The sequence below is a fragment of the Bacillus sp. SRB3LM genome (assembly GCF_015712745.1).
In the GTDB taxonomy this organism is placed as follows: domain Bacteria; phylum Bacillota; class Bacilli; order Bacillales; family Bacillaceae_G; genus Bacillus_A; species Bacillus_A thuringiensis_K.
In genome coordinates this window covers 1-57,671 of record NZ_VWVQ01000008.1, presented here as the reverse complement: position 1 = coordinate 57,671, position 57,671 = coordinate 1, and the positions used below count along the sequence as shown (strand labels likewise).

The following is a 57,671-nucleotide window of genomic DNA, read 5'->3' as shown; positions in this document are numbered from 1 at the left end:
TGGAAGTTTAAATGAGGTGGAATTAAATAATCTTGTGTAGAAGAATCGTTTAAATATTTTGAGGAGGGTTCTAATGGTGAGTATAGAACTCTTCTTTTTTATTCTTACAATATATTTTTATAGGAAAGCTAGAAGGGATGAAAAAATTGGACAATCAACATAACCAAAATCATATTATGGGAACTTTGCAATGGTTTATATTTCTATTAGCAAATTCAATCGCACTACCAATTGTCGTTGGAGGATTATTTCATCTTACGACGGAAGAAATATTTTATTTAATGCAGCGTACGTTTTTTGTAGTTGGTATATCTTCTTTCTTACAAGGATGGATTGGGCATAGACTGCCAATTGCGGATGGACCAGCTGGATCTTGGGTTGGTGTATTTACAGTACTTGCTTATGCAACGGCCGGACAAGATCAATTGCATAGTACACTGCAAATTTTAGAGTTAGGAATGATAATCTCCGGTGTTATTTTAATAGGATTAGGAGTAACTGGTTTTATAGGACGTATTTTATTTTTATTTACGCCAGTTGTGACAGGGACGTTTTTACTTTTATTATGTTTACAATTAAGTGGTGTATTTTTAAAAGGAATGCTAGGAATTACAGCTACTATTTCTCAAATCGATGGATTTACAGCGATAATTGCGTTTAGTATATTTTTGTTCGTTATTATACTGTCTAATTTTGGAAAAGGTTTTGTCAAAAGTTATGCAGTTTTAATAGGATTAATTAGTGGGTGGATTATTTTTCTTATTGCAGGAAAATTGACAATCCCATCTCAAGTAACTCATTTTGTGCAACTTCCACATATATTTGCTTGGGGACTTCCAAAGTGGAATATAGGTATGGCTGTATCAAGTTTCGTTATGGTATGTATTTTAGTTTCGAATACGGTGGCAGCTATTATAGCAATTAATCAAGCAACTATTCATAAAGCGACTATTGAACAAAAACAGTTGAAAGATGGAACATGGGTTGGGGGGATTTCACATATCATCTCTTCTGTATTTTCAACTGTAGGTGTCGTACCATTACCAGCAACGGCAGGATTTATACGTTTAACAAAACAAAAGTATATACGATCGTTCTTAATGGCATGTGCGTTACTAGTCGTAATGTCTCTTTTTCCAAGTATTATTCGTTACTTGGCATCTTTACCATCTGCTGTCGCATCGGCTGTTTTAATGGCTTCGTTCGTACAGTTAATTGGAATTGGATTTAATAATATAAAACAAGTGCCGATGAGTGAAAGGAATGTAACGATTTTAGGCGTTGCAGTATTATTTGGCAGCGGCGTTATGTTTTTACCGTCTGGAGCACTCCAATCCTTGCCGTCTGTTATGCAATATATATTTGGTAATGGTTTATTTGTAGGTACGGTTGTAAGTATATTGCTAGAACAAATATGGCGTGTTGGAAAGTGAGTGGATAAAAAGAGTGTACGCACTGTATAAAAGTCTAAAATAACATGTGAAATAAAGCCCATTTTCATTCACCACCTGCACATTTCGTTCATACAATATCTTGACTAAATAAACACCCAACTTACACATACACAGCTCTGGCTTAAGCAAGGAGGGTTATACCAGTTGAAGGAAAAAGCGTATCAATCTAAACCTTTACTCACAAAGAGAGAGAGAGAAGTATTTGAATTGCTGGTTCAAGATAAAACAACGAAGGAAATTGCAGGTGAACTTTTTATAAGTGAAAAGACAGTTCGCAACCACATCTCAAACGCAATGCAAAAGCTAGGGGTTAAAGGACGTTCACAAGCAGTTGTTGAGCTTCTTCGCATGGGAGAGCTCGAACTATAAGAAAGCAGCCGACTTTTATATAAAAGTCGGCTATTTTTTTTGTTTATATTTTGAACTTAAAAAAGGTATCTCAGACTGTGAGGGGGAAGATATGTTTAAGAAAGAAATGTTAAAAATAACTATTTTAAAATATGATGAGGTATCCTTGTCATTCATGGATAAGAAGGTGCAAATATGAAGTTGTATTTTAAGGATATGGAGATAGGTGAAATTAAAGATGTTTTTGGAGATATGCCATGGATGTATGGAACAATTCGTCTATACGAGAATAGTAAAACGTTCCAAAAATATTTTCGTGAGATGGTAGACGAAGATAGTGCATTTGATTTTGAAAGCATAGACCCTGAATTTTTACATGAAGAAAATTGGTCTATTTTTGATGAGGATGATCAGCGGTATTTAAGGATTGATATACCTGCTATTCATATGGAGGATACAACAATTGCGTGGCGTTGGAGATAAAAGCTATACAGTTGTGAACATCTTCGTACGAAAGAATTCAAACGATAACAATAAGCTGAATTTTATACAAAAGGTCAGCTTATTGTTATCGTTTTTTTCGCTTGCTATATGAATGATAAGAACACTCCATACATAAATAGGTAGTAAGGAGGGGATATGTTGAAAAGGATATTGTTAGTTTCAACAAGCGCTCATGATATGAATGGACACCCGACTGGTTTGTGGTTGGAAGAGCTCGCAGCTCCTTATAATTTGTTTAAAAAAGCTAAGTTCGATGTTGATATTGTGTCGATACAGGGTGGTAGAGTACCGATTGATAGAGTGTCTATTCCGAACGGGATACCTCGTGAGTTTAAGCATGTTGCATCTTTGTTGCAAAATACGAATCCGATCTCAACGGTTCATTTTTCGGATTATGATGCGGTTTTATTTGGTGGTGGGCACGGGGCGATTGTAGATTTTGCGGGTAATCCGTATGTTGCAAATTTGATTGAAAATATGTACAACAATAACCGGATTGTGGCGGCTGTTTGTCACGGAGTAAGTTCTTTAGTCGGTGTGAAAAATAAAGATGGTTCGTTTTTTGTTGCCGGTAAGCGTATAACAGGTTATACAAATGATGAGGAAAAAGCTGTGCATTTAGAAAAGCGAGTGCCGTTTTTATTAGAAAGTAAATTGAAAGAAGAAGGGGCTTTGTTTTATGTGGCTCCAAATTTCACGCCGCATGTTGTAGTAGATGGGCGTTTAATTACAGGGCAAAACCCGCATTCTAGTATGGAAATAGGGAAAGCTATAAGGAGAGCTGTAAATAAAGTATAGAAAAAATGCTCGTTACTTATAAAGGTAGCGGGCATTTTTCTATAGTATAAATGACCCCTTAAACTAAAAAGATATATTGAGTATAGTGACTTCATTTATAATTAATTGTGAATTTGCTATACTATCTTGTATGGACAAAAGGGGAGGCTCTTTTAATGAGAAAAGTTGCATGTGCAAACACTTATATTAATAAAATAAAGCCCGTTATTAGAAAAACGAGTTTTAGTCAATTGAAAATAGATGAAATTGCGAAGTATATGGATATTAGTAAAGCTACTTTATATAAACGTTTTTCTTCAAAAGATGAGATTATTGAAGCTGTGGTAGAAGATTTTATGAACTACCTTCTTGAAGGAGATGCGGATAATCAAGATGAAAGTATGTCTTTTACAGAACGTTTCCAAAAGACGTTTATTCACTCTTTAAAATGTGTGACGTATATTTCAGATGTCTTTTTACAAGATTTGAAAGAGGCATATCCGCACTTATCTGATCAGTTAGTCGCTGCGCAACAAAATCGTAATCATAATTTGCAAATGTTTTTTGAAGCTGGTATGGAACAAGGTTACTTTAATAAAATGAACGCACAATTATTTATGGTGCAAGATGACGTGATGTTAAGACGTATTATAGATCATTCTTTTTGTATTCAGTACGATATTACGTTAAAGAAAGCGATACTTGATTTTTATCAACTAAAGAAGTATCAACTTTTTAAACCAGAGTATATAGAAGCAATTGATGATTCGGAAATTGAAAAAGAAGTTATTGCTATTTTGCAAATGATTTCGTAAAAAAGCAGGTTTTCCTATAGTAATGGAAAACCTGCTTTTTTATTACATGTTATTTTTTACGTATTGCAATACTAATTCAGCTACTGCACCACCTGAAGCTGGGTTTTGACCAGTGATAACACGATTATCTTCTACAGCGAAAGCTTCCCAAGGCTCTGCAGCTTTTTCGTAAAGTCCTCCATTTTTAATGAGTTCATCTTCTGTTAAAAATGGAACAAATTGATCTAATTCAGCTAGTTTTTCTTCTTCATTTGAAAATCCTGTTACTTTTTTACCGCTAATTAAACGTTCCCCATTACTTAATGTAATGTGAAATAAACCAGCAGCTCCGTGACAAACAGAGGAAACGATTCCTCCATTTTCATAAATGTTACGGCTAATCATTTGAAGTTCTTTATTTTCTGGGAAGTCCCAAATCACACCGTGACCACCTGCGTAATAAATAACAGCATAGTCTTCTGGATTCACCTCACTCGGTTTCATTGTAGAACCGAGACGATTCATAAATTCTTTCTTTTGATACCATTCCCAATCGATGCTCTCCGCCATTGCTAAACTATGCGGGTCAATCGGTGTATAACCACCTTGTGGGCTAACATAATCTACTTCGTAACCAGCTTCTTCAACTTTTTTAACGAAATGGACAGCTTCACCAAGCCAAAGACCAGTAGCTCGATTTAAATTTGGATATTTTTCTACGCTCGTTAATACAACTAACATTTTTTTCTTCATCATAATCCTCCTGTAATGTTTCTTCTATATAAAAATTTATTATTTTATTAAGTTAGAAATTGCAAATTTGAATAACCATGTCAGCCCTCTTTATATCGGATTCGAAATTAGTGTATAACAATTTTTGAACAAAGTAAACTAAAAACACTAAATTAGTTTACTTTGTATATTTTTCGTTGACAAACTGTAATGCTGAAACTATGATAGTTCCATGAATATCGAACAACATACATGTTTCGTTTCGGATCCAGTTTGTCGCGCGATAAATATATACATTTGATGAAGTTGTTTAGTAGCGATAGAGGCGCTGAATAACTTTATTTTTCATTTTTATTTACAGTTACTATAATCAGGAGAGGTGTTACACATGGGAAAAGATATAAGTAACCATTCAAAATGGTTTGTTTTCACATTATGTTTTATCGTTTTATTAGGACCGATGAATGCGGTTTTATTTAATGTTGCGTTAGAGGATATGGCTTATGATTTATCCATTAGTCAATCGAAAGTAAGTTGGGTTGTAGTAGGTTATTCCTTATTTGTCGGTGTTGGTTCGATAATATATGGGAAGCTTGCTGATCGTTATAGTGTAAAAAAACTATTGATTATTTCAATTATCATATTTGTAGCTGGGTCCATTATTGGATTTGTAAATCAATCTTATGCGATTGTCATTTTTGCAAGATTAGTGCAGGCGAGTGGGGGCGCGGCGTTTATTGCGCTTAGTATGATTGCGGTAGCAAAATTAGTCGCTCCTGCTAAGAAGCCTGGTGCTTTAGCGATGATTAGTTCTTCTATTGCATTAGCGGTTGGTATTGGTCCTTTAGTTGGTGGGGCTATTACAAATACACTAGGGTGGCCATATTTATTTTTATTTATGGTTATTTCAGTATTGGGGATTTTCTTGCTTATAAAATTTATGCCAGAAGAAGCGCGTCATACGGAAGAAGCGTTTCATTTTGATTACATTGGAGCGGCGTTACTATTTGTATTTATTACGACTGTTTTGTTAGGTGTTAATATGAATAGTTGGCTATTTGTGTTATCGATAATTTCCTTATTTTTATTCACGGTTCGTATGAAGAAAGCGGAGCATCCATTTATCGATATTGAGTTATTTTCGAACAAAGCATTTCTTCGTTTAATAACAGTCGGATTTATAATTAATGTGGCGTTATGTGCTAGTTTATTATTATTGCCATTGCTGTTAGGAAGAGAGCATGGATTGTCTCCATTCGTTATCGGAATTGCATTGTTTGTTGCATCACTCTTTGGTATTGTATCTAGTTTTATTACCGGGAAGATTGTCCCTTCGTTTGGAAATGTGAACATGATTTATGTAGCGTCTGTCCTTATGATTGTTGGCTTTTTAATTTTAGGGCTTATTCCGAATGGGAACTTAATAGTTATTTTAGTAGCGATTATTTTAACGTTTATGAGTTATTCTGCCATTCAAGTATCATTGAACACATTTATACCGAAAACATTACATGTAGCTAAAGTTGGAGTCGGTCTTGGTTTATACAATTTAATTAACTTCTTCGGTATGGCATTTGGACCAGCTGTAGCGAGCAAAATTATGGAATCCACAAATAGTTATCGTTTTAATTTTATGTTAATCGTCATTTTAATTGCTGCTCATTTCTTCTTATTAATGGGAATGTCTTCTTTTCAAAAAAAGATGGAGCAATGAATATGCACTTTATATAGAAGAAACCGACTTTCTTATAGAAGGTCGGTTATTTTTCTATCTTGCAAATTACGAAAAAAAGGAGCAAAATAAAAAAGGTCCTAGTCTATACATGGGCAAATGAAAATTTTCATACAGAAGCATTTGAAGTGAGCGAACTTAAAGTGTGTAAAATATAATGATAAACATAAAAGATGATGAATGAGAAAACGGGTGATGAAGTTGAATAGAGCAATCGGTGTTATCGATTCAGGAGTTGGCGGTTTAACAGTAGCGAAGGAATTAATTCGTCAGTTGCCGAAAGAGCGTATCATATATTTAGGAGATACAGCACGTTGTCCTTATGGTCCACGTTCTCGAGAAGAAGTACGTCAATTTACGTGGGAAATGACGGAGCATTTACTAGATTTAAATATTAAAATGTTAGTTATTGCGTGTAATACAGCAACTGCAGTTGTATTAGAAGAGATGCAAAAACAATTACCAATTCCAGTAGTAGGAGTTATTCACCCAGGATCACGTACAGCTTTAAAAGTGACAAACACGTATCACGTTGGGATTATTGGAACGATTGGAACGGTGAAAAGTGGTGCATACGAAGAGGCGTTAAAGTCTATTAATAACCGTGTTATGGTAGAAAGTTTAGCTTGTCCACCTTTCGTTGAACTTGTAGAGAGTGGGAATTTCGAAAGTGAAATGGCGTATGAAGTTGTAAGAGAAACGCTGCAACCACTGAAAAGTACCGATATTGATACACTTATATTAGGGTGTACACATTATCCGATTTTAGGACCTGTTATTAAAAAAGTAATGGGAGATAAAGTGCAACTAATTAGTTCTGGTGATGAAACAGCACGTGAAGTAAGTACAATCTTATATCATAGTAAAATGTTGAATGAAGGAGAAGAACAAAGCGATCATCTCTTCTTAACAACAGGAAAAATAGACTTGTTTAAAGAAATTGCATCAAAATGGTTCGGTCAACCGATTGAAAATGTGAAGCATATTCATTTAGAAAAAGAATAATAGTAGAATTCATATAAGTGAGCTCCTGAGAAATCAGGAGTTTTTTGTTTATCCCGCTATTTTCCGCGCAGTAAGACCTCCACCTCAAAATTCAGCGGAAGAAAAGAAGTTATGTGGGGATGAACAAAACCCCCATTGATTAAAGTTTCACTATATAAGAGGCACGGTTTGTTCTAAAATGTGAAACAGCTCGTATACATAATAGTACAAACTTAGATTTTAGGGGGGAATGGCATGCCTAAATCCACTTTTAAATGGGTTGTTGGTGCTACTGTGAGCGCTGTTTTACTAACAGGGTGTGGCTTTATAAATCAGGAGAAAGCAACTGAACAAATTGATCCGCCAAAACAAGTTACGTATACAGAGGGTGGGAAGAAAGAAGTAGCTAAAAAAGATAAGCAAGGGCAAATGGTAAATAGAGAACTATACCTTGTTGATAAAAATGGTTATGTTGTACCACAAACGTTAGCTATACCTACTCCGAAAGCAAATGAGACTGTGAAGCAAACGTTAGAATACCTTGTGAAAGATGGACCGGTAACAAATTTATTACCGAATGGATTTCGTGCAGTCATTCCGGCGAATACAACGATGACCTTAGATTTGAAAAAGGACGGGACGGCAGTTATTGATTTCTCTAAAGAAATGAAAAATTATGCGAAAGAAGAAGAGCGTCAAATCGTTGAATCTATAGCGTGGACGTTGACGCAATTTACAGAGATAAAACAAGTGCAGTTCCAAATAAATGGTGAGAAATTGGCGAAGATGCCTGTTGGGGGTACACCGCTTGGTGAAGGAGTGAGCCGTGCAAATGGTATTAACTTCGATGATGAACAAGTAGCAGATGTAACGAATACAAAACCAGTCACATTGTATTTCATGGCGCAAAATAATAATAAACAGCAATACTACGTACCAGTCACACGTCGCGTTGCGGAAGGTAAAGAAAATGACTATGCAGCAATTATAGATGAGCTTGTAAAAGGTCCGATTCATCAATCGCTCCTGAATGATTTTAATCCAGGCGTTAAGCTTATTACGAATCCGAAATTACAAGACGGAAATCTTACATTAAACTTTAATGAAAATATATTTGTAAACCCAGATAAAAATATGATTTCAAATTACGTACTGAAGTCGTTAGTTTTATCTTTAACAGAAAAGAAAGGTGTGAAAAATATTTCTATTGAAGTGAATGGAAAAGCAAATCTTATAGATGAAAAGGGTGGAAAGTTAATAAAACCTGTAAATCGTCCAGAAAACGTGAATACAGGTAGTTTTTAATCTTGAATAATTTGATATACTTGTAAGAAAGGAGAATTGCTTTTTGGGTTCTCCTTCTTTTATTGTATACATATCATACGTTTAAATTTGGCTATACTAACGAGTAGTAATTAAGAGGAGGTTATTTTTATGCGAGTAGATGGTAGAGAGAAAACAGAATTACGCCATATACATATTCATACGAATTATTTAAAACATCCAGAGGGATCTGTATTAATTGAAGTTGGGGATACAAAGGTGATTTGCTCAGCAACAATTGAAGAGCGTGTCCCGCCGTTTATGCGTGGAGAAGGAAAAGGATGGGTAACAGCTGAATACGCGATGATTCCGCGTGCAACAGAACAACGTACGATTAGGGAGTCAAGTAAAGGGAAAGTAACAGGACGTACAATGGAAATCCAGCGTTTAATTGGACGAGCATTACGTGCGGTAGTTGACTTAGAAGCACTTGGTGAAAGAACGGTTTGGATTGATTGTGATGTTATTCAAGCGGATGGTGGAACGAGAACTGCTTCTATTACAGGTGCATATGTAGCAATGGTATTAGCGTTTGAAAAGCTATTACAAGCAGAAAAAGTATCTAAAATTCCAGTAAAAGATTATTTAGCAGCAACGTCAGTAGGAATTGTTGAAGAACAAGGTGTTGTTTTAGATTTAAACTATGCAGAAGATTCTAAAGCAGACGTTGATATGAACGTGATTATGACTGGAAAAGGTCAGTTTGTTGAAGTGCAAGGAACTGGAGAAGAAGCGACGTTTAGCAGAGCACAGTTAAATGAATTACTTGATGCTGCAGAACAGGGCATTTTCCAACTGATTGATATGCAAAAAGAAGCGTTAGGCGACATCGTATCTCATATAGAGTAGAGGTGGAAAGTATGAAACAAGTTGTTGTAGCGACAAAAAATATGGGGAAAGTACGTGAATTTGCTGAGTTATTTGAGCGATTTGATTTAGAAGTAAAATCATTACACGATTTTCCTCATATTGATGAAGTTGAAGAAACTGGTGAAACATTTGAAGAAAATGCAATTTTAAAAGCGGATAGTTTGAGCAAACAGCTGAATGCAATCGTAATTGCGGATGATTCAGGTCTTATTGTAGATGCTTTAAACGGAAAACCAGGCGTGTATTCAGCTCGTTTTGCTGGTGAACCAAAAAATGATCAAGCAAATATCGATAAAGTGTTACAAGAATTAAATGGCATTGACTTTGAAAAGCGTAAAGCTCGTTTCTATTGTGCATTAGCAGTTGCTTTCCCTGAAGGTGATAAAAAGCCTGTCATTGTAAATGGGACATGTGAAGGATTTATTTTAGAACAACGCCGCGGAGAAAATGGTTTTGGATACGATCCGATCTTTTATGTGGAAGAATACAAAAAGGCAATGGCGGAATTAAGTTCAGATGAGAAAAATGCTATTAGCCACCGTGGTCGTGCTCTTCGTAAGTTAGAAGAAAAAATCCCAGAATGGTTTTTAGAAGAATAAGGGAGAGAGAGCGATGAAAGCTTTAATCGTAAGCGATAGTCATAGCTCTGTGAAGGAATTACAGCAGTTGAAAGAGAAATATGAAGGGAAAGTAGATATCATGATTCATTGCGGTGATTCAGAGCTAACACCTGCTCATGAAGAACTGCAAGGTTTCCATGTTGTAAAAGGAAACTGTGATTATGCTAACTTTCAAGATGAAATTGTAACTGATGTAAATGGAATTCGCTTCTTAGTTGTGCATGGACATCGCCATAATGTGAAAATGACATTACAAACGCTAGCGTACCATGCTGAAGAAGTAGGAGCGCAAGTTGCATGCTTCGGACATTCTCACGTATTAGGTGCGGAATTAATCGACGGCGTTTTATTTATTAATCCAGGCAGTATTTTATTACCACGTCAGCGTGTAGAAAAGACATTTGCTTTATTAGAAATGGATGAAAATCAAATGGAAGTTCGTTTTGAAACATTAGACGGACAACTAGTTGAACAAGCAGTTTTTAAAAGAGGATAAGAAAATTTATCCTCTTTTAAAAAAGGTGTTGACTTTATGTATGGTTATACATATAATAAATATTGTCGATAGGGCAACGGCGCTAACGAAGAAAAGAAAATAACATATGCGGGTGTAGTTTAGTGGTAAAACAAGAGCCTTCCAAGCTCTGGTCGAGAGTTCGATTCTCTTCACCCGCTCCATGTCCCAGTAGCTCAGCCGGATAGAGCATACGCCTTCTAAGCGTACGGTCGGGAGTTCGAATCTCTCCTGGGACGCTAAAAAAACCTTGTTATCTTTTGATAACAAGGTTTTTTGTTTGTCTAAAATTTGATGTTTGGGTTATAGGTGTAGTTCATTCTTAATATTTGCGACCTTTCCTTTGATATTAAGCAGTTGCATATGTACTTCTTTTTCTTAAATAAAAAGAGCGCCATTTATGCGCCCTATTCCTCTTATTTAATTTAAAGAATCAATAGGTTTATGATGGAACTCAAATCCATATCCAGATTCTCTTAATTGTTTACTTACAATATTATAAAACTCTTTACCATTCTAGTACGATTGAGCAGCAGTTATCGGAACTTATTCCCGGTAGTGTGTTACAATTAATAGAAGCGGAAAACGAGAATCTCCAATTGACTGGACCTGTGATTGGTTAGATGGTTTAAGAAGGTCGTATAAAAAAGGGAGATGGCGCAAAGATGGCGAGATCAAATGAGAATGATTTAACGGAGAAATTGGCGGAAGGTCACCGGAAATATGGTGATGGCAATTTTACAGTACAGAACATCGGTGATGAAACTAACCCGAATTGGACTGTCGTAAAAAATGTGAGGAAGGGATCGGCAGGCATTCGCGAAGGAGAAGATATATTAAGACTGCGATCAAAATATATAAAATAGTACGGAAATGGGCGGAGCGGGAGTTCGAATCTCTCCTGGGACGCTAAGAAAACCTTGTTATCTTTTTGATAACAAGGTTTTTTGTTTGTTTTAAATTAGTTGTTAATAAACTTGTCAAAGATAATCTTTCACATTATATTGTTTCTTCGTATCAACAAGCCAGTTAAAGGCGATCTCGTTCATCTCTTTAAATTGCTCTGCTAAGTTTACTTGTGCGTTTGAAATACGGCTGAAAGCGTTAGATGCCATATCTAAACTTTTATGTGCATATTTTAATGTAATGTCGTTGTCGTATGAAATTTCTTCAATTTTAAGTAAAGCCTTATATAAATCTTTTAATTCTTCAATATGTTTTTTATGAACATCAATTGAGTAATGCTCATCTCCCATTTGAAACTTAATTTCTATATCTAAATCAATCGTTCCTGCAGTTTCAAGTGCTACGTTTTTAATTTGATATTTACTATAGCTATAGCGGCGCAGTGTGCGTTTTTTACTTGTTGCGCTTGTACCATCTAGGTGAAGTAATCCTTTGTTTGTGAAGCAATATTCATCTGATTTGGATTTAATTAGAAAATAAATTTTCTCTCCATCTTCGTGCATCACGTAATCATCAGCATCAACTTTATCGTAATCTTTCGGTGTAATAACAGAACCTACATCGCTTAACCCTAAAACATCAGCAGCTACTTTTTTGAACATATATAATCCCCCTTGTAAATTAAATTCTTAATTGTACAAAAATATATTAACATGATTTTAACAAAGAGTTTTCTTTTAATGAGAAAATATTGGGAGGTAAGTTAAGAAAAGGAACGAATATTATTATAAAATATGTAAAAAGGTGCTGAGAAAAAGTGTACCATCATACAAGAACAAAAGGAGATTTAGCTGTTTTAAAGGCACAAGTTGATTTGTATGAAAAAGGATACATGATTTTAATGCTGCAAACAGAGCATTCGCCGTTTGATCTTGTAGTATATAAAGACGTGAGATTTAAAAGGGTACAAGTGAAATATAGAGAATTGAATGCAAGAGGGATACTAGAAGTTAGATTCCGATCTAGTTATTCTACGACAAGCGGAGTCACTACAAAAGAAGTGAATAAAGAAGAGATAGATGTGTATTGTGTATACTGTCCTCAAACAGATCTTTGTTATTATTTCAATCCAAAATTATTTAGTAAATCTATTAGTTTAAGAGTGGATTCTCCGAAAAATAACCAAGAGAAAAAAGTTAATTTTGCAAGTGATTATAGAGAAACTCCGTGAAAGCACCTCAAGCGATATGAGGTGTTTTTCAATCCTCTTTTGAAATCTTACAATTCTGTAAGGTAACTGTAAGGTAGTTCGATGGTAACAAATTGCTAATCCTCTATAATGAAGATAACAACGATAAAACGAGGAGGAAGAAATGATGAAAGGATTAGTTGTAACGGGCTTGACGGTTGCTTTTGGATTTGTAGCGTATGAGAAATTAACGTATGTAGTTGATGTTGTGAAACATTTGATTGCTTAGAGAAAACAGCCATGAGAGGGAAAGGGAATGAGTGAATGAATGGAATGGTTATTTTGACCTGGTCAAGAAAAACTGGAACATGAAATAGATTATGCAATTGATTTTGAATACTGATACGGAGTCATTCCATTTAATGATGAGTGCGGACGAATGGAATGGTAATACATATAAATAAATTCAGCTACTAACTGAGTTACTTGAGCGAGAGAAATCAGTTTTTCTCCATGCAAACATTCACGTTTAAAGATGCTAAAAAATGATTCGATCACAGCGTTATCCCAACAGTTCCCCTTGCGGGACATACTTTGTTGAATCTTTTGTTGCTTACAAAAATCAGTAACTGTATAACTGGCAAACTGGGATCCTTGATCACTATGAAATAAAATCTTTTTGTGACTTCCATAAACATTTTTAACTTGCTGAATTGTGTCCTTTACTAATTGCGCATCTTGGTGAGTATCCAAAGAGTAACCAAGCACCCGCCGGGTGCTAATGTCTAATGCAGCACAAAAATACACTTTCAATCCATTTACTAAACGAAATTCTGTAATATCACATACAACTGTTGGAACGTCTTTCTTACCAGGTTTAAAGGAGCGCTCTAGTACATTTGGGAATGTATAATGGTCTTGCTTTCTTTTTTTATAATACGTGACAACTTTTGACTTTAATCCAGCTCGACATAAAGCTTGTCTTACTTGAGATAAGCTCACCATAACATCTCTATTTATAAGATAACGGTACAGTTTTCGATACCCCATTCTACCTTTTAAACGTTTAAATTGCATGACAATATAAGCCGCTGTCTTTTTACGTTGTTTCTGACCTTCAGTGGCTTTACGATGAAAATAGTCGTAAAAACCACTCGCAGACACTTGTAATCGATAGCAAAGCCAGCGCACTCCAAATATGTGGTGATATTGTTTGATAAACTGAAAACGTGTTAGTTTTGGTTTTTGGCAAAGAAGGTTGCCGCCTTTTTTAAAAATTCATTTTCCTTTTTTAATGCCTGGATTTCTCTTCGTAAAGAACGTAGTTCTGCCATATCAGTTCCCTTACTATCTAAAAGTGGAGAAGAATATTTTTTTATCCATGAATTAAGAGTCCCATGTCCTAGATCAAATTCTCTTTGAATACTGGAAATTGTACGCCCTTCTTTGATTACCAATTCAACACATTGTTTTTTAAATGTTTCATCATACTGTTTTTTCATCTGAAACACCTCTTATATAGAATAATTTATCTCTATACTGTGTTCCAGTTTTACTGTACCACCTCAAAATGAATAAAAGTAACGAACAGAAAAAGGGCGCTCATAAGAGCGTTTTTTCTGTTTGTAGAATTCTAAACATATTTTATTTTTCAATATACATAGAAAGTATAATTGTACATGTATATGGGTGTCCTGTTTTATTTATTCCTTTCACATCAATTATAAGATTGTATATATCCGATTGCTCTATATGCTGTAACGTAGCAGATAAAATATTTGTATCTACTTGTCGAAATCCATCAGATTATGAACTCAGTGTAGCTGTCCAATGAACAACGCGAATCATAATAGAGACCACCTCCGCTTCAACAGTTTTTTATCAAAAGATGGGATTTTTAATTTTGCTTTATTAGCGGGTATTTTCAAATGGAAAGGTGCTTATTGTTGATACCGTACCATCATTAAATAGGCATCTTTACCTTCCGTGTTCATACGTATCTGCCAGTCTCCCACTTTCATACTTTTTAGTTGAAACATATGAATGAAAACCCCTTTAAAAAGATATTATGACCCTTTGTTACTAATGTATCTTGTTTATTATAAACCTTCCCTGATGAGGAAATAAGTTGTATCTCTACCTGTTTACTCGTTATTAAAATTAATACGGTTCCTGTTTTTAACGTATCTACAGAAAACATTGTGCCATTTTCTTAATGGGGAATCAGTTCTACACCTAAAATCGTTTGGTTTTCTGTCGTTCCTAACTCTGTATAGGGCTCACTCATAGAAGGAAAGGAAGATGTTGACTGCACTTCCTTTCCGAATGGAATCATGGTCTAATGTAACATCAGAAAAAAGGTGGATAGCGTACGGCATAAGTAAAAAGCAAAAGCTTGATAGCCATTATTAATGTTTTTGAGGTTTTACCTAATATTGAAATCATTCAAGCCAATGGACACGATTCACAGTTTACACATAGTGATTATAATCCTATGAGTACTGTGTTTACGGGGATTCAAATCCATTGGAATTACATTAAAGGCTCAAACGAATCAATTGGAAAAAATGAGGTTTGTAGCAGTTGTTGATTCAGGTGTTCAGAGCACACATCCTAATTTAAAGATAAGATAAACCTCGGTTATGATTATGTACGAAATAATATGGTTGATGTTTAAATAATGTAATTCCTTTTACGTCGAAAAAGAGAAGTCTGGAATGTAAATTTCCCCTTTTTTGGCTCACATATACACATACTTTTACTTTTTGAACAATTTTGTCAGACTACGGAAAACATTGTAGTTTTTTATATAAAGAAAATAACAGGAATAAACAGAGTATTTCACGTATATCTTAAAATGGTGATAACAACCCAAAAAATTCCATTTACACAAAAAAATATGTTTATAATACCAATAAAACATATAAAGTTCTGAGTTTCTTCACCGTCTCGAAAAGAGAGTATGCTATATCAAATCCATTTTTATAGGGGGGTATTTTATGAATTCATTACAAGAACAATCCATTATTCCTTATAATGTACTGGTAAGCCCGCCAAGGGGCACTGCAGGGAGTCAATTTGGTGATTTTGAGGACCTTATTACTTCCCTAAAAGAAGCATGGGTGGAATTTCAAAAAACAGGTAGTGACAAATTATTAACAACGGTTCTACAGAACGGATTCTCAGCAGCGAGTGGGGGAAGCTTCAATTATCTAGCAGTTTTACAAGCTGGTATAGGAATATTAGGAACAGTTTTAGGCGCTGAAATTCCTGGCGTTGCTGTTGCAGCACCAATTCTCAGCATGGTGATTGGTTGGTTGTGGCCACACAGTAGTAAAGATGATACTCAACAATTGATTAATTTGATTGATGCAGAAATTCAAAAACAGTTGAATCAAGCCTTATCTAATCAGGATAAAAATAATTGGCAGGGGTATTTGAATGCTATTTTTACATTAGCGAGCGAGGCAGCGGACACCGTAGTCGATGCGCAGTTTACTGGCGTACAAGGAGATCAAGACAGACAACCAAGACAACCAAGCACTTCAGATTATGTAAATGTTTATAATGAACTTGTTGCGGCTAATTCCGCTTTTATTATCGCCCTAAGTCAAATGGTCAATGGAAATTTTGACACGCTTGCGATACCTTTCTTTGTTATAGGAGCAACTGTACAATTATCAACGTATCAATCTTTTATCCAGTTTGCAAATAAATGGATTAATGTAGTGTACCCAGATCAAACACAAGGTGATGGGCTTACACAAAAACAAAATCTAGTTAGAATAAAAGGAATCATGCGGACAGCTATTCATGACAACACACAAAAAGTGTTTGATGCTTTTAAATCGGGGATGCCTTCATTAGGATCTGATAAAGCTTCGATCAATGCCTACAATGTATATATTCGAGGAATGTTGTTAAACGGCTTAGATATGGTTGCAACATGGCCTTCCATGTATCCTGATGATTATACTTCTCAAACAGAATTAGAACAAACACGTGTTATTTTTTCAGATCTAGTAGGGCAAGATCAATCTCGTAATGGAAATGTAACGATTCGAAATATTCTCGACAATACAACTAGCTATCAACATGGGACAATAGATTTTAACTCTATTTTTTATTTCCCTGATGAATTACAGAAGGTGCAAACCAGAGTCTATAGTTATAATCACGGTTCCTATTGTGGTGATTGTTACTGCTGGCCATATGGAGTTATTCTAAACTATCCAAGTAACACGTATAGATATGGTGATAATGATCCAGGTACCTCAGGTGATCATTGGCAAAACGCTCCTATAACAAACATTAATGCTGCAACTCAACATACGACATATGTTGATGGGGAGAACATGTGGGGAGATGTTAGTAGTTTTTCAGGTTGTAATCTACCTGGATACTGTTCTGGAGACTGCTCACCAGGAGGCAGTTGTCCGAGTAATAATGGCTATTTTCAAAGTTGTAATAGTCAGCTACCAAATCAAAAAATAAATGCGCTATACCCTTTTACACAAACAAATGTGTCGGGAGCATCTGGGAAATTAGGAGTAATGGCGAGTTTCGTTCCCTATGGTCTAAGTCCAAACAATGTTTTTGGTACAATCGATCCTGATACACTAAATATCGTTGGAAAAGGGTTTCCGGCAGAAAAGGGATTTCTTACGAATGGGAACCGTCCTGTAGTGGTAAGAGAATGGGTGAATGGTGCGAATGCTGTAAACCTTACTCCGGGAAATACTTTGTTGATAACAGCAACAAACTTAACAGCGGGAAAATATAAAGTTCGTGTACGTTATGCAAACGCTGGTACAACTACTGCATCTTTAACGCAAAGTGTAGTAGCAAATGGTGGCCAGATTCAAGGTGGTGGATGGGGATTTAAAAGTACTACAAATGCCAATATACAAGCAAACTTCCCAAATCAAGTATATGTATCGGGACAACAAGGAAATTATGTAGTCCAAGACATCTCATGGCCTGCAGGTGGCGGATCTGGTGATCCTCTTACTTTACCTTCAGGAAATGTGGTAGTAGCACTTACCTTACAGCCACAGGAAACAAACACACAAGTATTTATCGATCGGATTGAGTTGGTTCCTGTTAGTCAACCTACTCAGTCATCCGATAATATTATAAATTATACAATTACAAGTCCGCTTTGGGCTTACTGGAATGAATCCGGGGTAGGACCAGATAATTTTCCAACAATCTGGACAGCTAGCTCTGGTGAAAATGGGGTTTCTGCTAGCATTAATGCAACAAACCTTGATAACAATGTAACTTTTATTGCTATGAATGGAGATGATTGGTCTTCGGCAGTTCCAATGCAAGATGCAACTGGGGATTATTCGATAAGTAATGGGGATTATATTTTAAAACCTTATGGAGACCAGCCGTTCACCGTAATAAAAATAGGTAGCTATTCTTCAAACTACGTTACACGAGGAACGATTACTGGTACAGTGAATATACCTCAAAACTAATATGTTCCATTATTAATTAGTAGAGCCAAAGAAATAGTATGTCCTATTAAAGATCTAAAGGAGTGATTATATGATGATAAATACAGATCAAATAACATCCGCTGTTAAATTCCCTTTCAACAATTTGGCACAAACACGTGTGATGACACAAAGTCTTTTTTCGACCGATAATCCGAATCAACTAGCTCCCGGTGTGACCGATTACTGGATTGATTATGTGCATCAACAAGTTCAATCTCTACCAAATAGTTATGCAATAGAAAAACGGGAATTAAATACACAAGTGAATCAGGCAAAACGTCTGAGTAAATCACAAAATGTATTGCGCAGTGGGAGTTTTACAGGTGAAGGGTGGCAACTTGGACGCAAGGTGTTCATCTCATCAGGAGACTCACAATACGCGGGGCAGCAACTGGTGTTACCTCCTTCTTCCCTTGTATATCCATCTTATGCCTATCAGACTGTACCGGAATCAGTATTAAAACCGTATACACGTTATTATCTATCCGTTTTTGTCTTACAAGCGGATTCTCTACAAATTATGGCTTCCCGCTATGGAAATGAAGTCAATCAAGTCGTGAATGTAGCCTATTCTACGTCTCTGCCAACTTCTGTAGAAGGTGTTAACAGTAGTCCAAACTTCTTTCAATATCCAATTGATGTAGGTGCATTACATCCAGAAGCGAATATAGGCATTACAGTTGGTTTTACCGTACCGTCGAATGGATTCGCAAAAATAAGTCAAGTTTCCTTGACAGAGGGACGCCCACTAACTGCGGCAGAAATAAGAAAAGCACAAAACCAAGAGGAACAATGGCTACAACCCTATTTGGCGCAACAGGCACAAATCACTGCGGGTTTACAGCAGGCTACAAATCAATTAAATGCCATGTACGATTCATCCAATTGGAGCGGAACGATCGGACCAAACGTAAGTTATACCGATATAGAGAACTTAACAGCACTTCAAAACAGTGCTCCTCAAGAAGGATCTATGCCAGGTATACCAATGCAAGATCGATATGCACAACAAAAAGCAGCAATCTATCAAGCCGCTCTTCGCGCTTGGAATCAACTACAAGCACGGAATATTGTTCAAAATGGTTTGTTTCTTCAACAAGCACAAAACTGGAATATAGCCGGTACAGTGAGTTTCCCACAAGACAGTAATCGGAAACCTGTCTTGACATTATCGAATTGGGATAGCACAGTTACTCAAATCATTACCTTACCAAGTGAGGGCGGCAACACAGAGTATCGTGTTCGCGTTCGTGCCAAAGGACAAGGAACGATTTCCATTGTGCCACCAGGAAATCAAAGACATATGTTATTCTTCACCCAACCTACTTTTATGACCCAAGAATTCTATTTCTATCCAGATGCGAATACGAGCCAAGTGGATTTGATTATTCAATCAGAGGGTGCAGAGTTTACGGTAGATTGGGTAGAAGTACAAGAAATGATATATGAAGAAATCACACCACATAGTGTTTCAGGTGGAGATACAGTAATAAATACCATTGGGGTTGCTACTCCACTCGCACAACCAGGAGCATCTATAATGGCAACGGACTCTTCTCTAGGAGCACAGACAAACGTATCTGCGAATAACGCGAATTGTCAGTGCGGGCAACCTTCAAATAATATGAAGTCGCCTTGCCAATGTAAATAATCTGTTGTATTTTGGCTGTTTTACTCCAGAGAGAAAGGGCCTGATAAAAGAGCACTCCTATGTGCCATAGGAGCAAATTAGCCCATAAAAACGGAGTTGGAGGTATATGGTATTACCCCCTATAGGTAGACAGTAAAAAAAGAGTCCATCTGATATGATGGACTCAATACTGTTTTATCTGGAGGGGATTTTTTTATGGCAAGAAAAGGACAATCATTTCAAAAATATACAGAAGAACTAAAGCGAGAAGCAGTTCGTCTTCGATTAGAAGAGAGAAAATCATTGCGAGAAATTCGTGAACAACTCGGTGTGAAGAGCGATGCCCAGATTATTGAGTGGGTAAAACGTGCGCAACAGGGGGAGTCCTTTGATGATCAACGTGGTGTCTGGAATCGAAAGAATTTTAATAGTCTAGAAGAAGAAAATGCTTATTTGAAGGCACAGGTTGAGTATTTAAAAAAGCGCAATCCAAATCTACATGGGAAGGAATGGTCCTAAAGAAAGAACGATTTTCTCTTATCGATTCATTACGCCAAGCCTATCCACTCCGATGGTTGCTTCAAATCGCGGAAGTTTCTAAGGCTGGCTACTATAAATGGCGGAAATATCATAACGTGCAGCGTTTACGTCAGAAAAGGGATAGGTGGCATAAAGAACATATTTTATCTATTCATCGTCAGCACCCTTACTATGGGTATAAACGTATGACTCGTGCTTTGGCTCGAGAAGGAATGGTAATGAATCATAAACGTGTTCGTCGTCTTATGAGAGAGCTGGGTATTCAATCTATCATTCGAAAAAAACGTCCGTTTTATGGAAGAAAAACATCTGTGGTATTTAAAAATCATTTGAATCGAGAGTTTCAAGCTGAAAAGCAAAACCAAAAATTCGTAACAGATATTACTTATGTACGAATCGGAGAACAATTTGCCTATTTGTCAGCTGTGTTAGATCTATACAACAATGAAATTGTTGCCTGGAAGCTATCTTCAAGAAATGATTTAGATTTGGTTTTAACTACATTACGTCAATTAGAAGGGAAGTCATTAACTACTAAGCCCCTTTTCCATTCAGATCAAGGGTTTCAATATACATCTAAATCCTACGCAAAACAGTTAGAGAAATTAGGATTTGTCGGTAGTCATTCTAGACGTGGAAACTGTTTTGATAATGCGTGTATCGAATCATTCTTCTCACATTTAAAAACAGAGAAGTTGTATTTAGTGCGCCCAAAAACATATGAAATGGCCTACCGAGCAATTCAAGAATATATTCAGTTTTATAATACAGAAAGATTCCAAGAAAAACTTCACGGCCTTTCCCCGATAGAATATCGGGAAAAGGCCGTGGCATAATACTCTTTTTATTACTGTCTACTTGACAGGGAGATGACCAATTTGCCCTCTTTTTTTATCCCGCGTTAACGGACAGTAAAACCCCCACCTCAAAATTCAGTTGGAGCAAAGAAGTTAGGTGGGAGATCAACTGTCCATAAACGTCCGATTGGTTCAACTAATAATCAGTGGGGGATGAACAAAACCCCTACTGATTAAAGTTTCACTTTATAAAGTAAGGGGAATGCGAGATGGATATATACTTATTAATCGTCACGTTACTTGCAATTGCGATTGTTATTTTAGGGGTATCATGGTGGAAATGGCATGCATTTATTAGTTTAACAGTTGCGAGTTTATTTTTAGCTATCATGTCTGGATTGAATTTAACGAAGATAGTGACTGCCTATGAATCTGGTGTTGGTAGTGTACTAGGGCATTTAGTTGGTATTTTAGCTCTCGGTACAATTTTAGGAAAAATGATGTCCGATTCAGGGGCCGGCATGCAAGTGGCAGATTTCTTTATTCGATTTTTCGGTGTGAAGAAACTACCGTGGGCTATGTTATTTGCAGGATTTGTTATAGGGATTCCAGTATTTTTTGAAGTGGGGATCGTCATTTTATTACCACTCGTTATTTCCATCCGAAAAACGACGAAGCAAAATATATTATTAATTGCGTTACCTGTCATTGCTGGATTATCTATTGTTCACGGGCTAGTGCCTCCGCATCCAGGTGCGATGACAGCAATCGGTATTTATAACGCGAACTTAGGAAAGGTACTTTTATATTCATTACTTATCGCGCTACCAGCAGCTATTATCGCAGGACCGATATTTGCAAAGTGGGTACATAAAAGGGTTATACCTGAAAATGAACCAGAGCTTATTCGAGTTACGACTGTCTCAACTGATTTACCGAGTCGTAAAGTTTCATTCTTTATTATTTTATTACTAGTTGTATTGATGATTTTATCAGTCGTTGCACCATATATTTCATTACCGAAAAAGATGACTGAATTTTTTGTATTTATCGGAAGCCCAGTAATTGCTTTACTTATTTCATGTTTCGCAGCATTTTATTTACTTGGGATAAGACAAGGAATTAATAAAAAGATGATTAAAAAATTAACGGATGAAAGTTTATTACCAGTCGGTTCCATTATTTTAATTATCGGTGCAGGCGGTGGATTTAAACAAATATTAATTGAAAGTGGCGTTGGAACAGCGATTGCGCAAATGGCAGAGCATATATCGTTATCACCAATTGTATTAGCTTTCATGGTAGCTGGATTAATTCGAATTGCAACAGGTTCAGCAACAGTAGCGTTAACGACAGCAGCGGGAATTGTTTCACCAGTTATTCAGCACATGTCTGGTGTGAATTTAGAATTGCTCGTTATAGCAACCGGTGCAGGTTCATTAATGTTTTCTCACGTAAATGATGCAGGGTTCTGGCTTGTAAAAGAATATTTAGGTTTGACAGTAAAAGAAACGTTTAAAACGTGGACGGTGCTGGAAACATTGTTATCATTTATTGCATTCGGTTTTGCTCTTTTGTTGAATATGTTTCTTTAAAGGATACCTGAATAGGTATCCTTTTTTAATAAAGTCCAATTCCTAAAACAAGCCCGTTTTTAGGTAAGCCAAGCTTCCTATTCGCCCTGAAAACATAATATAAATGGAATCCCCTCATTTAGAACAAGAGGAACTTGTTATGAATGATACTAAAGGAGGAATAGGGTAATGAGCGAAAAGTGTGAACACAGACATGATGATTGTAACCGCAGACATGGTTGCGGCGGCGGTTTTGCGCTTCTAATCGTATTGTTTATTTTATTAATCATCATCGGTGCTAGCTGCTTCGGCGGTGGCGGTTCTTGTGGTTATGGTGGTTACGGCGGTTATGCTGGCGGCTACGGTGGATATTGCTGCTAATTAAAAACTATTGAAAATGGCCTTGTGCGTATTGCACAAGGCCATTTTATTCATATTTTTATGTGTTGTGATAATTTATTAATATATAGAGATCGGATTAAGAAGAAGAAAATGATCTCAATAATCCCGAATAAAGTGAGTACGATACATGTCTCTTTCAGTAATGAGAAAGAAAACATGCTTTGTAAAAACTTAATGGCGAATATTGTATGAATACCAGCAACAATATAAGGAACGAAAAATAATATTCCTAATTGAATCGTTGCAGAACGAAACATTTCTGATTCTGTTAAGCCAAGTTTTGTAATCGTAATATACTTTTGTCTTTCAGTTGTTAAGTCGTTATACATACGGAAATATAAAACGCTAGCCGCACCGATAAAGAAGATAAAGCCAAGAAATGCCCAAATAAAGAATTGAGCAACTGCATTCCCTTTACCGTAAATGAGTTCATCCGTAGCTGTATATATGAAGAAAGGAACTTGAGCGTTCTCTTCTGTATGCTTTTCGTAGAACTTACGTGCATCGCCACTAATAACACGTAACATATTTTTTGTTGGAACGATTGCATTTTCCCAGTTTTCTACGAAGTAGTTATAGATTACGGTTGTTTCAATATGAGGAATCATATTATCAAATACATAATCTTGTACGACAGCTAAATGTGGGAATGCAAAGGATGGTTCTATTCCTTTATTAATAAACCCTTTAATATGAAATTCTTTTTTATTAGATCCAAGTGTAATCGTATTATGCTTTGCAAATGGATTAGATACGAGATTGAGAAGTTCTGGTGAGTGGCGAGAAATAATATACACTTCTGTAGAATCAATTGTTATTTCCGGCCTTTTCAATTGTTTAGCAATTGCGTTATAATCACTCATCTTCATAAGCATAATGTCTTCTTTTGAAGCTGTATCTTTTACTACTGTAAACTTATATTTTCTGTACTGAAAATTACTATTTGTAAGCTCAGTTTCAATTGCAGTAATATGCTTTTGTTCAAGGGAATTGTCACCTTCTGATGTATAAGTGAAGGGGACGGGATATCGTTCTAGTACCGATGCTGTTGTATTGTTATTAGCAGCGAATAAACCAATAATAATCGTAAATGCTAGTGCAGATAGCATAGAAACGATAAAGAGTACATTAATATTACTACGAGTCCGGTTAGCTAAATCTGAAATCCATAACATATTTATTTGCTTCATATAAAACTTTCTCCGCTTTTTCAAAATAAAGATAAAGAGAAGAAATGTTTGTGAAAAGAATAAATATGTTCCTACCACTACGAGCGGTAAAATAGATAGCATAATTAAGAATACAGATCCATTTTGTGCATTTTTTTCTGTTATATAGCCTTGCGGATAACCAGCGATATAATAGCATAGTGCTAAACAAATTAAAGCAAATAATGAAATGAGTATAGACGGTCTTTTTTCGCTTTTTTCCTTTTTACTATTTTTAATTAATCGAGTTGTTTTACGAGTACGAATAAACATCGGTGTAAACGTAGATACGATGAGAAATAAAATAATAAAAGTTATTGTCGTTACGATAATAGCTTCTGTTGGCCAATATAAATAGAGGCCTTTTGCGTTTGTTAATTTAGAAGTAACGAGTAAGAAAAAGTTAGAAAAAACAAGACCGCCTTGAATACCAGCAAAAATAGCGAGCATTCCAATAATCATATTTTCAGTAAACAAAAGACGTTTTAATTGTTTTTGAGATATACCGAGAACAGTTAAAACGCCGAATTGCTGCTTCCGAACATTTAAAAATGTTCCGATTGAATATAAGAGAAAGAAGAACGAGAACAAAACGATAACAAACTGTGCCATGCCGGCTAAGTTCATCAGTGGATCTTGTTCCTGTAATTTATTCATAATTTGTAAGCGTGGATGATACGCGTATACAGTAAATGAAAAGAAAACCATAATAGAAAAAGCACTACTTACAAAATAAGCGAAATATGCTTTAGAATTACGCGAGACATTTTTAAATGCGAATTGCCAAAATGTCATCCACGTCTTCCTCCTAATAATGCTAAAACATCTAATATTTCTTGATAAAATTTCTCACGGTACAATCCGCGGTGTAGTTCATTGTAAAGCTCTCCATCTTTAATGAAAATAACACGGTTACAATAACTTGCTGCAAACGGATCGTGCGTAACCATTAAAATCGTTGCATCTTCTTCTTTATTTAATTTCGTAAATAGCTCCATTACGTCAATTGCCGCTTTTGAATCTAAGTTTCCTGTCGGTTCATCGGCAAGTAGAAGTGAAGGATGATGAATAACAGCACGTGCTACTGCAGTACGCTGTGCTTGTCCTCCAGAAACTTCAAAAATACGCTTGTCCAAAATATGATCAATTCCAAGCTTTTTTGAAATGTTATCAAGCTTTTCATCCATTTCTTTTAATGGAACATTATCTAATGTTAAAGGTAGTACGATATTTTCACCGATTGTTAGTGTATCTAGTAAGTTAAAGTTTTGGAAAACAAATCCTAACTCTTGTCTTCGGAAAATAGCTAACTTTTCTCTACGAAATGTGTGCGGTTTTTTTCCGTTAATCACGACATCACCAGAAGTCGGAGAATCGATTGTAGAGATAACGTTTAAAAATGTAGATTTCCCGCTACCAGATGGTCCCATAATGGCAACGAATTCCCCTTTATCCACGTGTAAATTTATATTTTTTAAAGCAGTATGAGGGACTTTTCCCTCATATACTTTTGAGACGTTTTTTATGTGTAATACTTCTTCCATAGTAATCACCTTTCTACTTTTTAAAACTTAATGTGTTGTGATAATTTTTGCATATAAAAGGAACGAATTAAAAGGAAAAATAAAATTTCAACCGTTCCAAAAATCATAAGTACGACTGTAATCTCAGCGAAGAACGAGAGATGTAAAACTTCTTGTAGCATCTTTGTCGCAAACATCGTATGAATCGATGCCATAATGTATGGAACAAAGAAAAGAATCGCAAGTTGAATTGTAGCAGATCGTTTCATCTCAGCTTCTGTTAAACCGATTTTTGTAATCGTTACATACTTTTCTTGTTCATTTGTTAAATCTGTATACATCCTGAAGTAAAGGACACTGCCAGCACCAATAAAGAAAATAACACCTAAGAAAGTACCAATTAAGAAGAACGAAGCGACATTTTGTTTTGTTGTGTATAGAGAATCGCTCGCTTCACTTGCATGGAAAGGCTTGTGCTCTGCTTGAATGTTGTTCCCGTCGGTATTAGTTTTGTCTATGAATAACGAGCCGATGTTATTAGCTTTTTCCCAGTCCTTAACTTTAAAGCTATATACACTCATCTGTTTTGAAACGGAGGATAATGCTTCTACATTTTCATCAGATAGTATGAGCAATTGGTATATTAAGCGATTTGGGAATGGGTTATAACTTTTATATTCTTTCACTTGTAGTTGTAAATTGTTTTGAGTAAGTGTAAGAGTATTTTTCTTGTCTTTATTATGAAGCGTTCCAATAACTTGATCATCTAAGTCTTTCATAAGAATATAAGATTCATTCTTATTTACTGTGAGCGTTTCCCAATTTAAAGCCTTAGCAAGTACATTATAGTCACTTTGTTTAATTGCATAATAGAGCTGCGAATTTTCTTCCGCTGAAGATACTTCATATATATCCGTTTTAAATTGTTTATAAGTAAATTGCTCTTCGTTAAACTTTTGTTTTAACCAATTTAAATGTTCATCTGCTAACGTATTTTCAGTATGTGATAAATATGTAAAAGGAAAAGGATTTTCTCTTACTGTATCGAACTTCATAAATTTACCAAAACCATATAAGAATGTAATCATAGTAAAAGCAAGTGTTGATAGCATCGCTACAATAAAGAGCATGTTAATGTTTGTCCGAATGCGCGCTGCTAAATCAGAAATCCAAAGCATATTAATTCGCTTCATATAAAATGTTCTTCGCGTTTTTAATATACGAATGAGTAAAAAACTAATTTGTGAAAAGAAAAAGTATGTTCCAGCTGCAATAAGCGATGGGATGACAAATATACTAGAGACGGCATATAAAAGCCCAATGATGTCACCTAGCGACATAAAATACAGCGGATTTGCGGCTAACGTATATCCACATATTAAACACATCGCACCAAATAGAGAGATAAGAACGGATGCTTTTCTTTCTTTTTGTTTTGTTCCTTCTTTTAAAAGACGTACGGCTTTTCTCGTACGAATGAGCATCGGTGTAAAAGATGATACGAGAATGAAGAGCCCAAGAAAGATGATGATAGTTAAAACGATAGCACTTGTAGGCCCATATAAATATAAACCAGGTACGTGTGTAATTTTGGCGGTAACTAACAAAAAGAACTGCGAGAAGACAAGTCCAAGTTGAACGCCGAAAAAGATGGAAAGAACACCAATTAGCATGTTTTCTAGAAATACGAGTCTCTTTAATTGTTTTTGAGATATGCCAAGTACTGTTAAAATCCCAAATTGCTTTTTTCGTACTTTTAAGAAGGTACCGATTGAATATAGTAAAAAGAAAAACGAAAAGAATACAATGACAACTTCTGAAATTGTCATTAATATGTTCAGAGCAACATTCACGTCTGTCATATGCAATTTAGGATGAAATAAATAAACTGCAAATGAGAAAAAAATTGCGATGGAAAACGCACTGCTTACAAAATAGGCGAAATAAGCTCTGGCGTTCCGCGTCACATTTTTAAAGGCAAACTGCCAAAATGTCATTCACCTAAACCTCCTATTAGAATGAGCATGAAAAAGGAAGGATGAGATCCCACCTTCTCATGTGATAACTTTTTTTATATGTTAACCATTCGTATACTGTGATAATTTTTGCATATAAAGTGAACGAATGAAGAAGAAAAAGATAATTTCAACGAATCCAAAAATAATAAGAACGGCTGAAACTTCTTTGAACAAAGATAGACCAATTACATCTTGTAGCATTTTCGTTGCAAACATTGTATGAATGGATGCCATAATGTACGGAACGAAAAATAAAATACTAAGTTGAATGGTTGAAGATCGTTTCATCTCTGTATCTGTTACACCAATTTTAGAAATCGTTATATATTTCTCATGTTCGTTCGTTAAGTCTGTATACATTCTAAAGTAAAGAACGCTACCAGCGCCAATGAAGAAAATAACTCCTAAAAATGTCCCGATTAGGAAGAATGCCGCACTGCCTGATGTTATTTTGTATAACGATCCTGCTGATTCAAAGGAACGAATAAGAGGCCCTTCATACTGGAATTTATTTCGATCTTTTTGCACTTTTTCTATAAAATTATCAGCAATTTCATATGTCTGTTCCCAGTTTTGAATTTTGTAATTGTATGCTGATATATGTTTTACGGTGTTAGGTAAGTTATTTACGATAATATCAGGCAACACTATCGTTTGATATGAAAAGTCAGATGGGATTGCGTTTACATGCTCATAGCCTTTTACTCGTAATTTCGTATTTGTACTAGAGAGTGTAATGTAATCTCTTTTGTAGCTTTGCTCAAATTCATTGAATATGGTGATATAAGATGTCCCTGTTAGCACATATGCTTCGTTATCATCCATAAATAGTTGTTTCATTCGTAAAGAATCTGCAAGTTTGTTATAGTCACTTTGCTTAATTGCGTATACGTCATTATAAATAGCTATATCTTTATCTTCTTTTAGTGGTGTTTCATATATATCAGCTTTTATTTTTTGATAAGGGAAATGCTCTTTTTGTAATTGTTGCTCAAGCCAATTTAAATGCTCTGTAACAAAAGGGTTCGCATCATAAGAAAAATAAGAAATTGGGAAAGGAGAAGTTCTATTAACCTCTAGCTTAATAAATTTTCCGAATCCATATAGAAACGTAATCATTGTGAAAGCGATAGTAGATAGCATCGCTACAATAAAAAGCATATTAATATTCGTTCGAATACGGCTCGCTAAATCCGAAATCCAAAGCATATTAATCCGTTTCATATAAAACTTCCTTTTTTTCTTTAAAATATAAATAAGTAAGAAACTAATTTGTGAAAAGAAGAAATATGTTCCGACTGTAACAAGCGTTGGGATAACGAAAATACTTGAAACCATATATATAACACCGATTTGCGGGCTTACTGATACAAAATATTTAGGATTTCCAGCTAACGCATAACCACCAAATAAACAAATCGCACCAAATAATGAAACAAGTATGGATGGTTTTCTTTCTTTTTGTTTTCCACCATTTGCTTTTAAAAGGTGTACCGCTTTTTTTGTACGAATAAGCATTGGTGTGAATGCAGATACAGTGATAAAAAGACTAAGGAAAACAATAGTTGTTAAAATAAACGCTTTAGTAGGACCGTATAAATATATTCCTGGAATATGCGTAAGTTTGGCTGTTACTAATAAGAAAAATTGAGAAAAAACAACTCCAAACTGCATGCCGAAAAAGATAGATAAAACCCCGATTAACATATTCTCCATAAAAACAAGACGATGTAATTGTTTTCTCGATATTCCTAAAATGGTCAAAATACCAAATTGTTTTTTTCTAACTTTTAAAAAAGTACCAATGGAATATAGTAAAAAGAAGAAAGAGAAAAATACAATTACTACTTCTGAAAATATCATTAATCCTGAAATTTCAGAGGTCATGTCAAAGTTTTGTAATTTCGGATGGAATAAGTAAACAGCAAACGAAAAGAAAACAGCAATGGAAAAGGAACCACTTACAAAGTAAGCAAAATAAGCTCTTGAATTACGCGTTACATTTTTAAATGCAAATTGCCAAAATGTCATAAATTATACCTCCGGCTAGAAGATATAGAAGTAGTTGTATTGCAAAAAATGTATGAGAGTGAGTTCTCATACATTTCGCTTACATATGTTACGATCATGCTTCGGTCACCTTCTCCGTATGTTCTGCTTGATTATTTGCAGCGTTGTGGAAGATGATTTTAATCGTCGTTCCTTTACCAACTTCAGAATCTAGTTTGACAGAGTGACCTAAGTAATCACAAATTTTACTTACAATATAAAGTCCCATACCAGTAGATTCTCCGAATGCACGACCGTTTTTCCCAGTGTAAAACGGTTCAAATACTCTTCGAATATCTTCTTGTGGAATACCCACACCTTCATCACGAACTTCTAAAATAATATCTTTTCCGTTTCGGTAAGCAGATAAGAAAACTTTCTTTCCGCGTTCCCCAGAGTAACGAACAGCGTTTGTCATTAACTGATAGATGATAAATTTTAGCCATTTCGCATCAGAAGCAACTTTTAAATCCGAATGGACTTCTAAAACAGGGAAGACACCATTACGAATGAATAGTTCTTTTAATCCGTTAATATTTTTTGTTACTGTATCTTTTAATGAAATTGTCTCAACATGGAAATCTTCATGGAAGTTATTTAGCCTTGCCATATATAAAGCCATATCGAGTCCTTGATTTAATCGTTCTAATTCTTTTTTGAATTTCGGAATCAAATGCTCATCTTCCATTTCGAGCACCATAAGCTGCATAACGGATACAGGTGTCTTCATTTGATGTACCCAATGATTAATAAATAATTGATGTTCTTGTTGTTTTACTTCATACGATTGTAGTTCTTTTTGGAAGAGGCGGTACTGCGTACGCACGAGTTCATTGACACCGTGAGGCATCGGAGCAGTCGCTCTTTCAATAAACGCATCTTCCATCTTTTCTGGTTGCTCACTTAATCTATGGTACATTCTACGATTGCGAACGTAACGATAAGCGAGGAAACAAATAAATAAGTATAAACTTAAAACGACGAAGTAAAATTTATTGTTTTGAAATCCATCTACTGCATCATAAAGAACGAAGATGATACCGAAGTTTAATACGTACAGTAGGAAAAATGCAAAATGATCACGTAAAAATAGCTTCATGCTTATTCACTCCAAGTTGCGTTAAAACGATACCCAAGTCCACGTACTGTTTCAATAGAATTCTCAATACCAAGTTCATTAAACTTTTTACGAAGACGCGTAATGTTTACGTTTAATGTATTTTCCTCAACAAAACTTTCGTCATCCCAAAGCGCAGCTAATAAATCTTCACGGCTCGCTGTACGAGGGAATTTAGATAATAACATTTCTGCTAAAATTGCCTCTTTCTTCGTTAAAAGAACTTGTTCAGATCCAAAATGAATTTCTGGACGTTCAGGGAATAGTTTTAAACCTTCTACTTCAACGATACGTTCAGAAATATTTGGTGCATAATCACCGTAAATACGGCGTAATTGTCCTTTAATTTTCGCCATTACAACATCGTAGTGGAACGGCTTTGTAATGTAATCATCCGCACCGCTTTCAATCGCCATAATTTGTTCCATCTCACCTGCACGAGCTGAAATGAAAATAATAGGACAAGTAGATTCATGACGAATTTGGCGGCACCAGTAGAACCCATCGAATTTCGGTAAGTTTACATCAAGTAAAACAAGATGTGGTTTCACTGCGTTAAACGATTCCATAATATCATCGAAATTCTCTGCAACAACAGCTTCATAGCCGTATTTTTGAATGTGAGATTGTAGTAATGATGAAATATTTGGATCGTCTTCAACGATTAAAATTTTATACATATGTATATTCCTCCTCAAAAAAACAATTGTAGCTATAGTGTATCATGTGTTTCAAGTCTTTTCATTATGTTGAAAGATAAGCTAGTAAACAGTATAGGTTAAAAATGAGAAAAGTAAAAAGTATTATAGGAATAATTCAATATATTTTCCTTTTAAATATATGAATGGATAAAAGTATTATATTTTTTTATGAAATTTGGAACTTTATTTTGCTTACCGTCCAATATATAGTGAGAACATCGTTAAGGAGGGGGCACTACTTGGCAAGTAATGAAGATATACATACCTGGATAGAACGCTTATTAAAAGGTGATGAGGAGGCTTTTGAATTTATATTTAACTTAACAAGTCAGAGAATCTATGAAACCGTCTTTGCTATAGTTAAAAATCGGCATGATACAAATGAAATCGTAAATGAAATCTACTTTCAACTTTGGAAATCTATTTCAACATATGATCAATCTAGACCGTTTCTATTTTGGTTGAATGGAATTGTTTACAAACAGATTAGTCAATGGAGAAAACACATATGGAAGAGGATGCGCTTATTTGAAAAACAACAACTAAGTGATGATCCTGTTGTAGAAGTTCCAGAAAAAGTATTATTAAGAAAAGAAGCAGAAGAGCTGCTTTCCTTTTTAACCTGCGTACTCTTTAGATTTTATTCAATATAGAGTAATTGGCGTAGGGTACAAAATAAAAAGGGGCGTATAGATAATTGACAATTAACTAAAATCATTTTAACATTTAGATAAATATCTAAATGTCTAATTAATGAGGGGAAGAAAGACATTGAATCAAGCATTCAAAGCATTAGCAGATCCAACAAGGCGAAAAATTTTAGATTTATTAAAAGAAGGCGATCTAACCGCAGGTGAGATTGCTGAACATTTCAATATGACAAAACCAAGTATTTCACACCACTTAAGCGCACTTAAAAATGCTGAACTTATTCAAGATGAAAAGAAAGGGCAATTCGTTGTGTACTCTTTAAACACAACGGTCTTTCAAGATTTGTTGACTTGGGTGTTTACATTTACGAATAAGGGGGAAGAGGGGAAATGAAAAAACATCTTTTTGCAATCTTATTAATTGTTATAACTTGTTTAGCTTGGGCGTTTGCTTGGCCGCATTTGCCGGATACAATTGCAACGCATTGGAGCGGCGGTAAGGTAGATGGATATTCGTCTAAATTTTACGGAATGATTTCTATGGTCGGAATTATGATTGCATTATATATATTTCTAAATGTGATACCAAAGATTGATCCAAGGAAAGCAAATTACGAGAAATTTTCTAAAGCCTTTATGATGATGAATAATGGGGTACTATTGCTACTATTTGTAGGAAATATAGATATTATTACAAGTGGATTAGGATATAACTTATTCATTAATCGGGTGCCTGAATTATTAGTTGGTGTTTTATTTTTAGTAATGGGTAATTATTTACCACAGTGTAAGCCAAACTTTTTTGTCGGGATGCGTAATCCATGGACGTTAAGTAATGAAGAAGTATGGCGGAAAACACATCGGTTTAGCGGAAAAGTATTTGTGGCGTTAGGAGTTATTATGATTATAAGTGTTTTCGCTCCGGCTTATTGGAGAACTTATATAATGCTTGGGATTATAGTAGTTGCTGTCATTATAACGAATTTATATTCTTACGTTTTGTATAAAAAAGAAATACAAATGTGAGTTATATTAGTCAAATTTTATATTTATAGTTTCTATGTGTTAAGAGATTTTAATACTCAGTGGGAATAATGAAAAGCTCACTGAGTAAATTTTTCGTTTTAAGGTCTGAAAATTCAATCGAAAAGGTGATTTGGAGGGATTTACATGCTAGAAATTATAAATTTTAGCAAGACATATAAAGACGGTAAGAAAGCAGTTGATCATTTGAATATTACTGTTAAAGCAGGGGATATCTTTGGATTTATTGGACATAACGGTGCGGGGAAAAGTACAACAATTAAGTCGTTAGTAGGAGTTATAGATTTTGAAGAGGGTGAAATTTTTGTTGATGGACATTCAGTAAAAAAGGATCCGATTGCATGTAAGAGAGTAATGGCGTATATTCCTGATAATCCAGATTTATATGAGCAATTAACAGGAATTCAATATTTGAACTTTGTTGCGGATGTGTTTAAAGTGCCTGCGAGGGATCGGGAAGAACAGATACAGAAGTATGGGCATGCTTTTGAGATTACACCGTACTTAGGGGATTTAATATCTTCTTATTCACACGGCATGAAACAAAAAGTAGCGATTATATCGGCGGTTTTACATAAACCGAAATTATTAGTTTTAGATGAACCTTTCGTTGGTCTTGATCCAAAGGCAGCAGTAGTATTGAAAGGTATTATGAAAGAGCTTTGTGAAAAAGGAAGTGCGATTTTCTTTTCTACGCACGTTTTAGATGTAGCTGAGAAGTTATGTAATAAAGTAGCGATGATTAATAGAGGGAAATTAGCACTTTCAGGAGAAGTAAATTCTTTAATAAAGGAAGGCTCATTGGAAGAGCTCTTTATGAAGGAGCTTGCTAATGAATACTAATAGTTTAGGTCTTTTGAAAATTCGGTTGATAACGCAGCTCGGTTTAAACACCTTTAAATACGAAAAAGATAAGAAAAAGAAGCAGAATAAGATTTTGCTGACAGCATCTATTGCTCTAGTTGGTGTCATGTTAATGTTATATTGCGGAGCTTCGGCATATGGGTTGGTAAAACTAGGAATGAGTGAAATTATTCCCGTCTATGCACTAGTTATTAGCAGTGTATTAACGTTGTTTTTCACTATATTTAAGGCAAATGGAGAAATTTTTGCTTTTAAGGATTACGACTTTTTAATGTCATTGCCGATTCGCGTAAGTACTGTTATTGCAAGTAGATTTTTGTATTTATACTTGCTGAATACAATCTTTTCAATCATAATCATGCTACCAATGGGAGTTGTGTATTGTATACATGAAAATCCATCAGTTTCTTTTTACTTTATGTGGTTCATCAGTATGTTTATCGCATCTTTAATCCCAACAACAATCGCAGCAATCTTTGGAGCTTCGATTACGGCAATCGCTTCTAAATTTAAAAATACGAATAAAATAACTACGATTTTAAGTTTTATAGTAATTATTACATTCGGTTCCTTTATGCTAAAAAACGGAAATGCTCAATATAGCCTTAATGATATGAACGGAATTGGTGCAATTGTTTCGGAGCAATTAACTAAAGTGTATCCATTAGCTAACATGTTTCAAAAAGCAATTGTTAATGCTGATATGGTAGCTTTCATCTTATTTGTGGGGATATCAGTGATTTGGTATTATCTTTTTGTAAAAATACTTTCGTTAAAATATAAGCAAATAAACACAGGGATCACCACTTATCATATGTTTTCAAATTATGAGATTAATAGCATGAAAAAAGAGAGTGTATTGGTCGCATTGTATAAAAAAGAGCTGACACGTTTCTTCTCTTCTACAGTGTATGTCATAAATAGTGGAATGGGAGTCGTGATGGCGCTAGCTTTCTCGCTAGCCATAGTTGTAGTAGGACCAAACCAATTAATAGCGTATCCTGGAATTGAGCCCCTGTTGCAAAAGATTGCTCCATTTGCTATTGCAGCAGCGATTTCGATGACATGTACAACATGTGTGTCATTGTCTTTAGAAGGAAAAAATGTATGGATTATTAAATCATTGCCTATAGCGCCAAAGATGATTTATGATAGTAAAATTCTTATGAATCTTTCATTGAGTATACCTGCATCACTTATTAGTGCTGTATTACTGATAATCGGGTTAAAGCTAGATGTTTGGAGTTCTTTTTTCATCGTAATAACACCGATAATATATTCATTATTTTCAGCAGTATGGGGGATTTTCATTAATAATCGATTTGGTTATTATGATTGGGTATCAGAAACTCAAGTAGTAAAACAAAGTATAGGATCGTTTGTTGGTATGTTTGGTGGCTTAATTGTGGCGGTTATACCTGCCTTATTAATTGGTACTGCTACTATCTCGAACTACAGAGTATTTACTTTTGTAGTTATTATAGTGCTTACGATTATTACTATTTTCTTGTATAAGAACGAGTCGAGAAGAAGTATAAAATAAAGGAGCTACTTTTCCTTTAAAAAGGAAAAGTAGCTTCTTTATTTTGAAAAGGTTAGACTCTTATATTACTTTTTTAAAACAGGTACCCATATTTCACTTCTGAAATTCGGAGAGGATACGTCTTTACTTTCATTCCACAATATCTCCGGTCCTTCCGCTAGTTCATAGTTCGAAGAAGGGAACCATTCAGAATAAATACGTCCCCACACATTTTGTAATGCATCAGGAAATGGACCGACAGCTTCAAATATAGCCCATGTTGAAGCTGCGACTTCAAGTTGCGCGAATTGCTCTGGACAATCTTTCGTTGTGGCTACTCCAATATAGTGATCAAGTTCTCCTTTTTCCTCCATTCTCCCTTCAGAAAAATTAGTAGAGGCACTAATAATTCCAGTAGGTTCAATGTTTGAAAGGGACTTTAATGTTTGAATGGAGTCTGGGTTTAAACTCTGCCACATAGAAGCGATTTCTTCATTTACACCATTGAAAACGATTGGTACTCGTTTTGTAATACCTATAATTCGAAATGGCTCTTTTTCTTCAATTCGATAATTCATTTCATTTCCTCCTTGAATGGATAACTGGAAGGTCATTGGTGAATAAGCCTTCAAAGAATGGTTACTATTTCGGACCTCTGAAGGTGTTATACCGTGCAAGTTTTGAAATGCACGAGCGAATGAATCTGGTGAGTTGTAGCCATATTTTATAGCGACATCAATGACTTTTACATTGCTGTTTTTTAGTTCAAAGGCAGCGAGAGTAAGACGTCTACAGCGAATATAATCAGATAGTGATATGCCTGCTAAAAACGAAAACATTCTTTTAAAGTGATACTCAGAACAGAGAGCTAGCCTCGCAACTTCTTTAAAATCAATTTCATTCGTAAGGTTACCTTCAATATAGTGCATTGCAGCATTCATATTTTTAAGTGAATCCATATTATGACCTCCTCTGTACATAGAATAACAGGAACGAAATAACCCCATCCGACATTTCGTGCACAACTTTGTAGGTACATTTTTTACCTTACAAAATTGTAATGTTCCTGTAAGGAGAATGAATGGATGGTATGATATCCCAATGTTATAGTAGCAAAGTACTTTAATTCATTATGTTAACTTTTTGATGTCTTTACTTATGTGCCTTACATAACTGTCATGTTTGTGTAAGAAACATCGATAGTGGCAAGAGTAGAGAGTGTATATAGTTGAAAATAGAGAATAGAAGAAATGAGGGATGTCGAGATGAAAACAGTGTTAGAAGCAAAAAATATCGAAAAAGTGTATGACACGGGTGGTAATAAATTTGCAGCGTTAAAAGGTATTAACTTACAAGTAAAAGAAGGTGAATTTGTTGGAATTATGGGACCTTCTGGTTCTGGTAAGACGACTTTACTAAATGTTCTTTCTACAATTGATAATGCGACGAACGGTGAAATTTTAATTGATGGAAAAGATATTGTGAAGATGAATGATGATAAGTTAGCGTTATTCCGCCGCGATCATTTAGGTTTCATTTTCCAAGATTATAATTTATTAGATACGTTAACAGTGAAAGAGAATATCGCTTTACCACTTGCGTTATCAAAGGTGAAAGCGAGTGAGATTGATCGCCGCGTTCTTGAAATCTCAAAGAAATTCGGTATTGATCATATTTTAAGTCAGTTCCCATATCAAGTGTCGGGTGGACAGAAGCAACGTTGTGCAGCATCACGTGCAATCGTTACGAATCCAAGTATGATTTTCGGAGACGAGCCAACTGGAGCGCTTGATTCTAAATCTGCAACAGATTTACTTGAAAGTATGAAGTCATTAAATGAATATGATAACTCAACAATTTTAATGGTAACGCATGATGCATTTGCGGCGAGTTATTGTAAACGAGTTATTTTCATTAAAGATGGTGAACTATATAAAGAATTGCACCGCGGTGAATCAACGCGTAAACAGTTCTTCCAAAAAGTCGTTGACGTAATGTCTTCTATTTCTGGAGGTATGGCTGATGACCTTATCTAGCATTGCCCTCCGCAACATACAGCGGAACTTTAAAGACTACTTTGTATATTTTGCATCAATGATATTTAGTATTGTAATTTACTTTACATTTAAAGCACTACAATATAATTCACAAATGGAAAAAGCAGCAGAAGCTTCTAAAAAGATTAGTGGTGCATTTCAAGTTTCCAGTGTGATGCTTATCATTTTCGTAGCAGTGTTCATTATATATTCGAACGGATTCTTTACACGTAAACGTAAAAAAGAAGTTGGGCTATATTCTTTATTAGGTATTCGAAAAAGACAAATTGGTAAAATGCTCTTTTATGAAAATATGTTAATGGGATTAATGTCATTAGTAATCGGGATTGCAATCGGTAGTGTCCTTTCAAAATTATTCCTTGAGTTATTAGTAAATATGATGGGATTAAATTTAAACGTTCATTTTGAAGTACCAATGGCAGCAATTATTGATACAGCAATTATTTTCTTTGTGATTATTTTATATACATCACTCCAAGGATATCGTTTAATTTATCGCTTTAAGTTAATTGAACTTTTCCGCGCAGAACGTGAAGGAGAAGCAATGCCAAAAGGATCTGTTATTATGGCATTAATTTCAGTTGTCTTAATTGGTTCAGGTTATTTCTTAGCATTAATGTTCATGAAGGCCGTTAAATATGCAGACTTTATGGCAGTTGCACTTTATATTTTACTGGCGACAGTATTAGGTACGTACTTACTATTTATGTTCTTTACAGTATTCGTATTGAAACGTGCAAGAAATAATAAATCATCGTTTTATAACGGTATGAATATGGTAACGACGTCACAGCTACTATATCGTATTAAAGGAAATGCAAAGTCACTTGCGACAATTTCTATTTTAAGTGCGGTAACATTAACAGCGGTTGGTACGTCAGTTACGATGTATTACAACACATTTACACAATCAAAAGCAGCTATGCCATACAGTTATTCTTACGAGAAGAAAGATGCAGAGCTTGATAAGAAAGTAAATGCGATTTTTGCAGAAGAGAAGAAAGATCATCCGATCAAAGATCAAGTTGAAATTGAGACAGTTCCTGTAAAAGGGAAGTTTGAAGGAGAGAAAGTTGATTTCATTCTTAATATGAATTACACGATTTCAGAGAAATATCAATTTATGTCTCAATCTGAATTTAACAAGCTTGCTAAAAAAATTGAGGCAGAAACAGTGAATGTAACTGCTGGTGAAGCAATTATATATGATAGTTCGTATATTGAAGGGCATGAGTTTAGCCCTCAATATAAAGGGAATAAAGTAGTATTCCAAATTGGAAATGAAACGAAGAAATTAACGATTCAAGCCGCAAATGATAATGCAATTACAAACTTAGGTGAACTAGTTGTTGTCGTTTCCGATGAAATGTATGAACAAGCGAAACAAGCATTTGGAACACGTATTGTAAAAAATATTGATGTAAAAGATGAAAGAAACAGTAAAGTGTTAACGGAAAAATTAGCAAAAGTGATGCCAACTGGTGTATCAGAAATGGCACCACCATTTAGAGACTTCTATACTGGTTTCCATATGGGACTGGAAGCAACTGGACTAATGATGTTCATCGGACTATTCTTAGGTTTAGTCTTCCTATTAGCGACAGGATCAATCATTTACTTTAAGCAGCTTACAGAAGCAAGTGCTGACCGTGATCGTTACATTGTCCTTCATAAAGTCGGGGTTACAAAACAAGAAATGAAAAAAGCTATTGCAAAACAAGTAAGCTTTATCTTTGCAATTCCACTAGTAATCGGAATCCTGCACAGCTTGTTTGCATTAAAAGGTTTAGGGAACATACTACCATTTGAAATTATGATTCCGCTTCTAATTAGTATCGGAGTATACGGCGCTATTTATATTGGATATTACTTCTTAACAGTTCGTTCTTATTATAAGATCGTGAGTGCGAAGTAATAAAGGGACAGCTATCGTAATAGGGATAGCTGTTTTTTTATTCTTCATAAAATCTTAAGAAACTTCCTCAATTTTTATTAAGAAATGATAGTTATACTTAGAAACAAGTTAAAAACTATTGAACGAATGGGGAGAAGGTTACATGCAACTCATAACATTCTTACATGAATTTATTAAACATCCGAAACATACTGGTGCAATTGCGCCAAGTTCAAAAATATTAGCAAAGAAGATGGTAGATGTAATTGATTTTAATAGAGCGAAATGCATTGTAGAGTTAGGTCCTGGTACAGGAGTCTTTACGAAAGAAATTATGAAGAGAAAGAAGAAGGAAACAATATTTCTTCTTATTGAAATTAATGAAGTGTTTTGCAAGAAGCTAAAGAGAAAGTTTAAAGATGAGCAGAACGTCATAGTTGTACACGGTTCAGCTGAAAATATAAAGAAGTATATGGAAGAGTTCAATATAAAATGCATTGATTACATTTTATCAGGATTACCTTTCACTTCTTTACCAGAAGAAGTTTCAAAGCGCATTTTAAACAATGCGATGGAAGTGATACATGAGAATGGTGAATTCATTACATTTCAATATTCACTTGTGAAAAAAGGCTTTATAGAGCATTTCTTTCCTGAAATTACACTAGAAAAAGTATGGCTCAATTTTCCGCCAGCCTACGTCTTTAGTTGCAAAAAAGAACTAAGGAGAGCGTATGCATAATGGAATTACATGAATTATTATCCTATATCGAGCAGTACGGTTATTGGGCATTATTTTTCTGTTTATGGTTAGGTATTATCGGTATGCCAATTCCAGATGAAATGATTGTTATGAGCGGTGGTTTCGTATCTTCAGTAGGGATATTAAGTGTTGTTCCTTCATTTGTATTAACATATTTAGGTGTTGTATCAGGGCTTTCTTTAGGATATATATTAGGGAAGGTATTTGGCACGAAGGTACTCCATAAATTAATGAAAAAGAAAAAAGCGAAGTATTTGATAAAATCACAAGAAATGGTTGATAAATACGGACAGTACGCGTTAGTTACAAGCTATTTCATACCAGTTGTAAGACATATCGTGCCGTATTTAGTTGGAATGAATAACATGTCATTTAAGGCGTATGCTTTGTATTCTTATACGACAGGCTTTGTTTGGACACTCGTTTATTTCGTACTAGGTTCTTTATTTGGACAACATATTGAAAGAATTGTAGCAGTTGCGATAGAGTATGGTGTGTATTTTGGCGGGATTGTTTTTATAGTTACAGGTATTCTTTATTTATATAGACAAAAAAGAATCACATTGATGAGTAAATAGAAGTAAAGAAAGTTTCTTCCAGTATGAAGGATAAGATAGGATTATAAGTATAAAATTATCTTTACTTAATGGTAAAATATAGGTAAGTAGTTAAGAAAGGAAGAGCGTTGTGCTACTCATTTTTAGCCTTATCTTAATTGGACTTATGTGCAGTATGAAAATAGTATCCTTACACATGATAGAACGACAAAAGGTAGAAGAACGATATGTATATTGTCCAAAATGTGATACGAAAATTAGAAGAGGAAATTCAGCTCCTTTTTATTTTTAAGTAAACATTAATCCACCTAGTTCTCTTTCGTTTGTTTATTAGCTAAAATGGAATATGAATAACAATAGTACGTAAACGAAAATAAATATAAATGCACACATGGAGTGTTATATTTGGAGATTTTAATCATAGTAGGATGCCTATTAATAGGAATTATTTTGATTAGTAATAGAAGAAATAAAGGGCGGAAAAAAGTTTGAAAAAGGGATTGAGTATACGAATATAATTGAAGGCTATCCCATTATTATGAAGTCTTTCGTAGAGATGGATCGAGAAGTTTTGAGGGTTTTATTACCTGATGAAAGAGGGATTCTTCCTATGAGGCCAAAGTGTAATGAATGTTATAAGACTCAATTGGATGATATTGAGGAGAGTTGATAAAACAAGAGCTTGAAACTATTCAAGCTCTTGTTTTATGACTATTTATATCCTAAAATATGCTCAATCTCATGCAAACTTAATTTACTTGCCTTAGCAATCGTTTCAAGTGGTATACCAAGATCATACATATTTTTAATCATTTGAATTTTCCCCTGTTGAATGCCTTTTTCAATGCCTTTTTCAATGCCTTTTTCAATGCCTTTTTCAAGCCCTTTTTTAATGCCTTTTTCAATACCTTTTTCAAGCCCTTTTTTAATTCCTTGTTCCATTCCTCTTTTTATTCCTTCTGTCTCTGCATGGGCGAATTTTGCTGCTTCATCCATTAAAACTTTCTCCCTTGCGTCATAGGCTTGTCGGAAAGAAGAATCCTGACTCATACGTTCCCATTTATTTATTGCTTTTTGTAAAATAGGGTCTTGGTTCATAGCAATATCCTCCAATAGTTTAGTTAAGTGCTCATCCTCATTTGCTGAAAGCAATAAAAGCCAACGAACAAATGGATCTTTCCACGGATTTACTTTTTCTTCATGCCATTGTTCAGTTAACTTTGGAATTTCTATAATGTGGATTTCTATGTCTTCACTCAGGATTTTTTGTTGTTGTGTATTCCATAATATGCTCGTTGTATGGAAGGCTGGGTGTTCCGAAAACATTACGAAGTTTAGTAAGTTTATGGTGATGGTTTTGTGAAGTGCACTGTAGGGCATCCCTTTTTGTAGTTGAGATGTGTATAGTCTTCCCCAATAATATAAACTGCGTTTAACCATATCGTGATTATTATTGAGTTGTATTTCTACATTAACTTTTGTTCCTGTGTTTAATGTCGCTGAAATGTCTAAAATAGATAACTTATCCTCTTCATATTCCCTGTGTAAATGTGGATCTTCTAGTTGTAGAGAAGCAATGGGCGACTCTAAAGACTCTTGTAACATAGCATTTAAAAATGCAATTAGAATATCTTCGCTACCATTCGTACCAAACAATTGTTTAAATGCAAAATCAATGCGTAAATTAACTAACTGTTGGTTGAACAAAGTTTGTCCTCTCCCTTACATGAAGGTGCTTCTTTCCTTCATTGTACATAAAAAGAACTAGAATATGCAAACTAGTCATTCTACTATTTTTTAGTAATATTATTAGAAAATGAAAGGTAAGTATGTCTATGGTATACTCTAGTGAAATTGTAAATAAGGATGCTAATACGAACTGGGAAAATTGGGTGGAGTTTGATTGTGACTGAAAAAGATGGGAGAAAGAATAATAAATGAAAAGAAGAAGAAAATCTGGAGAAAAAGTACAAATGAGTCGTTTTACACTTGCTTTATGCTACCGAAGTGAAGCACCATATTATTATTACGAGGTAGCGCCCCATGAAAGAGAGGAACGCTTCCATTTAACATCAGAACTTTGCGTAATGGACGATGAATATTACTTTATTAGAGGTTGTTTAGAGATTCCTATCATTGATTACCACGAAAAATTCATATGGACTGTGTGGGTATCACTTAGTAAAGAAAGTTATGATGAAGTATTAGAAAAGTGGGATGAGAGAGGCCGAGAAAATAGTGATCCTTATTTTGGTTGGTTATCTGTAGAAATACCATTTTATCCAGAAACATTAAATTTAAAAACAAATGTACATATAAGAGAAGTTGGAACGGCACCGTATATTGAATTAGAGCCAACCGAGCATTCTTTAGCGATCGAACAAAGAAATGGAATTACTTTAGAGAGAGTGAAAGAAATACAAGAAATGATTCAACAATATAACTAGATTAGAAGAGAAAAAACGAGTGCTAGCACTCGTTTTTTTTATTACACAACCGCAGGATTATAAATCATCGTAAAGTGTCCTTGCAATAATTCAATTTGACAAGGTGTATGAAGCGAGCTTTCTCCATCTGTATCAACTTCTTTTTCTTCCTCTGTTTCGATATGAATGGATTTCGCTTTTACGTGGAAGATGTCATTTTCATTTGAGTCTTCAAATAGTTTCTTTCCGATGTAATCTTTAAATGCTTGAATACCTGTTGATTTGACTACGAAAATATCAAGTGTTCCGTCATCACATTTTACGTTCGGAATAAAGGATGGAATACCACCAAGATATTCACCGTTTCCAACCATGACAAGAACAGCTTCGTCTTCATATACTTGTCCGTCATAAGTGATTTTAACTGGGAATGTTTCAGCATTTTTTACAGTTCGAATTGTGCTTAAATAGTAACCGATTTTACCAAGCTTTGCTTTTTCTTCTGCATCGATATTGTTTGATACTTCAGATACGAGTCCAATGCCCCAGAAGTTTAAAAAATGTTGTCCATTTGCTTTTGCAACATCAACTGGTTTTACGTGTTCTTTTGTGATAAGTTTTGCTGCTTCTGCAATGTTTTGCGGAACGCCTAGTGTGCGAGAGAAGTCATTGCAAGTTCCGCCTGGAATGATTGCAAGTGTAGGTCTAGTTTCAAGAGGTGCTAAGCCGTTTGTGCATTCAAATACTGTTCCGTCACCACCAAAGACGATAATTAAATCTACTTTACTAGCAAACTCTTGGCAATATTTTGTTGCATCACCTTGTTTTTTCGTATGAAGGATATGTAAGTCAGGAAAAGCTGCGGCAAGAGGTGGTACGATTTTCGTTAAATTTGTATGTAAGTCGCCTTGTCCAGCTTTTGGATTTACGATGAGGAGTACTTTTTCAAATTTTGTTTTTGTCATTTTTCATCTCTCCCTGTTTTTTTTTTGTAATGGAAAGTAAGGAGCTGTTCCGATGTATTTCAGAACAGCTTTTTCCTATTAATAAGGCGCTAAGATTGTCAGTTATTGTCGGTAAGTCGATATATTTAAAAAATCGCCGATATACATTTTATGTACTATCGATTTTTTAAGTTATATGATTATTCCGTTACAACTGAAGCAATGAATGGTAAGTTACGATATTTTTCTGCACAGTCGATACCGTATCCAACGATGAATTCGTCTGGAATTTGGAAGCCAACATATTCAGCTGTTAAGTCTACTTTACGACGTTCTGGCTTATCAAGTAATGTACAGAACTTGAGTGCCTTTGGTTTATGCATAAAGAAGTGGTCTTTTAGGAAATGAAGTGTTAAACCAGAATCGATAATGTCTTCTACGACAATGACGTTTTTTCCAGTAATGTTTACATCGATATCTTTTAATAGTTTAACTTTTCCAGTTGTTTCTGTTTGATTTCCGTAGCTAGATGCAGAAATAAAGTCGATTGTTACATCGTTTTTAATGTGACGAATTAAATCAGCAGCAAATACGAAAGATCCTTTTAATACAGCAATGACTACGATTTCTTCTCCTTCAAAGTCACTTTCGATTTGAAGTGCTAGTTCTTTTACTTTTTCTTGTAATTGTTCTTCAGAAATTAAAGTGTCTTTTATTTCAATATTCATTGGAGTCCTCCTACAGTGTAAAACTTGTGAACATTTCGACTGTAAAGGATAGAAAGAAAAAAGTCAAAGGAGATAGTAATTTTTTACAAAGATAACGACAAAATCATCTGATGATATGATATAATAAGCATATTAAGAAAACGCTTCCATAAAGGGTGAATATGATGAAGAAGAAACAGTACACAAGTGTAACATTTATAAAAGCATTACTTTTAACAATTGTTCTTGGCCTGTTGGCTTATGTAATTGATGTACCTGCGATTCGTATTTCATTAATTGGAATGACTTTAGTGTTAGGAGCAATTTCGCACGGTATGATGTCGCAGCTAAAAGAAGCTGGACTTGATGATATGAGAGATCATATAGATAAAAAGTAAGAAACCTTCATTATATAGAGTGAAGGTTTTTTTGTTTCTTACAAAAATGTAAGGTAGTTGTAAGGCAAATCGATAGTTGCATAAGAGCATTTTGGATAAACTATGGGTGTAAGGTAAAAGGCAAGCATATTTTAGGTAAATTAAGTTTTAGGCACTCTATATGTGAAAAAGGAGTAGGAGGGCATGGAGAAACGTTGGACGACCTTTTCTTTTTTAGCAACTAGCAACACCGTAATGCTAGCTGGCGAGATGGATTTTTTGCACTTGTTTGATCAAGAAGATGATCATTCTTCTTCTAAATTTACAATGAAATGGAATAAATGGAGCGAAAGTTGTAGGTTTGAAGAAGAGGCCCCTAACGAAGAGCAAAAGATTATTTTGACAAACCCTATTAAAGCGTGGGTTGTTCAACGTCGTAAGTGTAACGTCAAAAATCACTTAAAGAAAACTGAGCCGAGACAATTAGTTATCGCTCCGGCCTGTTCTACTTCTACATCACGCGAAAGTAATATGTAAATATTGAGACACACACCCGAAAAAACATCGTATATATTGCGATGTTTTTTTATTTCTCTACAATGAAATCTTTAAATGAAATATATTTCATCTGCATCTTAAATTTATATCTCTTGTTTATTCTAGTGATACATCCGATGCGAAGTGATGTAAAACGTATAAGAGGAGAGAAATAAAATGAAAAAGAAACTATTACCAATTTGTGCGATGGCACTTTTAACAGTAGGATATTCTTCAGTAGCAAGTGCTTCAACTGGAACATTGACAAAGGAAGAAGCAGCGCAAATACAGCAAGATATAGCAAAAAAAGAAGCAGCGATTCAGGCGCAGCAAAAAAATGATACAGAGAAAAAACAAGCGGCGCAAGCGCAAGAGAAGAATGAAGTAGCGAAAAAGCAAGCGGCACAAGTACAAGAAAAAGAAAAAAGTAATATGGCTAAAGAAGTAGTAGCGCCACAAGTGAAAGAAAAGGAAGCTATTGCAAAAAAAGAAGCTGGAGAGAAATTACCAAACACAGCATCTAATAATGTAGCAATGATGGGACTAAGCGCATGTCTTGTAGCACTAGGTACATTATTTGGTTTGAATCGTCGGAATAAAGTTAAGGCATAAATCAAATATTGTCCTATAAAGAATGGCATAATTTCATATATTAAAAATGGTAGGTTATTCCTACCATTTTTTGCATGGAGGGATGAAACATGAAGATACTCAATTATATCGGTATCATATTGATGGCTATAGGGCTATTTATGGGAGCATATTACGCTGTCGAATGGTATAAAGGAAAAAGCTCTGCTCAACAATTAACAAAAAAAGAACTAAAGAGCCTTGAAAATATACAAGATAATGAACTTTCTTCCGAAACACCTGTAACTTCCCAAGTGCCTTCTTCTCAAACAGAACATAAAGAAGGAGAAAAGGTAGCGATGTTAAACATACCAAAAATAGGGAAGAAGTTTTCTATATATTGGGGAGCGGATGATACGACTTTGAAAAAAGGAGTGGGTATGTTCGTTAGTGATTTAACGACAACGCCATCTGGAGGTGGACATACTGTTTTGAGTGGACACCGGGATACTGTATTTACCGATTTAGGGGAGTTAAAAGAAAAAGATACGCTTGTTTTAGAGTATGATAATAAAATTTACACATATGAAATTCAAAAGACGTGGATTACCCACGCGGATGATCGTACTGTTATTATAAAAAAAGAAGAACCGGTATTAACACTGACGACTTGCTATCCATTTGATTATATAGGGGATGCACCAGATAGATATATTATCGAGGCGAAGTTAACGGCTAGTTATTCAAAATGAAGTGATAGTTTCTGAAAACGGAAGGGGATACATAAGTTATGTCAAAAAACATTTTAATTGTGGAAGATGAAGATATTTTGCGTGAAATATTAAAAGATTATTTTTTGAGTGAGCAATATGTAGTGTTTGAAGCAAGAGATGGAAAAGAAGCTTTAGTTGTATTTGAGCAAGAAAAGGTGGATTTAGTTATTTTAGACATTATGTTGCCAGAACTCGATGGATGGTCTGTTTGCCGAAGGATTAGGAAGACGTCCGAGGTGCCTATTATTATGCTGACGGCGCGCGTAGATGAAGACGATACGTTACTTGGTTTTGAACTTGGAGCAGATGACTATGTGACGAAGCCGTATAGTCCGCCAATTTTATTAGCAAGAGCGAAACGATTATTAGAAAGTAGAAAAGCATCGAAGAAACCTTTAGAGAACGAAGATGATACGTTATCGATTCATGGCATCCATGTCCATTTTCCGTCGCGTACTGTTACTGTTGATGAGGCAGATGTTAGTTTAACGCATACGGAGTTTGAAATATTGGTGTATTTCATGAAAAATCAAGGAATAGTTTTAACGCGAGAGCAACTCATTTCAAGAATTTGGGGATATGAATTTGCTGGCGATGATCGAACGGTGAATAGCCATATTCGTAATTTAAGAAATAAATTAGGAGAGAAAGCAAAGTATATTACAACTGTAGTACGAACTGGTTATAAATTTGAGGGGAATGTATGAGAAAAGGAATTGTACTAAAATTATTTACCCTCACAACAGCATTATGCATGTTAATTTTAGTGACGATATTTATTGGACAAACGATATTTTTTAAACAATATTATGCGAATCGAAAAGTAGAAGATATTAAAGTGAACTTAAATTCCTTTGAGAAGAGTTATTTGAATTATGTAGGAAATGCAGAAGAAATTAAGCGACTGGAGCAAGACTTTTTAAGAGAAAATAATACGTGGATTACGACATTAGATCAGAATGGGAATTTAAAACATGCGGATGATTTTTATTTTGAGGTAACGATAGATCGTAGGCAACAAAAGAGCTTTGGACAACAAATATTCAAAATTCCTTTATACAATCTCATCAATATAGAGGAGATTGATAATAAATCATCAAATGCATTTTTAGGACAAGAAATTTATTTTTCTGGCGTGAAAAAAGATGATAATTATATTCCATTCTCTTTCACGTTAGGCAAGCAAAATTTAAGTGGATCTAATAAACCGTTAGAAAAAGCGTTTCAGGAGAAAATGAAATTAAATGAGGAGAAAAAGAGAGCAGCCGAAGAACAACTTGCTAAGGAAAAGAAACCAGCTGTCCAGAAAGAATCTGCTCAAGAATTAGATGCTTACATAGGTGGGCGTGTTACGAAAGTTCAGCTTCCTGATGTAACAGGTCCTATAAATCAAATTTATAAAAATAGCATCTTTTTAGATAACATAAAAGAATTTCAAACGGATTTATTATTAAAAGAGAGCAAGCATATACAATATGCAATACAAACAATGGACTATGAAAAGAATGATATAAAATATAAATTATTAATTAAGCCGATAAAAGAAAAAGGTGGATCAGTAACATATATTTATGCGATGGCTTCTTTACAGCCCGTAGATGAGGCTGTACAAATGGTGCAAGATTATTATATCTATATCATTGCATTTGTAGTCGTTCTTATTTTTTTAGCTTCGTTCTATTACTCAAAACAAATTGCAAAGCCATTATTGAAAATAAATGATACAACGAAGAAAATAGCGCATTTAGACTTCACAGAAAAAATACCGATTACTTCAAAAGATGAAATTGGGGATTTATCAAAAAATATTAATGTGCTATCAAATAAACTCCATTCGCATATTGGACAGTTAGAAGAAGATATTGAAAAGGAAAGAAAGTTAGAAAAGACGCGAAAAGAATTCATTTCTGGTGTTTCACATGAATTAAAAACACCGCTAAGTATTATGAAAAGCTGTATTTCTATTTTAAAAGACGGGGTAGCTGAACATAAAAAAGAGTATTATTTTCAGGCAATGGAGAGAGAAGTAGACAAAATGGATACGTTAATATTGGATATGCTTGAGCTAGCTAAATTTGAATCTGGTACATATAAAATGAAAAAGGATTCGTTTTATATTGATACAGTAATTGAAGATATATGTGAACATCTATCTGTGGAAATAGAGAAAAAAGAACTTCATGTTCATAAAAATATATGTTCATTTGAAGTGATTGCAAATCAAGGCCGGATTGAACAAGTCATCGTGAACTTTATTACGAATGCCATACGCTACACACCAAATAAAGAGGATATTATTATTTCTACAATAGATGAGAAGGATCGTATAAAAGTGTGTATTGAAAATAAAGGTACTCACATTGAAGAAGAACAATTAGATAAAATTTGGGATCGTTTTTATCGCGTGGATACAGCTCGTCAGCGTTCACAAGGTGGGACGGGGCTTGGGCTTGCCATTTCAAAGAACATTTTAGAACTACATGATGCTGAATATGGGGTAAAAAATACAGAAAATGGTGTGTTATTTTACTTCTATTTACCGAAAAAAGCGTAGATCATATTATCTACGTTTTTTTAATTTATTTTCATATTATCTTTACCTAATCTTTATTTTTAATCAGTATAATTTGTTTAGAATATGAGGTTATGTAAGGAGTCGATGAACCGTGCATAGCAATTGGCTAAGTATGATGGTATTTATTTTCTTTTGCGCATTTATTGTATTTTTAATTGATATTACGATATGAAAAAAGAGCGCTCATTAAGCGCCCTTTTTGTTTGCATTTATTTGATAAGCATTGATGCTTTTGAATAATCGTGGTGAAGTAAGGAATAAAAATATAAGTAAAACTGTACATAAAATAAAAGAACCGAGCATTGTACTGCCGTTTACGATTAATGAATATAACACAGCTGATTGACCTTTCGGTGCATATTGTCCCCAGAAAATAATGCCAGCAATAAAGTGGCAGAAATAGCGAGCAAAGCTACCGATAAATGTAGCAAGGATAATATAAGCAAGGACTTTCTTACCCTGGTTTTGTTTTGATGAAGGTTTGTCTTTACGGCTACCTAAATTTGATTGTTCTAAGCTATTTTCATTAGATGTTAAAAGTGCTTTTTGAATTGGACGATAGAATAAGCCAGCAAATCCAATAAAAGCAAAGGCAATGAAGTACTCAATGAATGCTTGAACAGGTGTTAAAATGTAAGCATCTCCCACGACAATTTGTAATAGTCCCCAAACTAAACCGCCTAAGAAAGCTGATTTAAAGCCCCAGCGGTAAGCAATAATAAAAATAGGAATCATAGCAAATGAAATGGAACCGCCTGTTGGAAGTTTAATTGATAATGGTAAAATGTCGATGATCATGGCGAAGGCTGCAAGAATAGCAGATTCGATCATCGCTTGTAAATTGGTGTTACGCATGTTGTCTCCCCCTAAATCCAAGTTGTACAAAAAAGAATAGATATCATAGGAGGATACGAAATACGAAAATAAAAAAGAGGTATGTATTTCGGACGTTTGCACAATCCCTGCGTTAGCATTAACTAACAGGTTCGAAGGGTCGGAACGAAGTGTTCCCTCTCAGCGGCATGGCTCCCCCTGTGATAACGAAATTCTTTATTTGTTATTTTTTATTGTAAGCGAAATGGATGAGAATGGCAAACGAATCTATTATGACAATAATTGAAATAAAATTGTAGAGAAATGTTAATAAATATGAAGTCAAAGGGTATAGTGCTCAAGAAATAGAGTGTGCTATAATTCTTTTGAAAATAATTATCATTCTCTTCGGAGGGGGAAGGTTATGAGCTTAGTAGATATTAAAATTGGTGAGAAAGTGTTAGTAAAAAGTATTCAGTCGTTAGATCAGTTACTAAAGAGAAGACTGGCTGCTTTTGGTCTTTCTGAAGGAAGCGAACTTCGCATGAAGCAAAAAGCGATGTTCAAAGGTCCTTGTACATTGGAGTGTCGTGGACAGTTAATTAGTATTCGTCATTGTGACGCGAAAATGATAAAGGTGGAATTAGCGTGAATAAGGTAGCTTTGCTAGGGAATCCGAATACAGGGAAAACATCATTATTTAATGCACTTACTGGTTCTTATGAGTATGTAGGAAACTGGAGCGGTGTAACAGTAGAAAAGAAGGTTGGTAAATTAAAAGATAAGCAAGGAACATTAATTGATTTACCAGGTGTCTATGATTTAAATCCAGTTTCACGTGATGAAGGTGTTGTAACAAACTTTCTATTAACAGAAGAATTTCAGCATATGTTAAATATTGTGGATTCTTCGCAGTTTGAACGAAATATGCATTTAACGTTGCAATTACTTGAATTTGGTAAGCCCGTTTCAATTGGTTTAAATATGATTGATGTGGCGAAGCAAAGAGGCATTGTAATTGATGTTAAACGATTATCAGAACTATTAGGTGTAACAGTCGTTCCTGTCGTTGCAAGAAGCGGAAAAGGTTGTGAAGAACTACTTGCGACGCTTAAAGAAAATGACAAAAATGCGAAAAAGCCATTCATTATTTCATATGGTGTACGAATGGATGAAGGAATTGGAGGAGTAATTTCTCTTTTAGAGAAAGCGAATTACGAGCATCCGAGATGGTTAGCTCTTCAATTTTTAAGCAATAACGAAGTAGTAGAAAAAGAGATGAAAGCATTACCAATTTATAAGGAACTTGCAGCCATTCGATCTCGCTTAGAAGAAAAACTTGATTGTACGTTGGAAGAGCACATTTACAAAAATCGTGAAGCGTATATTGAAAAGTTAAAAACAAATGTTATGAAGCATGAGAAAGAAGGAAAAATTCCTTTTTCAGAAAAAATTGATAGATTAATTACACATAAAATTTTAGGACTTCCAATCTTTTTAGCAGTTATGTTTTTTATTTTTCAGGTTACGTTTACGTGGATTGGTACACCTTTATCGGATATGTTAGATGAGTTTTTTGGTGGCCAGCTTACGGATTGGGTGACAGCTGGACTTACAAGTGTCGGAGCTTCTGATTTTATTCAAGCACTCGTTACAGAAGGTATTATTGCCGGTGTTGGTGCGGTATTAGTATTCGTTCCACAAATCTTTGCACTATTCTTTTTCATTTCATTATTAGAAGACTCAGGATATATGGCGCGAATTGCAGTTGTTATGGATAGAATTATGGAGTTCTTCGGTTTAAATGGAAAAGCATTCATTCCGATGATTATCGGTTTTGGATGTAATGTTCCAGGTATTATGGCAGCGAGAACGATTGAACAAGAAAAAGAACGTTTACTTACAGTTCTTGTAACACCATTTATGTCTTGTTCGGCACGTTTACCTGTATACGCATTATTTGCGGGAGTATTCTTCCCTCATAGTCAGGCAACTGTTGTGTTTTCTTTATATGTTGCAGGTATTGTTCTTGCATTATTAGTTACAAAAATTATGTCTCTTACCATTTTAAAAGCGGAAAAGTCTATTTTCGTCATTGAACTACCTCCTTACCGCGTGCCACAAGCGAAAACGTTATGGCTAAGCACGTGGGAGAAAGGTAAGGGATTTGTTCGTAAAGCAGGTACATTCATCTTCGGTGGTTCTGTTGTCATTTGGTTATTAAACTACGCAGGTCCATCAGGATTTGGTGTGGATATGGGAGACAGTTACTTAGCGATGATTGGTGGATTTATCGCACCACTATTTGCACCGCTCGGCTTTGGAACGTGGCAAGCTGCAGCATCTCTTTTAACAGGATTTTTAGCGAAAGAAGTTGTCGTTTCTACAATGGCAATTATTTATGCGGTGAAAGAAGATGTGCTTGGAAATGTAATGGGAGCACATTATACTGCGTTATCAGCATATGCATTTATGTTCTTTATTTTATTATATGTTCCGTGTTTAGCGACAGTAGCTGTTATTAAACGTGAAACAGGATCAGCGAAATGGACGATTTTCTCAGTCGTTTATCCGCTCGTAGTTGCTTACGTATTAACGCTCATTATATACCAAGTCGGATCCTTACTCGGATTCTAGAAGGAGATGTATTGTGATGATGGTCAATATTATAATTGGAGCTATCATTTTTGGTTATGCAGCATACACGTTAGTTCATTTTGTAAAGAGAAGTAAAAAAGGAAAATGCGCGGCATGTTCTTTAAATAAGTCATGTCAGTCGCAAACTTGTAGTCCGGATATGGAGCAAATTGCTCATAATAAATAGAAAAAAGCTTTGCGAATTTCGCAAAGCTTTTTTATTACTTCTTAATTTTTACAAGTTGTGATGATTCTACACCATTCTTTCCAGGGAATTCTTTACTTGGGTCTTTATCAAATTTTAATACACCTACAGATTTTTCTTCACCTTTTACATTTCCGTATGTTGCATCATCAACAACCGCGAACATGTCGGCATATGCACGGCCACTACCGATAATTGTATTGCCTTCGTATTTTAATTTTGCCCCATCAAGTGTAGCATTTTCTACTTTTTCTTTTGCGAATAATACACCTTGTTCTGTTGTTACAGCTGGTAATTTATCAAGTGGCTTCGTGTCGTCTTTTGCATCCACTTTGCTAAGTAACTCTTTCTTCACAAGTTCTTCACCAGTTTTCTTATCCATGACAAGAACTTTTTTACCGTCTAATGTTGTCATTTTCATTTTATAGAAGTCTTTTTCTTTCACTTCTTTTTTATTTTTATCTGCAATTTGTGTTACTTGATCTTCTGTTCCGTACAGTACAAATCCGTTTGCTTTTTCTCCTAATAAAGAACAACCTGATAATGCTCCGAATGAAATTGCTGCTGCTAATTCGATTCCTACTAATTTTTTCATGATGATTTCTCCTTTTTAATGTTTTATAGTAAATACAATTTTTGTATTAGTTTTGAAATGATGAGAAGCTTGTTTGTTGCTTCTGGTATTAGTGTATAAGAAATATGGAAACGTAACTATCGAGTTAGCTTACAGTAATATTACACTTATGTAATTTAGTGAAATTGCAAAAAAGTAAGTTAATTTTAAAGGGAGATAATGAGAATATATTAGAAATACAATATTGCATCTAGAATGTCATATTATAATGGATGTATTTTGGAAATAACATGTAAGTACATCTTCATTTTGTTATAATAAACACATAGCTGTAAAAATTACTATTCTTTACTGTTAAGGAAGATTTTTATTTTTCCAAGTAGTGAATTTAAAATATGAGGTATATCATAGGAGGAATTTAGATGTCTGTATTTAAACGATTACGAGATTTAACAATGTCGAATGTGTATTCATTAATTGAAAAAGCGGAAGATCCAGTTAAGATGACGGATCAATATTTACGCGATATGCAAGCTGATGTACAAGAAGCTGAGAAAAGTGTAGCAGCTCAAATTGCGCTTGAGAAGAAATTCAAAATCTTATTTGAAGAGCAAGAAGCACTTGTGAAAAAACGTGAAGAACAAGCTCATATGGCTGTTCAAGCTAGTAACTTAGATCTTGCGCGCCGTGCACTAGAAGAAAAACAAAATGCAGAGCAAAAGATGAATGAGTATAAAGCAAGCTATGAGCAAAACAAAGCTGCTGCTGATAATCTGCGCCTGAAGCTAGAAGAAATGCGTAAGCAATTAAATGAACTGAAAAATAAACGTGAGACACTTGTAGCACGTGTAAATGCGGCGAAAGCACAAAAGAATATTAATCAGGCGATGTCTGGATTTGATTCAAACTCAGCAAAAGCTGGTTTAAGCCGTATGGAAGAGAAAGCTCTTCAATTAGAGGCTGAAGCAGAAGCAAGCGGTGAAGTGTACAAAAAAGAAAAATCATTAGATGATGAATTCGCAAGCTTAAATAAAAATTCTGCTGTTGACGATGAATTAGCTCGTATTATGAAGCAGTATGAGAAATAATATAGAATAGAGACAAATGAACCGACATGTCTAAATATATTCATGTCGGTTTTCTATTACCCCGCAATTTGCGGGCAGTAAGACACCCACCTCTACTTTTGGTGAAAACAGAGAGGTGGGTGGGAGATCTACTGCCCATAAATGCCCGATTGGTGGGGGCTAATAATCAGTGGGGAATAAACACTTCCCCACCCATTAAAGTTTCACTTTATATTTAGAGGAGGTTTTGCAATGACATGGATGAATGTAGTTGCCATGCTTGTATGGACTGGAGCGAGTGCAGTACTTTTATTTGCAATTATGTGGGTTGATTCAATTTTTACAAAATACAATGATTTAAAAGAAATCAAAAATGGAAATACAGCTGTAACAACTCGTTTTATTATGAAATTATTTGCACAAGGGTACATTTTATCCCAATCGATAACGAAAGCAAATGATTTATGGCAAGCACTTCTTGCATCAGCAGTTTCTTTCGTTATTTTATTAGTGGTAGAAATGTTTATCGAATTCGTATTAAAGAAAATGTCTGGTCTTGATTTAGAAGAGGGTACGAAAGAAGGTAGCGTTGCACATGCGATGCTAGCCGGATCATTACATATTGTTGGTGCACTAATTTTAGGTGCGTGTTTATAAAGAGAAAAGGAGGGGTAGATCATGAGTTTATTTAAACGAATTAAAAATATAATGAAAAGCCCAGAGCCACCGAAGCCGGAAAAGAGTCTTTTAACGTTAGCTCCTGGCGATATGATTGAAGTTTCATTAGTTATGTATGAATTAATTGGGAAAACGAGTATGCATTCTCGTAAAGAAATTGTTTTGACACTGCAAGACGGGAAAGATATTCGTTATTTAAAAATTGAAGACCGTGAAAATACGTATTACAAATTATATACTCCAATTGATGGTCGCTTAGATTCAATTGATGAAATTCCGACGACAATTGAAATGGATGATACCGAGTACCATATGGAAGAACAATATAACGGACGTGTTGTTGTGATGGGAAAAACTCCATTCTCAGCTTCAGAAGAACAGTATATATGGGAATTCCAATCAGATAATCGAAAATTATTGCGTATTGAATGGCAAAATGGTCGCACAATGATGTATGAGGGAGAAGCAATCATTCCTGCTGATGTACAAATTATAAGAGCAACGTAAGGGGGCGTAATCATGTCAAACCGATTGTTTACCATGATTAAATCGTTTGTGATCCCTATACTTGCTATCGTTATATTACTTGTTGTTGCTGGTTATGCCTTATCAGGTTGTCAAGGCGGGCAGACAAAGTCGATTCAAGACCGTTATCCACTTGAATCTGTTGCCAAGGAAGGTAAACAAGAATCTTACGTGTATAGGGCCGCCAATCGGTCGGTTCCTGAAGTAGCGAAGGAACTCATTAACGAAAGAGAACCGAAGCAAGCATCTAAAGAAGACGAAAATCAAATGTTCCTCGTTTATTCTGATAAGATTTATAACCTGCAAAAGGATAAAGAGAAACCATCTGATACGTTAATTGAAATAAGTAATAAAGAATTTGTCCGTCAAAATTACCAACCGTCCTTCTTGCAAGGGTATATTATGGGAAGTATATTAAATGATATATTTGGTTCACGAAAATCATCGTACGGTGATTACCGCGGGTATAATGACAGACAAAATCATAAACCGGTTATTCCAGAGAGACCGCCTACGAAAGAAGAAAAGAAAACCCCTCCTCCAATTACGAAGGAAGGAAAAGGGTCTATCATTAAGCGAGGCGATCATGTAGATTCGAAACCTTCCGTAGGAGATACAGGAAGTATTACTAAAAAAGGAAGTAGTACGCCTCCGCCTCCTACTGGAAGCAAAGGGAAAATAACGAAAAATCCAGGTGGTTCAAGCGGATCAGATGTGAAGCCAAAATCATCTATTAAAACCCCGCCAAGGAATACATCTCCTCCGAAAACGAGGGTCGGTGGTTCAGGAAAGATTACGAAGAGAAGATAGTGTAGAGACCGAAAAGTGTGAGTTGCTTTTTGGTCTTTTTTCTTGTTATGGGAATTAATTCCTTATTATTAGTGCGATTTAGGCATAAGGGGGGAGAGTAAAAATATATCAGCGATTATTGAAATATATCGACTTACCGACAAAAACTGACAACGATAGCAACTTAATAATAAAAAGAGGGTGTGCCAAAATTTTGGCTGGTATTATCCCCTATAGGTAGACAGTAAAAAAAGAGTCCATCTGATATGATGGACTCAATACTGTTTTATCTGGAGGGGATTTTTTTATG

58 protein-coding genes, 2 tRNA genes, 3 pseudogenes and 1 riboswitch (1 of these 64 running past the window's edge) are annotated in these 57,671 nt (G+C 35.0%); of the genes and pseudogenes, 45 read left to right on the top strand and 18 right to left on the bottom strand.

All coding sequences use genetic code 11. From position 1 onward, the window contains the following. From F3I02_RS07170 to F3I02_RS07145, 6 genes are all read left to right on the top strand, one after another. Nucleotides 1–40, top strand: partial view of an amidohydrolase family protein gene (locus F3I02_RS07170; RefSeq protein ID WP_000219552.1) — the end only. Its footprint begins 1,202 nt before the window's first position; the window shows 40 of its 1,242 coding nt (coding positions 1,203–1,242); its start codon lies off the left edge, out of view; its stop codon occupies nt 38–40. A gap of 97 nt (nt 41–137) precedes the next feature. Further along, complete coding sequence (locus F3I02_RS07165) at nt 138–1,433, top strand: purine/pyrimidine permease (protein WP_002164195.1); 1,296 nt, start codon at nt 138–140, stop codon at nt 1,431–1,433. Nucleotides 1,434–1,598: 165 nt separating this feature from the next. Next, a complete protein-coding gene (gerE, locus tag F3I02_RS07160) occupies nt 1,599–1,823 on the top strand; it encodes a spore germination transcription factor GerE (RefSeq protein WP_000659484.1) in 225 nt (74 codons plus the stop codon). A gap of 174 nt (nt 1,824–1,997) precedes the next feature. Beyond that, entirely contained in the window at nt 1,998–2,285 is a 288-nt protein-coding gene (locus F3I02_RS07155; protein ID WP_000780763.1) for a hypothetical protein, read from the top strand. 156 nt (nt 2,286–2,441) lie between these two features. Beyond that, on the top strand, nt 2,442–3,104 hold the full coding sequence (locus F3I02_RS07150) for a type 1 glutamine amidotransferase domain-containing protein (protein WP_002164194.1): 663 nt from the start codon (nt 2,442–2,444) through the stop codon (nt 3,102–3,104). Between the two features lie 155 nt (nt 3,105–3,259). Further along, entirely contained in the window at nt 3,260–3,898 is a 639-nt protein-coding gene (locus tag F3I02_RS07145) for a TetR/AcrR family transcriptional regulator (RefSeq protein WP_001233028.1), read from the top strand. A gap of 42 nt (nt 3,899–3,940) precedes the next feature. On the opposite strand, the gene F3I02_RS07140 is transcribed toward F3I02_RS07145, so the two are convergent. Further along, a complete protein-coding gene (locus tag F3I02_RS07140; protein ID WP_000728508.1) occupies nt 3,941–4,630 on the bottom strand; it encodes a type 1 glutamine amidotransferase domain-containing protein in 690 nt (229 codons plus the stop codon). 367 nt (nt 4,631–4,997) lie between these two features. Here F3I02_RS07140 and F3I02_RS07135 point away from each other — a divergent pair, with 367 nt between their 5' ends. The 8 genes from F3I02_RS07135 to F3I02_RS07100 all read left to right on the top strand — a co-directional run bounded on the left by F3I02_RS07135 (nt 4,998) and on the right by F3I02_RS07100 (nt 10,891). Next, entirely contained in the window at nt 4,998–6,323 is a 1,326-nt protein-coding gene (locus tag F3I02_RS07135; RefSeq protein WP_196477780.1) for an MFS transporter, read from the top strand. A gap of 213 nt (nt 6,324–6,536) precedes the next feature. Beyond that, nucleotides 6,537–7,346 carry a glutamate racemase gene (gene racE, locus F3I02_RS07130; protein ID WP_000774004.1) on the top strand — a complete coding sequence of 270 codons (810 nt, stop codon included), beginning with the start codon at nt 6,537–6,539 and terminating at the stop codon, nt 7,344–7,346. A gap of 234 nt (nt 7,347–7,580) precedes the next feature. Then, on the top strand, nt 7,581–8,630 hold the full coding sequence (gene gerM / locus F3I02_RS07125; protein ID WP_196477779.1) for a spore germination protein GerM: 1,050 nt from the start codon (nt 7,581–7,583) through the stop codon (nt 8,628–8,630). A 129-nt stretch (nt 8,631–8,759) separates the two neighbouring features. Then, a complete protein-coding gene (rph, locus tag F3I02_RS07120) occupies nt 8,760–9,497 on the top strand; it encodes a ribonuclease PH (RefSeq protein WP_001261765.1) in 738 nt (245 codons plus the stop codon). 11 nt (nt 9,498–9,508) lie between these two features. Further along, nucleotides 9,509–10,117, top strand: a complete 609-nt coding sequence (locus F3I02_RS07115; RefSeq protein WP_000815924.1) for an XTP/dITP diphosphatase — start codon at nt 9,509–9,511, stop codon at nt 10,115–10,117. A gap of 13 nt (nt 10,118–10,130) precedes the next feature. Then, on the top strand, nt 10,131–10,634 hold the full coding sequence (locus F3I02_RS07110) for a metallophosphoesterase (protein ID WP_000645501.1): 504 nt from the start codon (nt 10,131–10,133) through the stop codon (nt 10,632–10,634). A gap of 108 nt (nt 10,635–10,742) precedes the next feature. Further along, nucleotides 10,743–10,816: transfer RNA gene (locus F3I02_RS07105), tRNA-Gly, on the top strand. A 1-nt stretch (nt 10,817) separates the two neighbouring features. Then, a tRNA-Arg gene (locus F3I02_RS07100) sits at nt 10,818–10,891 on the top strand. Between the two features lie 181 nt (nt 10,892–11,072). Here F3I02_RS07100 and F3I02_RS35100 read toward each other — a convergent pair. Beyond that, nucleotides 11,073–11,165 (bottom strand): annotated as a pseudogene (locus F3I02_RS35100) (DUF6572 domain-containing protein); the annotation flags it as partial. A 152-nt stretch (nt 11,166–11,317) separates the two neighbouring features. On the opposite strand from F3I02_RS35100, the gene F3I02_RS07095 reads away from it, so the two are divergent. Beyond that, nucleotides 11,318–11,518, top strand: a complete 201-nt coding sequence (locus tag F3I02_RS07095) for a hypothetical protein (protein ID WP_000124460.1) — start codon at nt 11,318–11,320, stop codon at nt 11,516–11,518. Between the two features lie 95 nt (nt 11,519–11,613). On the opposite strand, the pseudogene F3I02_RS07090 reads toward F3I02_RS07095, so the two are convergent. Further along, nucleotides 11,614–12,220, bottom strand: a pseudogene (locus tag F3I02_RS07090) (PH domain-containing protein). 155 nt (nt 12,221–12,375) lie between these two features. Between F3I02_RS07090 and F3I02_RS07085 the strand changes: the two are divergent. Beyond that, nucleotides 12,376–12,789, top strand: a complete 414-nt coding sequence (locus F3I02_RS07085) for a group I intron-associated PD-(D/E)XK endonuclease (RefSeq protein ID WP_000274744.1) — start codon at nt 12,376–12,378, stop codon at nt 12,787–12,789. Nucleotides 12,790–13,125: 336 nt separating this feature from the next. Here the strand turns inward: F3I02_RS07085 and F3I02_RS07080 are convergent, their stop codons facing one another. The 3 genes from F3I02_RS07080 to F3I02_RS34355 form a co-directional block, all read right to left on the bottom strand. Further along, the gene (locus tag F3I02_RS07080; protein WP_196477923.1) at nt 13,126–14,025 is read right to left on the bottom strand and encodes an IS3 family transposase; all 900 of its coding nucleotides are present in this window, start codon (nt 14,023–14,025) and stop codon (nt 13,126–13,128) included. Next, nucleotides 13,980–14,249, bottom strand: coding sequence for a transposase (locus F3I02_RS07075; protein WP_230876755.1), 270 nt, complete (start codon nt 14,247–14,249; stop codon nt 13,980–13,982). Before F3I02_RS07075 ends, F3I02_RS07080 begins: the two co-directional genes overlap by 46 nt. A 710-nt stretch (nt 14,250–14,959) precedes the next feature. Beyond that, complete coding sequence (locus tag F3I02_RS34355; protein ID WP_269061754.1) at nt 14,960–15,082, bottom strand: hypothetical protein; 123 nt, start codon at nt 15,080–15,082, stop codon at nt 14,960–14,962. A gap of 664 nt (nt 15,083–15,746) precedes the next feature. On the opposite strand from F3I02_RS34355, the gene F3I02_RS07070 reads away from it, so the two are divergent. The 5 genes from F3I02_RS07070 to F3I02_RS07050 all read left to right on the top strand — a co-directional run bounded on the left by F3I02_RS07070 (nt 15,747) and on the right by F3I02_RS07050 (nt 23,176). Further along, nucleotides 15,747–18,233: an insecticidal delta-endotoxin Cry8Ea1 family protein gene (locus F3I02_RS07070; protein WP_196477778.1), complete on the top strand. Its 2,487-nt coding sequence runs from the start codon at nt 15,747–15,749 to the stop codon at nt 18,231–18,233. A gap of 70 nt (nt 18,234–18,303) precedes the next feature. Continuing rightward, nucleotides 18,304–19,905 (top strand): hypothetical protein, encoded by a 1,602-nt coding sequence (locus F3I02_RS07065; protein WP_196477777.1) that lies wholly within the window; start codon nt 18,304–18,306, stop codon nt 19,903–19,905. 195 nt (nt 19,906–20,100) lie between these two features. Continuing rightward, nucleotides 20,101–21,260, top strand: a protein-coding gene (locus tag F3I02_RS07060; RefSeq protein WP_196477519.1) for an IS3-like element ISBth8 family transposase whose coding sequence is annotated in 2 segments (ribosomal slippage) — nt 20,101–20,359 and nt 20,359–21,260 — 1,161 coding nt in all. Because the reading frame shifts where the segments join, the coding sequence is not laid out codon by codon here. Nucleotides 21,261–21,490: 230 nt separating this feature from the next. Then, complete coding sequence (gene gntP, locus F3I02_RS07055) at nt 21,491–22,816, top strand: gluconate permease GntP (RefSeq protein ID WP_196477776.1); 1,326 nt, start codon at nt 21,491–21,493, stop codon at nt 22,814–22,816. 168 nt (nt 22,817–22,984) lie between these two features. Next, complete coding sequence (locus F3I02_RS07050) at nt 22,985–23,176, top strand: YjcZ family sporulation protein (protein WP_001290399.1); 192 nt, start codon at nt 22,985–22,987, stop codon at nt 23,174–23,176. A 50-nt stretch (nt 23,177–23,226) separates the two neighbouring features. Here the strand turns inward: F3I02_RS07050 and F3I02_RS07045 are convergent, their stop codons facing one another. The 6 genes from F3I02_RS07045 to F3I02_RS07020 form a co-directional block, all read right to left on the bottom strand. Further along, the gene (locus F3I02_RS07045) at nt 23,227–25,200 is read right to left on the bottom strand and encodes an FtsX-like permease family protein (protein ID WP_046946140.1); all 1,974 of its coding nucleotides are present in this window, start codon (nt 25,198–25,200) and stop codon (nt 23,227–23,229) included. Further along, complete coding sequence (locus tag F3I02_RS07040) at nt 25,197–25,949, bottom strand: ABC transporter ATP-binding protein (RefSeq protein WP_000393250.1); 753 nt, start codon at nt 25,947–25,949, stop codon at nt 25,197–25,199. Before F3I02_RS07040 ends, F3I02_RS07045 begins: the two co-directional genes overlap by 4 nt. Nucleotides 25,950–25,969: 20 nt before the next feature. Further along, nucleotides 25,970–27,925: an FtsX-like permease family protein gene (locus F3I02_RS07035; RefSeq protein WP_196477775.1), complete on the bottom strand. Its 1,956-nt coding sequence runs from the start codon at nt 27,923–27,925 to the stop codon at nt 25,970–25,972. An 81-nt stretch (nt 27,926–28,006) separates the two neighbouring features. After that, nucleotides 28,007–29,977 (bottom strand): FtsX-like permease family protein, encoded by a 1,971-nt coding sequence (locus F3I02_RS07030; RefSeq protein ID WP_196477774.1) that lies wholly within the window; start codon nt 29,975–29,977, stop codon nt 28,007–28,009. A gap of 94 nt (nt 29,978–30,071) precedes the next feature. Next, nucleotides 30,072–31,094, bottom strand: coding sequence for a sensor histidine kinase (locus tag F3I02_RS07025; protein ID WP_000765341.1), 1,023 nt, complete (start codon nt 31,092–31,094; stop codon nt 30,072–30,074). Between the two features lie 2 nt (nt 31,095–31,096). Then, the gene (locus F3I02_RS07020) at nt 31,097–31,792 is read right to left on the bottom strand and encodes a response regulator transcription factor (RefSeq protein ID WP_000276738.1); all 696 of its coding nucleotides are present in this window, start codon (nt 31,790–31,792) and stop codon (nt 31,097–31,099) included. Nucleotides 31,793–32,052: 260 nt separating this feature from the next. On the opposite strand from F3I02_RS07020, the gene F3I02_RS07015 reads away from it, so the two are divergent. From F3I02_RS07015 to F3I02_RS06995, 5 genes are all read left to right on the top strand, one after another. Further along, nucleotides 32,053–32,466, top strand: coding sequence for a sigma factor (locus tag F3I02_RS07015; RefSeq protein ID WP_000157862.1), 414 nt, complete (start codon nt 32,053–32,055; stop codon nt 32,464–32,466). 118 nt (nt 32,467–32,584) lie between these two features. Continuing rightward, entirely contained in the window at nt 32,585–32,857 is a 273-nt protein-coding gene (locus F3I02_RS07010; protein WP_001070531.1) for an autorepressor SdpR family transcription factor, read from the top strand. Further along, nucleotides 32,854–33,489 carry an SdpI family protein gene (locus F3I02_RS07005; protein ID WP_000716348.1) on the top strand — a complete coding sequence of 212 codons (636 nt, stop codon included), beginning with the start codon at nt 32,854–32,856 and terminating at the stop codon, nt 33,487–33,489. The genes F3I02_RS07010 and F3I02_RS07005 overlap by 4 nt, the downstream gene beginning before the upstream one ends. 144 nt (nt 33,490–33,633) lie before the next feature. Further along, a complete protein-coding gene (locus tag F3I02_RS07000) occupies nt 33,634–34,350 on the top strand; it encodes an ABC transporter ATP-binding protein (RefSeq protein WP_196477773.1) in 717 nt (238 codons plus the stop codon). Next, nucleotides 34,340–35,914 carry a permease gene (locus F3I02_RS06995; protein WP_196477772.1) on the top strand — a complete coding sequence of 525 codons (1,575 nt, stop codon included), beginning with the start codon at nt 34,340–34,342 and terminating at the stop codon, nt 35,912–35,914. The genes F3I02_RS07000 and F3I02_RS06995 overlap by 11 nt, the downstream gene beginning before the upstream one ends. Nucleotides 35,915–35,979: 65 nt before the next feature. Here F3I02_RS06995 and F3I02_RS06990 read toward each other — a convergent pair whose 3' ends face one another. Next, complete coding sequence (locus tag F3I02_RS06990; protein ID WP_196477771.1) at nt 35,980–36,852, bottom strand: AraC family transcriptional regulator; 873 nt, start codon at nt 36,850–36,852, stop codon at nt 35,980–35,982. Nucleotides 36,853–37,158: 306 nt separating this feature from the next. On the opposite strand from F3I02_RS06990, the gene F3I02_RS06985 reads away from it, so the two are divergent. The 5 genes and pseudogenes from F3I02_RS06985 to F3I02_RS33790 all read left to right on the top strand — a co-directional run. After that, nucleotides 37,159–37,929 carry an ABC transporter ATP-binding protein gene (locus F3I02_RS06985; RefSeq protein WP_000859656.1) on the top strand — a complete coding sequence of 257 codons (771 nt, stop codon included), beginning with the start codon at nt 37,159–37,161 and terminating at the stop codon, nt 37,927–37,929. After that, nucleotides 37,916–39,865, top strand: a complete 1,950-nt coding sequence (locus tag F3I02_RS06980) for an ABC transporter permease (RefSeq protein WP_000176158.1) — start codon at nt 37,916–37,918, stop codon at nt 39,863–39,865. The genes F3I02_RS06985 and F3I02_RS06980 overlap by 14 nt, the downstream gene beginning before the upstream one ends. Before the next feature lie 142 nt (nt 39,866–40,007). Continuing rightward, entirely contained in the window at nt 40,008–40,586 is a 579-nt protein-coding gene (locus tag F3I02_RS06975) for a class I SAM-dependent methyltransferase (RefSeq protein WP_196477770.1), read from the top strand. Beyond that, a complete protein-coding gene (locus F3I02_RS06970) occupies nt 40,586–41,185 on the top strand; it encodes a DedA family protein (RefSeq protein ID WP_000418939.1) in 600 nt (199 codons plus the stop codon). Before F3I02_RS06975 ends, F3I02_RS06970 begins: the two co-directional genes overlap by 1 nt. A 436-nt stretch (nt 41,186–41,621) precedes the next feature. After that, a pseudogene (locus tag F3I02_RS33790) lies at nt 41,622–41,834 on the top strand (DUF4262 domain-containing protein); the annotation flags it as partial. Between the two features lie 41 nt (nt 41,835–41,875). Here the strand turns inward: F3I02_RS33790 and F3I02_RS06965 are convergent. Then, nucleotides 41,876–42,871 carry an Rpn family recombination-promoting nuclease/putative transposase gene (locus F3I02_RS06965; protein WP_196477769.1) on the bottom strand — a complete coding sequence of 332 codons (996 nt, stop codon included), beginning with the start codon at nt 42,869–42,871 and terminating at the stop codon, nt 41,876–41,878. Between the two features lie 230 nt (nt 42,872–43,101). Between F3I02_RS06965 and F3I02_RS06960 the strand changes: the two genes are divergently transcribed. Next, on the top strand, nt 43,102–43,611 hold the full coding sequence (locus F3I02_RS06960) for a DUF2199 domain-containing protein (protein WP_196477768.1): 510 nt from the start codon (nt 43,102–43,104) through the stop codon (nt 43,609–43,611). 41 nt (nt 43,612–43,652) lie between these two features. Here the strand turns inward: F3I02_RS06960 and F3I02_RS06955 are convergent, their stop codons facing one another. Then, entirely contained in the window at nt 43,653–44,555 is a 903-nt protein-coding gene (locus F3I02_RS06955; RefSeq protein WP_000167907.1) for a diacylglycerol/lipid kinase family protein, read from the bottom strand. A 179-nt stretch (nt 44,556–44,734) separates the two neighbouring features. Beyond that, entirely contained in the window at nt 44,735–45,262 is a 528-nt protein-coding gene (gene hpt, locus F3I02_RS06950) for a hypoxanthine phosphoribosyltransferase (protein ID WP_001019309.1), read from the bottom strand. A 161-nt stretch (nt 45,263–45,423) separates the two neighbouring features. Here hpt and F3I02_RS06945 point away from each other — a divergent pair, with 161 nt between their 5' ends. From F3I02_RS06945 to F3I02_RS06920, 6 genes are all read left to right on the top strand, one after another. Then, a complete protein-coding gene (locus F3I02_RS06945) occupies nt 45,424–45,639 on the top strand; it encodes a hypothetical protein (protein WP_002001286.1) in 216 nt (71 codons plus the stop codon). Between the two features lie 183 nt (nt 45,640–45,822). Further along, the gene (locus F3I02_RS06940; RefSeq protein ID WP_000415590.1) at nt 45,823–46,155 is read left to right on the top strand and encodes a hypothetical protein; all 333 of its coding nucleotides are present in this window, start codon (nt 45,823–45,825) and stop codon (nt 46,153–46,155) included. A gap of 177 nt (nt 46,156–46,332) precedes the next feature. Next, on the top strand, nt 46,333–46,767 hold the full coding sequence (locus tag F3I02_RS06935; protein WP_000728028.1) for an LPXTG cell wall anchor domain-containing protein: 435 nt from the start codon (nt 46,333–46,335) through the stop codon (nt 46,765–46,767). A gap of 89 nt (nt 46,768–46,856) precedes the next feature. Next, nucleotides 46,857–47,477, top strand: coding sequence for a class D sortase (locus tag F3I02_RS06930; RefSeq protein ID WP_000698540.1), 621 nt, complete (start codon nt 46,857–46,859; stop codon nt 47,475–47,477). 38 nt (nt 47,478–47,515) lie between these two features. Then, nucleotides 47,516–48,205 carry a response regulator transcription factor gene (locus F3I02_RS06925; protein ID WP_000041865.1) on the top strand — a complete coding sequence of 230 codons (690 nt, stop codon included), beginning with the start codon at nt 47,516–47,518 and terminating at the stop codon, nt 48,203–48,205. Next, nucleotides 48,202–50,052 carry a sensor histidine kinase gene (locus tag F3I02_RS06920; protein WP_001225370.1) on the top strand — a complete coding sequence of 617 codons (1,851 nt, stop codon included), beginning with the start codon at nt 48,202–48,204 and terminating at the stop codon, nt 50,050–50,052. Before F3I02_RS06925 ends, F3I02_RS06920 begins: the two co-directional genes overlap by 4 nt. Nucleotides 50,053–50,259: 207 nt before the next feature. On the opposite strand, the gene thiT is transcribed toward F3I02_RS06920, so the two are convergent. Further along, entirely contained in the window at nt 50,260–50,928 is a 669-nt protein-coding gene (gene thiT / locus F3I02_RS06915) for an energy-coupled thiamine transporter ThiT (RefSeq protein ID WP_001246577.1), read from the bottom strand. Between the two features lie 86 nt (nt 50,929–51,014). Then, nucleotides 51,015–51,116, bottom strand: a riboswitch (TPP riboswitch). A 194-nt stretch (nt 51,117–51,310) separates the two neighbouring features. Here thiT and F3I02_RS06910 point away from each other — a divergent pair. The 3 genes from F3I02_RS06910 to F3I02_RS06900 are packed head-to-tail and all read left to right on the top strand — an operon-like array spanning nt 51,311 to nt 53,710. Beyond that, nucleotides 51,311–51,538, top strand: coding sequence for a FeoA family protein (locus tag F3I02_RS06910; protein WP_000060514.1), 228 nt, complete (start codon nt 51,311–51,313; stop codon nt 51,536–51,538). Then, complete coding sequence (feoB, locus tag F3I02_RS06905; RefSeq protein WP_196477767.1) at nt 51,535–53,523, top strand: ferrous iron transport protein B; 1,989 nt, start codon at nt 51,535–51,537, stop codon at nt 53,521–53,523. The genes F3I02_RS06910 and feoB overlap by 4 nt, the downstream gene beginning before the upstream one ends. A 16-nt stretch (nt 53,524–53,539) precedes the next feature. Beyond that, complete coding sequence (locus tag F3I02_RS06900; RefSeq protein WP_000989586.1) at nt 53,540–53,710, top strand: FeoB-associated Cys-rich membrane protein; 171 nt, start codon at nt 53,540–53,542, stop codon at nt 53,708–53,710. Nucleotides 53,711–53,744: 34 nt separating this feature from the next. On the opposite strand, the gene F3I02_RS06895 is transcribed toward F3I02_RS06900, so the two are convergent. Continuing rightward, nucleotides 53,745–54,323 (bottom strand): lipoprotein BA_5634 family protein, encoded by a 579-nt coding sequence (locus F3I02_RS06895; RefSeq protein ID WP_196477766.1) that lies wholly within the window; start codon nt 54,321–54,323, stop codon nt 53,745–53,747. Between the two features lie 401 nt (nt 54,324–54,724). Between F3I02_RS06895 and F3I02_RS06890 the strand changes: the two genes are divergently transcribed. The 4 genes from F3I02_RS06890 (at nt 54,725) to F3I02_RS06875 (ending at nt 57,382) form a co-directional block, all read left to right on the top strand. Then, the gene (locus tag F3I02_RS06890; RefSeq protein WP_000110286.1) at nt 54,725–55,390 is read left to right on the top strand and encodes a PspA/IM30 family protein; all 666 of its coding nucleotides are present in this window, start codon (nt 54,725–54,727) and stop codon (nt 55,388–55,390) included. A gap of 231 nt (nt 55,391–55,621) precedes the next feature. Further along, the gene (locus F3I02_RS06885) at nt 55,622–56,026 is read left to right on the top strand and encodes a DUF350 domain-containing protein (RefSeq protein ID WP_000220087.1); all 405 of its coding nucleotides are present in this window, start codon (nt 55,622–55,624) and stop codon (nt 56,024–56,026) included. 21 nt (nt 56,027–56,047) lie between these two features. Next, the gene (locus F3I02_RS06880; protein WP_000051745.1) at nt 56,048–56,554 is read left to right on the top strand and encodes a DUF4178 domain-containing protein; all 507 of its coding nucleotides are present in this window, start codon (nt 56,048–56,050) and stop codon (nt 56,552–56,554) included. Nucleotides 56,555–56,566: 12 nt separating this feature from the next. Beyond that, complete coding sequence (locus tag F3I02_RS06875; protein WP_000071188.1) at nt 56,567–57,382, top strand: DUF4247 domain-containing protein; 816 nt, start codon at nt 56,567–56,569, stop codon at nt 57,380–57,382. Nucleotides 57,383–57,671 lie beyond the last annotated feature (289 nt).

Bases quoted from the DNA above. Each gene is read 5' to 3' on its own strand.
- F3I02_RS07165 (WP_002164195.1), top strand. From the start codon at position 138: ATGAAAAAATTGGACAATCAACATAACCAAAATCATATTATGGGAACT.
- F3I02_RS07155 (WP_000780763.1), top strand. From the start codon at position 1,998: ATGAAGTTGTATTTTAAGGATATGGAGATAGGTGAAATTAAAGATGTT.
- F3I02_RS07150 (WP_002164194.1), top strand. From the start codon at position 2,442: ATGTTGAAAAGGATATTGTTAGTTTCAACAAGCGCTCATGATATGAAT.
- F3I02_RS07145 (WP_001233028.1), top strand. From the start codon at position 3,260: ATGAGAAAAGTTGCATGTGCAAACACTTATATTAATAAAATAAAGCCC.
- F3I02_RS07140 (WP_000728508.1), bottom strand. From the start codon at position 4,630: ATGAAGAAAAAAATGTTAGTTGTATTAACGAGCGTAGAAAAATATCCA.
- F3I02_RS07135 (WP_196477780.1), top strand. From the start codon at position 4,998: ATGGGAAAAGATATAAGTAACCATTCAAAATGGTTTGTTTTCACATTA.
- racE (WP_000774004.1), top strand. From the start codon at position 6,537: ATGAAGTTGAATAGAGCAATCGGTGTTATCGATTCAGGAGTTGGCGGT.
- gerM (WP_196477779.1), top strand. From the start codon at position 7,581: ATGCCTAAATCCACTTTTAAATGGGTTGTTGGTGCTACTGTGAGCGCT.
- rph (WP_001261765.1), top strand. From the start codon at position 8,760: ATGCGAGTAGATGGTAGAGAGAAAACAGAATTACGCCATATACATATT.
- F3I02_RS07115 (WP_000815924.1), top strand. From the start codon at position 9,509: ATGAAACAAGTTGTTGTAGCGACAAAAAATATGGGGAAAGTACGTGAA.
- F3I02_RS07110 (WP_000645501.1), top strand. From the start codon at position 10,131: ATGAAAGCTTTAATCGTAAGCGATAGTCATAGCTCTGTGAAGGAATTA.
- F3I02_RS07095 (WP_000124460.1), top strand. From the start codon at position 11,318: ATGGCGAGATCAAATGAGAATGATTTAACGGAGAAATTGGCGGAAGGT.
- F3I02_RS07075 (WP_230876755.1), bottom strand. From the start codon at position 14,249: ATGAAAAAACAGTATGATGAAACATTTAAAAAACAATGTGTTGAATTG.
- F3I02_RS34355 (WP_269061754.1), bottom strand. From the start codon at position 15,082: ATGATTCCATTCGGAAAGGAAGTGCAGTCAACATCTTCCTTTCCTTCT.
- F3I02_RS07070 (WP_196477778.1), top strand. From the start codon at position 15,747: ATGAATTCATTACAAGAACAATCCATTATTCCTTATAATGTACTGGTA.
- F3I02_RS07065 (WP_196477777.1), top strand. From the start codon at position 18,304: ATGATGATAAATACAGATCAAATAACATCCGCTGTTAAATTCCCTTTC.
- gntP (WP_196477776.1), top strand. From the start codon at position 21,491: ATGGATATATACTTATTAATCGTCACGTTACTTGCAATTGCGATTGTT.
- F3I02_RS07050 (WP_001290399.1), top strand. From the start codon at position 22,985: ATGAGCGAAAAGTGTGAACACAGACATGATGATTGTAACCGCAGACAT.
- F3I02_RS07045 (WP_046946140.1), bottom strand. From the start codon at position 25,200: ATGACATTTTGGCAATTCGCATTTAAAAATGTCTCGCGTAATTCTAAA.
- F3I02_RS07040 (WP_000393250.1), bottom strand. From the start codon at position 25,949: ATGGAAGAAGTATTACACATAAAAAACGTCTCAAAAGTATATGAGGGA.
- F3I02_RS07035 (WP_196477775.1), bottom strand. From the start codon at position 27,925: ATGACATTTTGGCAGTTTGCCTTTAAAAATGTGACGCGGAACGCCAGA.
- F3I02_RS07030 (WP_196477774.1), bottom strand. From the start codon at position 29,977: ATGACATTTTGGCAATTTGCATTTAAAAATGTAACGCGTAATTCAAGA.
- F3I02_RS07025 (WP_000765341.1), bottom strand. From the start codon at position 31,094: ATGAAGCTATTTTTACGTGATCATTTTGCATTTTTCCTACTGTACGTA.
- F3I02_RS07020 (WP_000276738.1), bottom strand. From the start codon at position 31,792: ATGTATAAAATTTTAATCGTTGAAGACGATCCAAATATTTCATCATTA.
- F3I02_RS07005 (WP_000716348.1), top strand. From the start codon at position 32,854: ATGAAAAAACATCTTTTTGCAATCTTATTAATTGTTATAACTTGTTTA.
- F3I02_RS07000 (WP_196477773.1), top strand. From the start codon at position 33,634: ATGCTAGAAATTATAAATTTTAGCAAGACATATAAAGACGGTAAGAAA.
- F3I02_RS06995 (WP_196477772.1), top strand. From the start codon at position 34,340: ATGAATACTAATAGTTTAGGTCTTTTGAAAATTCGGTTGATAACGCAG.
- F3I02_RS06990 (WP_196477771.1), bottom strand. From the start codon at position 36,852: ATGGATTCACTTAAAAATATGAATGCTGCAATGCACTATATTGAAGGT.
- F3I02_RS06985 (WP_000859656.1), top strand. From the start codon at position 37,159: ATGAAAACAGTGTTAGAAGCAAAAAATATCGAAAAAGTGTATGACACG.
- F3I02_RS06980 (WP_000176158.1), top strand. From the start codon at position 37,916: ATGACCTTATCTAGCATTGCCCTCCGCAACATACAGCGGAACTTTAAA.
- F3I02_RS06975 (WP_196477770.1), top strand. From the start codon at position 40,008: ATGCAACTCATAACATTCTTACATGAATTTATTAAACATCCGAAACAT.
- F3I02_RS06970 (WP_000418939.1), top strand. From the start codon at position 40,586: ATGGAATTACATGAATTATTATCCTATATCGAGCAGTACGGTTATTGG.
- F3I02_RS06960 (WP_196477768.1), top strand. From the start codon at position 43,102: ATGAAAAGAAGAAGAAAATCTGGAGAAAAAGTACAAATGAGTCGTTTT.
- F3I02_RS06955 (WP_000167907.1), bottom strand. From the start codon at position 44,555: ATGACAAAAACAAAATTTGAAAAAGTACTCCTCATCGTAAATCCAAAA.
- hpt (WP_001019309.1), bottom strand. From the start codon at position 45,262: ATGAATATTGAAATAAAAGACACTTTAATTTCTGAAGAACAATTACAA.
- F3I02_RS06945 (WP_002001286.1), top strand. From the start codon at position 45,424: ATGATGAAGAAGAAACAGTACACAAGTGTAACATTTATAAAAGCATTA.
- F3I02_RS06940 (WP_000415590.1), top strand. From the start codon at position 45,823: ATGGAGAAACGTTGGACGACCTTTTCTTTTTTAGCAACTAGCAACACC.
- F3I02_RS06935 (WP_000728028.1), top strand. From the start codon at position 46,333: ATGAAAAAGAAACTATTACCAATTTGTGCGATGGCACTTTTAACAGTA.
- F3I02_RS06930 (WP_000698540.1), top strand. From the start codon at position 46,857: ATGAAGATACTCAATTATATCGGTATCATATTGATGGCTATAGGGCTA.
- F3I02_RS06925 (WP_000041865.1), top strand. From the start codon at position 47,516: ATGTCAAAAAACATTTTAATTGTGGAAGATGAAGATATTTTGCGTGAA.
- F3I02_RS06920 (WP_001225370.1), top strand. From the start codon at position 48,202: ATGAGAAAAGGAATTGTACTAAAATTATTTACCCTCACAACAGCATTA.
- thiT (WP_001246577.1), bottom strand. From the start codon at position 50,928: ATGCGTAACACCAATTTACAAGCGATGATCGAATCTGCTATTCTTGCA.
- F3I02_RS06910 (WP_000060514.1), top strand. From the start codon at position 51,311: ATGAGCTTAGTAGATATTAAAATTGGTGAGAAAGTGTTAGTAAAAAGT.
- F3I02_RS06900 (WP_000989586.1), top strand. From the start codon at position 53,540: ATGATGGTCAATATTATAATTGGAGCTATCATTTTTGGTTATGCAGCA.
- F3I02_RS06895 (WP_196477766.1), bottom strand. From the start codon at position 54,323: ATGAAAAAATTAGTAGGAATCGAATTAGCAGCAGCAATTTCATTCGGA.
- F3I02_RS06890 (WP_000110286.1), top strand. From the start codon at position 54,725: ATGTCTGTATTTAAACGATTACGAGATTTAACAATGTCGAATGTGTAT.
- F3I02_RS06885 (WP_000220087.1), top strand. From the start codon at position 55,622: ATGACATGGATGAATGTAGTTGCCATGCTTGTATGGACTGGAGCGAGT.
- F3I02_RS06880 (WP_000051745.1), top strand. From the start codon at position 56,048: ATGAGTTTATTTAAACGAATTAAAAATATAATGAAAAGCCCAGAGCCA.
- F3I02_RS06875 (WP_000071188.1), top strand. From the start codon at position 56,567: ATGTCAAACCGATTGTTTACCATGATTAAATCGTTTGTGATCCCTATA.